This is a genomic window from Shewanella sp. GJ50-10 (assembly GCF_055808815.1).
This window is the reverse complement of record NZ_JBVVSS010000001.1, coordinates 865,074-922,744: the sequence shown is the minus strand read 5'-3', so window position 1 is coordinate 922,744 and position 57,671 is coordinate 865,074. Positions and strand designations below refer to the sequence as shown.

The window sequence follows — 57,671 nt, the reverse complement described above, 5'->3', positions numbered from 1 at the left end:
GTCTAAAGATGCGATTGAAGGTTTTATCAGCATCACTTGCATCGCTATGGATAGACTCAACCATGCTTTGTAAGTGCGGATGACAACGCATCACACCTTGACCAAAAATCATCAAATTACGGGTAAGAATGTTTGCGCCTTCAACTGTAATCGCAATTGGCTGAGCAACATAACCTGACGCTAAGGTATTTTGTGGACCACGTTGAATCGCTTTACCCGCTTGAATATCCATTGCTGAATCTAAAATATCACGACCAAGTTCAGTCATATGGTATTTTGCAATCGCAGTGACAACTGATGGCTTTAAGCCAAGGCCTAAACCTTCTGTGGTTAATACACGCATCGCTTCTTGCAAATAAGTTTTACCGGCAATATCAGCAAGCTTTTCTTGAATACCTTCAAACTTACCAATCGATAAACCAAACTGCTCACGTACTGCTGCATATTCAGCAGAAGACTTAAATGAACATTGGCTCACTGACACACCTAATGCCGGTAGTGAAATACCACGGCCTGCACCAAGACAGCTCACTAGCATTTGCCAGCCGCGACCAATTTTTTCTTGGCCACCGATAATAAAGTCCATTGGAATAAATACGTTTTCGCCACGAGTCGTACCGTTATAGAAACGACAACCCATAGGGTCATGACGGTTACCCAATTGCACACCTGGGTGAGCTTTAGGGATCAAGGCACAGGTGATACCAAGTTGTTCTTTACCACCGAGTAAGCCTTGTGGATCTTCAACCTTAAATGCCAAACCTAATACCGTGGCAATAGGCGCTAAGGTAATGTAACGCTTATCCCAAGTCACCGATAAACCAAGTACTTCTTTACCTTCGTACTCGCCCATTGTCACTGTACCGATATCAGGGATACCGCCAGCGTCAGAACCTGCTTCTGGGCTTGTTAAGGCAAAACATGGGATCTCTAAGCCATTGGCTAAACGTGGTAACCAAAAATCACGTTGGCTATCTAAACCGTAATGCATCAGTAGCTCACCAGGGCCTAGTGAGTTAGGTACCATTACCGTTACAGCAACAGCAGAACTTTTAGCGGCAATCGTCGCTACAATAGTAGAGTTAGCATAAGGGCTAAACTCTAAACCACCGTATGATTTTGGAATAATGAGCGAGAAAAACTTGTTCTCTTTAAGGAAGGTCAATACATCATCTGGCAAGTGCTTACCATTTTGAATATCAAAATCATCGACCATTTCAATCAATGTTTGCACAGGACCATCTAAGAAAGCTTGTTCATCAAGTGACAAGGTTGCATTGGGAATATCACGCAACGCAGCAAAGTCTGGAATACCTTGATAAATTGAGCCTTCTAACCAAACATCACCTGCATCTAGCGCTTCTTGTTCAGTCGTTGAAATACTCGGCAAAACTTTTTTAAATGTTGTTCTTATGCTCATAGTTATACACTCATCAGACCAGAATAATAGTGTGCATTACGTCACAAAAATCAAATTAGATCAAATATTCTAATTAGGAAATAAAGCTAATCTTTACAGTAACAAAGCAGTGTAAAAAAATAATTATCGTCATTTCATGAACTTACACGTGTACGCTGAAGGGAAAAATAATTTAAAAATTTATACGCTCGTTTGAATTTTTATAAAAAATAACCAAAAATGACATCAATTTCGGATAAATGGCTTCAATATTTTTCGTAAAAAGCGGTTAAATTCTGACGTTAAATTTTTGGCGTATAATCAATAGTCATTCAATTTGTGTAAAAGCTAATAATAAAAAGAAGGTTTTACTATGTGCGGTAGAATGGAAGTGTTACTGGGTGGAATGAAAGGCTTGCTTGACCAAGTCTTTGATGAACCATTAAGTATTCAAACAAACCTTGATTTAAGACCCACTGACCCAGTTACTACCCTAAGCTCTACACAAGGCAAGCTTATGGCCACTCAGCAAAGCTGGGGCATACAACCCTCATGGTCTAAAAAGCTCATCATTAACGCCCAAGCTGAAACTGTGGCCGAAAAAGCCACTTTTGCCAGCGCCTTTAGTGAACACCGTTGCATTATACCTTGTAGTGCATGGTTCGAATGGCGAGATGAAGGCCACGCTAAAAAGCAAAAATACCGCTTTTCACACGCTGCAGATAAACCATTATTCATGGCAGGTGTCATTTATCCAGAGCTACAACAATTGGTTACCCTTACAATTACCCCCAATGAAAAATGTGCTGAATACCATCACCGCATGCCGCTATTTATTCCTTCGAACGCAATTGGCAGTTGGCTAAATGACAAGCCTCAGCAACTCAGTCCATTAATACAAGCTTTGCCTGATAAATGGATCAAGGTTTCTGCAGCTTAAGATTTACAAGTAGCGTTCATCTTACGTTCATCTAATGACATTTATACTGAGTGTGGTCATCAATGATGTAGTGCATTTTCGATGATCAAATCCATTTTAAAAAAATTAGAATTTTATTAAGCAGATCACAACCTTGAGAATTATCTATGTTAGAAAATGCAAAAAGGTGGCTTTAAAAGCTAATTTAAGTTCCAATTAACATAAATCAATAAGATAGTATCTAAGTAAAGCTGCTAAAGTATATTTAAAGAGTTCGCTCTTACATGCTTAAGATTGCATTACAAATACTAAATTTAAAATGTGCTAACCAATATTCAGTGTCCTTAGTTATTAAGTAACGGATTTATTTGCATTAAGAGATGTGATCATTGAGTCAGCGCGAGTTGTTAGGATTCAACCTAACATGGGCGATACAGCCCCTTAACTGATGATGGAGTTACTATGAAATACTTAGCTATGATTGCTACACTAGTTTTCGCTAGTTCTGCTTTTGCTGTTGACTGTGTTGATTGTCATGAAGCAATCAATGTTGCAGAACATACTGAAATGGAAGCAACACTAGAAACTTGTACTGATTGTCACAGCGGCATGACAGATATGCATGAATTAGATGCAGATATCCATACACCTGACCTAGCAATCACTGAATGTGCTGATTGTCACGGTGTAGACTAATACCTTAGGTATTTAGTCCTTTAACCTTGATTTAAGCACTGCATTTGCAGATTGACCATTACCAGATTTGGCCAAGCTAGTTCACTAAATCAAGCGTTAACTTCTCTGTAAGAGAATAAAAAACCAGTTGATCGCTCAGCTGGTTTTTTTGTATCTGTTTTTTACGCTATAACATCTGCGATAAACAAAACTAACCTAAAGCGCTAACCACGGCATCGAAACTCGTTTGCGGATTTACGTAATCAAGGGGAATACCTAACGCTTCACCATTAACTTCAAGCACAAGTGAAGGAAACCCTCGAATAGGCAGTTGATGTACACCCTCTAATTCTGACATCAAACCCTGATTAACTTCTTCAGATAATAGCCGTTCAGTAAACACCGCTTGATCAATACCAATACTGACCGCTGCATTAATCAGTGTATCACTATCAGATGGGTTCTTAGCTTGTAAGTAGTAAGCTTGCTGAATCGCTAAAATCATCGCTTGTTCAAGCCCATGTTCACGGGCAATTAAACAGGCACGACACGCTGGATATGTTGAGCGCCTCGGCTGGCAGTCTTGCCAAAAATCATAGTTAAACTCAGTGCCCAGCTGCGCCGCAATTTTATGCCATGTTTGCGACAAAAATTGTTGCATGTCTTTTGGCATAGCGACATCAGAATCTGGCGCCAAACCACCGAGACGATACTCGATGGTTAACTCAGGCAATTGCGCAGTTAATTGCTGCTGTAAAGCAAGCCAAGTGGGTCTATAACCCCAACACCAGCTACACATAGGATCGTAAACATAAATTAGCCGTGCGGAATCAGTCATTATTTACTCTCTTTAAAATCTTATTTTTATTATTGTTTTCAATTTTGTTTTAACAGCATACTCGTAAGAAGACGTCTCTAAAACTTACTCTTATCGATTTAAATGCCTTGAGTCATCTTATCGCATTTTACAAAATTAGTGCCTACAGATTCAGATTTATAACACTTAATTTTGCCATCACTCAATCGCACTCAGATATGGCTAGCTATAGCTTGCTGATAGGGAACCACGTTATAATTAACCTCAACATTATTGGAGAGTAACAACATGGCCAGAACTGCCGCTGCATTGCACATTTTAGTCAAACACAGACAACAAGCTGAAGATTTAATTAAACAACTTGAGAAAGGTGCAAAATTTGACGTTCTCGCTAAAAAACACTCTTCATGCCCATCAGGTAAAAATGGTGGCAACCTAGGCGAATTCAAAAAAGGCCAAATGGTGCCGCAGTTTGATAAAGTCTGTTTTACTGGTGAACTTATCACCCCACATCTTGTAAAAACTAAATTCGGTTGGCATGTCATTAAAGTCTTATACCGTACCTAATTTTTCTATTGTGCTTAATCTAAGCACATAAACTATGCACATAAACTAAGTACTTAGTTTAAACCTAACCACTCACATCACTTTAAGGCTATATCCTGCTTCTATGAATAAAGTTTTTATTATTGGCTTGCCGCGTACTGGCACTACTAGTGTCAGTGTTGCACTGCTTGAGCATGGATTCAAAGTGGCGCATATCGGGTTAACTAAACGTGCTTTTGAAGTGGCAGATGTGGTGTCTGATGTGCCCTGTTTTTGCGATTACCCGCAATTAGACAAGATATTTCCTGACGCTAAATTTGTTTATATTGACCGCCCTGTCGAGTCTTGGATTAGCTCAATACAAATGCTACTAACAAAAATGGCACCCAATCTTGCTGACAAAACAGGTACCTTTCATCCAATCCTCAAACGTTGTTTTAAGCAGACATTTGGTGACTTAACTGCTGATGACTTATTGGATGAGGCTCGTTTAAGGCAATGTTACTTCAGCCACCAACAAGCTGTACTAAGTTACTTTGCTGGCAGAGATGATTTACTTACGATTAAGCTAAATGAACCCAATAGCTTGCAAAGCTTATTGCAGTTTATCGGTGTAAGTGACGATAAGATTAATCAGCATGGAGCACAGGATTTTCCTGTACTTAATGTTGGAACTCATGTGGCGAGTTGGGGCGAATATAAACACCCTAATAAGGTGAATACCAATTTAGCAGGTCCTGAACATCGCAAGTTTTTTGACTATAAAACTTAGGTTTAACTTAGGTTTATAGTCTTAAAAACCAGTAGATTAATCATTTGTCATTATGTAACTCCCGCAAGCTTTGCTATAACTTAAGCTGACTCAAGTTAATTTTAGCCATCACAGCCGCAGCTATGCGCCATCGCTGCAAACAGCCCAAACGAGATAACAATGAATTCAACATTCTTTAATACACGATTTCTAACTTCTATTTTGAATAAAAAGCCTCTTTCTATCGGGCTGTTATTTTTATTCCTCACGCCAATGTCATATGCTGCTGGTGTACTAGAGTTGCCCAACACTGTTGATGTAAAAATGTTTAACGGCAAGGTTTATGACGGTGATGACGATATCACGCTGACAGAAGGCGTTAACCAAATCGTATTTCGATATGTGGTGAATTACCGCGATAGCGGTATGCAAACTCAATTTAACTCTAACGCAGTAGTACTAACATTCGATGCTAAAAATGATCAATACGAACTTGAATTACCCAGTATTCGCAATAAAAATGCTGCCAATAAATTCAATAATAAACCGACCATGGCGTTAACCGATAGCCAAGATAAAGCAGTGACTTTTAAAAGTGATGTATTGGTTAAAGAAGGCTTACAAATAGGCCGAGACTATCCTGAAGAAATGGCCGTTTATAACCAAAACCAACTGGTTGCTTCTGTGACAGCGTTTGCACCTGTTGTAAAAACGGCGCCTGTAATAAGTGCACCTGTAGCAACTGCGCCTGTAACGGCAGCAGCACCGACAGCTCAAGCGGCAACTCAAGCACCAGCTCTAGAAACTGTACCCCAAGTAGCTCCAGTTGCTGTAAAACCTAAAACTATCGAGGAAGATCAAGCTGAAATCAGCGAAATGCTCGATTACTGGTATAACAAAGCAAATCAAGACACCAAAGCAAAGTTTAAGGCTAAGATTAATCAATAGCCCTGCTTTGCCTTAACCCAACACTAAGTCAGAAGTATTGGTGTTGGGTAAAACCCTCTTTGGTAATAGGACTTCCATATACACTCAATCATTCTAACTGCCTAATTCTAACTGCTCATTGCGACTAATGACCACATGTTGATGCCTACCCTCATGTATCTTTACTCATGTCTCTGTACTCACGTATCGGTACTCTTGTGACAGCACTCTTGTACCAGCTTCAAGGTTACCGCTTTCTAATCAATAATTGAGTGTACTAACTAATTCATTCTGCATTACTTTTATCTGTATTATTCAAAAAACAGCTTTTAACATTTCAGTAACCTTGGTTATGATAGACAGGTCATTTTCTAGGGTAACTCAACATGTCTGTCAGCCTTACCAAGGTTTTACAATCTAAACTCACCAAGTACACGCTTGCCACCATACTTTTGTTTTCATCGGCACTCATATTGGCGGTGTACTGTGTTTTACGACTCAGCATGCCTAATTTGTCTGATAACTTAACCACTAATGGTATTACATCGCCCGTGACAATTGAGCGCGATACCCTAGGCACCGCCATTATTACCGCCAGTAATCGCATCGATGCCTCCTACGCCATGGGTTATGCCCATGGCCAAGATAGATTTTTCCAAATGGATTTACTGCGCCGAAACTCAGCCGGTGAATTGTCTGAAATTTTTGGTAAAGCTGCATTAGAGTTAGATAAAAGCCGGCGTTTTCATCAACTTCGTAAACGTGCTCAGAGTATTTTTGAGCAACTACCACAGCAAGATAAGGCTTCTTTAAGCGCATACGCTAAGGGCGTAAACCAAGCTTTAGCCGATCAAACTGTATTGTCATTTGAATACCTGCTGACAAACTCATCACCGCGAGAGTGGCATGAAACCGATAGTTTATTAGTAATTTACAGCATGTACTTAGACTTACAGGGCAATACCATAAAACGTGATATGGCATTAACCCAATTGCAGCAAGCTTTTGGCAATGACATGGTCGACTTCTTAATCCAACCAAGTCACCACCAAGCTGCTTTAGACGACAGTCAAATCCCCTTATATCAAGGTGGGGTCCCTGAACTGGAAGAGCAAATTTTAATTAGCGCTCTAACTCAAGATATTGAAGAACCGGTTGAAGTTGGCAGTAATAACTGGGCGATCACGGGCAAGTTAACCGAGTCTGGCCGAGCCATGTTATCTGATGATATGCACTTATCATTTGCTGTGCCTATTATTTGGTATCGGGCTCAGCTGAATTATCCAAGTGCTTTACAAAAAGGCGCAATGCAGCAAATCACTGGCGTATCATTACCCGGTGCTCCAGCCATTGTTGTTGGCTCTAACGGTAAGCTCGCTTGGGGTTTTACCAACAGCTATATCGATACTGCTGATTGGATAGAAATTAGCTCTGACACTGAAATAGAGTTGGAATACGAACCTATCGACTTACCCGAAGACCAAATTAACTATACGGTCCAAGTCTCAAAATATGGCCCAGTAAAAACCGTTGCAGGAATTAACTACGCTTTATCATGGGTAGGTCATACAGATTACGCCGTCAACATGGCGCTATTATCATTAGAAACTGCCGACAGCGTAGAGCAAGCAGCAGCGCTTGCCACTCAAATCGGTATTCCAGCACAAAATATGTTGCTAGCAGACAATAAAGGTAATGCGGGGTGGAAAATCGCTGGTGCAGTGCCATCACGTAATAACCCATCAGATACAGCTCAATCAACGACTGGTTATCAAATGGCTGATTGGCAGCAACAGCAAGCCGTCATGCCTGAAATGATAAACCCAGATAACCAACGAATTTGGACTGCTAACTCGAGAGTGCTATCTACTGAAGAACAGTTACGGTTTGGAGACGGTGGTTATGCCCTTGGCGCAAGAGCCGCACAAATTCGTGACAGATTAATGGCAAAAGACAGTTTTAATGAAGATGACTTTTACCAATTGCAGCTTGATAACGAAGCGCGTTTTTTAATCCCTTGGCAGCAATACTTGCTTGAAGTATTAAGTGAACAGCCAGTAAAGTTCGCAGAAGATATTAAACTAATTGCTAACTGGGGAAACTGTGCCTGTGCAGGCTCTGTGGGTTACACCTTAGTCAGACATTTCAGAACCGCTTTAATAGACCAAACCTTTGCACCAATCGAAACTGAACTTAAGCAGCGAGACAGCAGTTTATCGGTAGTAAAACGTTATTTAGAAACTCCAATGTGGCAGTTACTTAAACAAAAGCCAGATAGTTGGTTACCTAAAGAACATGCTGACTGGCAAGCATTTTCAATCGCAGCGTATCAAACTTCGACCCAAAGCTTACTTGAGCAATACAGCCCAAAAGGCAAGCTTGCTGATTTACGCTGGGGGAAAGTTAATCAGCTAAAAATCCAACATCCGTTTTCAAAACAGCTGCCACAATTAAGTCGCTGGTTAGATATGCCAATAACCGAAGGATTTGGTGATAGCTTTATGCCTGCAGTGCAAGGTAAATCCTTTGGTGCATCGCAGCGCTTTATTGTTCAGCCAGGGGCAGAACAGGACGCCATTATGTCGATACCTGGCGGACAATCGGGTCATCCGCTATCACCTTATTACCGTAATGGTTTTGAACAGTACGTAAAACAGCAACACACGCCGTTATTACCTACTGAAATTGAACATACTTTAGTGATAAAACCGCTAACAGATAATCAAGTGAAGCTAACCCACACTGAAATGAAAGCACCCTAAATATAAGCACCTTAAACATAAGCGCCATTAGCGATAACACCTTAAGCTAGACAAATGAAAACTATCATTAAGCAACGAACAAGCCGCTCGTTGCTTAATGTCTTTAATCGCAGTCAAACGGAAAACTATTGAGCCAATACCAACTTAAACACTAACTTTTAAACACTTATTCTGTAACGTTTATCATTAAACGCTTAGATTCTGACTATTACTTTGATTCTGCAGATAAAAGTTTAAGTATCTTATGGCAACATAGCTCACAACAACCGTTGCAACAGCCAATTCTATTCCTGCCAGTAAGCGCACCTGTTGAATATACTCATCAGCCATACCAATGCTTTCCATCCAAGTCACCATTTTAAATAACGCAGTGGCACCAATCACCATCGGAAAAGTAAAGGCAGCATAGCCGGGGCTAAACGGTAATCTGAGTAGCTTAAAAAATGCCAAATAAATAATCGTTGTCATTAACACAGCAATGCCAAACAGTAAGGCAATAATTACAGGTGAAGGCTCAGCAGTCACAGTTAAGTACCCCGCAAGCGATAAGCTAGCTGGCGCGGCTAGAATTGCTAATGTCGGTTTAGCTGCATCAGGGACTTCATGAGTGAACATCAATCGATAAATCATCATAGGCAGCATAATCGCATAGGTAAACATGCCAAACACCAATGCCATATGGGCTAAAAAGGCTAACTGCGGATTACCAGAGAACGACACATCAGCAACGATTATCCCAACAGGCGGCACAAACCAACTTGGCACCATATGATGCAGTTCAAAAACTTTAGCGCGGTGATATAAAAAACTCACTAAAAATACGATATGAAGCCCTAACCCCATTAGCCATAAAATATCCCCTGCAAATGGCGAAAAATGTCCGAGTGAGCTGGATACCACCATAATTGCCATCGCAAATGTTGGCACGACACTGCCCACAACCGGATGTGCTAAATCCTCTTTCAAGGTGTGGCTGTGAAACAAAAATTTAAACGCTAGCACCAGTAACAAAACACTCGCAATCAAAGCACTGATCCATTGACCTAAGCCATTTAAATTGGCTAGATTCTCCCAACACCAACCCAAACTTGCGATGCCTAAAGCAAGCCCAGCCATTGGTGTTGGTGCGGTGAGTAGTTTAAGTTTTGCTGACTGGATCATAGTGGCCTCAAGGTAATTACAGTTCATCGTAAACTTAAAAATCACTGCAAAGATCTAAATTGAAAAACTGATTAAAAATGAATTAAGTTGATCTTACCTTTGCTATTCGTTTATATATATCCAATAATTTAAAACTTTCGTTCAATTATTATGAACGAAAGTTATCGATAACGTTCATTCCAATTTTGTTATTCACACGCTCTCTTTAAACAGGGAAAGGTTACTAAAATGACGCCTCATATCTCCTTCAAACAACTCAAGGTATTCAGTGCAATAACCCAATTTAGAACCCTTACAGTCGCCGCAGATAAGCTATTTCTATCAAAAGCCGCGGTAAGCATGGCGTTAGCAGAACTTGAGAAACAGCTAGGGCATCAATTATTTGATCGGGTAAATAACCGCTTAATCCTCAATCAAGAGGGGCAAAAGTTGCTGCCGCTTGCAGATGAGTTGATTAATCGTTTATCCCATATCAATAGCGTATTTAACGACAATCAAGAACTAACGGGACAACTACGGATAGGCAGTAGCGATACAATAGGCAATCATTTAACACCGAATATTCTCAGCGCTTTTCGAAAGCAATATCATCATGCATTCCAAAGCTTGTTCGTATCTAACTCAGCCCACATCTGCCAAAAGTTGTTAGATTTCGAGCTAGACATTGCCTTAATTGAAGGCGCGCATCATCACCCAGATATTATCGCCATCCCTTTCAGTCATGACCAAATGTGTGTCATTAGCGCTCCCTCTCACCCACTAGCAAGCAAAAGTACTATTGAACTTAGCGAGTTAGAACAAAGCCAATGGGTGCTTCGAGAACAAGGCTCAGGCTCAAGAGACTGCTTTATGCAAAACTTAGCGCCTCATATTGAACATTGGCACCAAAGCGTTGAGCTAAACACTACAGAAGCACTAATCAACTCTGTGGCTGCTGGGCTCGGATTTGGCTGCTTATCCAATATTGCAGCAAAGTATGCACTAGAGAGTCAGCGAGTGAGTAAACTGAATGTGGCCGTTGATATGCCAAGAGAGTTTTGGATATTAATCCACAAAGATAAGTATCAAAGTCCTTTATTAAAGACCTTTATGGAGTTTTGTGTGGATTGGGGAAAGAATAAATAGTGGAATACGTAGTTGTTCTTTTACTTTAAAACAATAGCAAATCACAAAAAAATGGAGCGCTTATGCGCTCCAAATCTTAAACCTGCTCACTAGGGTGTGCCCACATTTTAGGGTCGGCATACACTCCTTTGATACTGGAGGTCGATTTACCTACACCATCGAGCGCACCTGCCGTTAACTCTCTTGCAAACCAACACTCTAAAGGTGCATTGGTTTTCACTGGTGGCAATACCTGATGAGGTGTACTGTACCTATTACCATAGTGAGATGGATCACCCATAACAAAGATGACATCTGCATCCAGTTGCTTTTCAGCTTGTTCCATTAGCCTTGTGGCGTATCGCTTCCCTTGGTATTCAGGTAGCACAGCTATTGGGGCCAAAATGTAGCACTTAAGCTTAGGTGCAGCATCAATAGTAATAGGAGTGTAGCAAGCGTGCGCCGCACCTTCATACATAATTGAAAAGCTACCTTCTTCTATGAGGGCTTCTGCAAAACTTGCGTATAATTTTGCATGATGTTCAGTGTATAAACCACCTGCAGCTCCGAAAGCTGCATATTGTATTTCATAAGGTGTTTTCATTAGAAAATGTCCTTGTTGTATGTTCTTCATCTAAGAAGTTCGCAGCCTGAATGGTCAAATTGAAATAAGTAAGTAATCAATCATACAGACGGCGTATTTAACGTATTGCTCTGACGACGAATTTTTATAAGCCAATTAATAACAAGTACTTGTTAATAAAACGCTCTTTAATATCATCTAGAGGGTATGTGTGTTCAGAGAATAAATAATTAAGCGCTATTCCATCTATTTCAGCGATTAGCATATGACTATCAACGACACTGTTTGCCTGAGGTATATCGCACAAAATAGACTCAAAAGAGTTCATCATTAACTGGTACCTCTCTTCCAGCAAGTCTTGCAAAATAATCCGCATAGATGGTTGGCACTTAACTTGATAATCAAATTGGTAATACAGCTTCTGCTCTTTAGTCGTCATTGACATAAAAATATGCTCAATAAGATTAACTAGTCTTTCTTTAGGCGAGGCTTCTTTACTCAACGAATAAGCAGCATTCCCAACTTGGCTAATTATCTCGGCCATACGAACAAACACTTCTCTTAGTAATTCATCCTTATTTTTAAAATGATGAAAAACCAAGCCTTTTGAGACTTTGGCATGTTCGCAAATTTGTGCGATTGACGTTTTCTCATAGCCTTGTTTAGCAAACAGCTCAATCGCTGCTTGTATAGCTTGTTGCTTTTTATCCATATCAATTACCTGAAACCAAAACAAACCGACCGGTTGGTATGTTTTTTTTGAAATTGTATAGAAGATAAGCATCGATCGCAAGACTAATTAAAAAATAACAAGATAATCAGTAATACCAATTGCGGATGTGTGCAGTGCATAAGGTCCAAACCTGCCAAGGTTTTGGCTCGAGAAGTGACTTTAAAACGCCGATATAAAACTTAAAAACGTAATTACACAGATATGATAATATTTATGCATTAGCAATAAATTTTGCTACAAGAGTCATAAGGAATCGCTTATCTCAAAGCACATTATTATCTTCGATGGTGTATGTAACCTTTGCAATGGCGCAGTTAACTTCATCATTAAACGTGACCACAAAGATGTATTTGTATTTACGCCGATGCAGAGTAAGACTGCTCAAAAACTAATTACCAAGCATCAGCTAGAATATGTCAGTTTTGATTCGTTTATTTTGATAAAAAGTGATGAATATTTACTGCGAAGTGATGCAGCTTTAGAGATAACCAAAGACCTATCAAGCCTCTGGCATTTATGTAGAATTTTTAAAATACTCCCCGCTGGGTTCAGGGATTACTTTTATCGAATAATAGCTAAAAACCGCTATCGCCTTTTTGGTAAAAAGGATTCTTGTATGCTCCCAGCACCCGCAGTTAAGAATAAATTTTTAGACTAACTGATTCAACTAACCTCTTAACTGACGACTTAGACGTTTCCCTACATAGCATCGAAATAGACTACTGGCCTTCAACGGCCTTGACCGTTACACGCTCTTGATTTGATAGACGAATTTGAATGCCATCAACTGTGGTTATGCGTTGGGCTTCGATGTCTTTTTTACGCACTTTATAACTCACAGACATAGCGTCAACAGGTGAGGAAATTGTCACTTCAACCACAGTATTATCGTCATACCATGTCCAGCCCCAAAAGCCTGCAGAAGCGAGCATAGACACTGCGATCATCGCGTACATAACAGCGCGGCTAAAAAATGGCGAGCTTTCAACAGCAAGCGCTTCTCTGCGACTTACTTTACTGCCTCTTCCACTACGTAAATACGTAAAAGCACCCACTATTACTAATAGTGTGACTAAAATTTGTGTCAGCACGTTATCATCCACCTATTGTTAATTCACCATAATTATACTGTGTTTTGATTAATTTAACGTTATCTAGCACACAGCAATATAATGAATTTATAAGGCGGTTAAAGAAGAGTCAAAATGTAAATGCACACATCCTTATGTGCAAGAGAGTGAAACCAGTGGGGAGTGATGAATATATTACTGCTTAACCTGAATTCAGGTTATTTAAAAATCATAACGCAAGCCAACACTGACAATTCTGTCATCAAAATCAGAATAATGTTCTACATCAAATTCACCGATTTCTGTATGAACACGAGTCGATTTTGAAATGCGATATTCAGCGCCTACAGCCCATTGGCTTACCTCTGGCACTATAACAGCCGCTTCACCTAATGAGTCATATACTCGGCCAGCAATCTTACCCGTACCAGAATCATCAGTACCGTATTGCGCTTTAAGCGTTAGCTTATCAATTTTATATTTAGCACTGATAATAAAACCCGCACCATCACGCTGTTCCCAGTTAACTTTATTTGGATTAACTAATTCAGATGTTTGGTAAATCGACCCCAACATTAAATTATCAATTTTGTATTGCACAACACCACGGAAGCCTTTGATATCTTCAACACCATCGGTATATGCAGCTGCTAGATACAAGTTACTACTTTTGAAATGCTTGTCACCATAAGTCACTACAGCTTGGTAATTACCATTATCACGACGAATATCGCCTTCTTCATAGTAATTATCCTCCATGATGTAACTCGCACCAAACTGCAGGTTATTCCATTTTGCAGTTCTATATAGAAGTGAATCGCCCCAACGCTTATCGCCAGCAAATAGACGGTCATGCTTCATTGAATACATGTCCATAGCATCTGCTGTACCTTTGGCCATTTTAAATACAGGATCAATACGGCCTGCTGAAAGTTGACCAAATGATGAATGCTTAATTCCTAGAAATGTTGGTCTAGAAGAAAAAGGGTTGCTGCCTTTATCTTGAGAACCGCCATTAACGCCCACTTCAATTTGATAAAAAACACTAAAATCTTGAGTAAGCGCAGTACTGCCCTTTACCCCTAAACGACTCCAGTTATTTTCTAAAACTGTGCCACTTTTACCGTTATGAGTGGCGCTACCACTGTCTGAGTTAGTGATTGAATAGTCAATACGACCATATACATCTAAACTATCAGTGAAACTTTCTGCTGCCATAACAGGCGAACTAAGAACACCCATTGCTACTGCTGTTAATACACACTTTTTCATCTTGCATCTCTCTTCATCGATTTTGAAAAGACATGACGATCCTGACCATTGATTGTAGAACCGTCATCTCAATAAATTACGGTTTTTTGTGTTCTACAATCACGTCATCAGCACGCATTTGTTTGTATAGAATGTCAGCTTGACTTAGATATATATCCCAAGAATTAGAACGCTTAGTAAAGCCAGTTGAAGCATAACTTCCTGAGTCGCCCGTTGCAGGTAGGTCATTGATATCAAATAACGAACCGCCTTGTTGTAAATGTGCATTCAATCCATCTATCATCACGTTAAAGCCAATACGCGCAGGCTCTACATAATTAATTGAATCGTATTTAGATTGGCGGTAAAACTTCTTCATTGATGCAGCTTTAATTTGCTCTTTTTCATCTGCAAAGATTTCATCAAAGTGGCCTTTAACAATTTGCTTAGTATTGGTATCTACCACTAAACGAAGCATTGCTGTTACGCCAGTCCATTGACCTTTTTCATCCAACAGTTTTTCAGAATGTTGATAGAACTTGTAATGGCTACTTTCCGCTTGAATTTGGTCATAAAGCTTAGCTGTAAGCGGGATCATAGATTGCTGAATACTGTTAGATGCACCTGCAACAATATCAATACCTTGATACTTTAAACGGTTAGGCTGCTTAAGTTTATTAGCGAGTTTAGGGTCATAATCTGGGTTTAATTCGAAGGTTAACTTGTCTTGCTCAACCATCATTTTTTCCATGGTCAATGCAGACTGAACCCAAGCAGTCCCTTTTTTCTTACCCATTGAGAAGTTGTACTCAGACATACGCTTTGGTACATCTTGGTACATGCGGGTGTAATAGTTAGGACGACCGCTCTCCTGAAACTCAGCAAGAATGACATCATTCTTATCAGCTGAACTGGTTACAATGGTCATGCTACCCATATGGCCTTGACGGAAACGCGCTTCTTCGTAGTAATAATCACCACTGATTAAGCCCAATTTAGGCTGAATCGACCACTTAAGTTTAAAGTCATCGTTAGCTGACTCATCTTTAGAACCTACAGAAACATATTCAGGCGTCGAACCATCAGCTCTAGGAAGCTTATTGATCGCTTCAAGGATACCGTTTGATGAGTAAGTTGCACCTGAAACAGCATCAATACCTTCATGGCCATTGTTTGCAACAACCTTTGTCAGTAAGCGCTCAGCATTTAAGAAAAGAGATTCAGTTTCGTTATGAGATTTGGTTGTTATATCAGCAATATTGCCATTCTTAACATGTACTTCTAGAACGATTTGACTCTTTTTGCCCTTAGCTTGTACATCATGGACACCATCAACATATTTACCTTGAGGCGTTGATGTTGCACAGCCTAACGTCATTAATGAAGCAAGACTGATTGCGCTATATATAAAACTTTTCTTAAAACTTTTGCTATTTATCATTTCTAATGCCTTCAACATTTATTTAATGACATACAGCATATTCTTATAAAATTTTCCGACAATTGCGGAAAACCGCAGGTTTAATCAATAAAATTTAGAGTTATGATCAAGTTAACAGTTTTTAAGTAACAACCCCCCTGTTTATTTCCCCTATCAATAGAAATAAGCATCAAGTATCGGTAAATAAGATGAATATATTTAAATTAGTATTATTAAGTGGATTACTCACTAGCAATATTTGTTATTCAACTGAAGCTTCACAAGTTTTAAATGAAGCCATGTCTATTACCGACAAATTAACTGCTAAATATTCAGAAGAAATACGTAATGAATTTTATCAGTGTGACAGCAATGCCATGGTCACTGTTGCTGGTAATCTAGCAACACTGCATACGGTTAAGTATTTTGGTACAACAATTAGTATTGACGTATTCAATCTTCCACAGGGAACTGAAAAGCAAGTTCTGTGTAATGCATTAAATGTTATTCAAGAGTATCACTACTTAGCATCTAACTATTCAACCTACCCTCATGTCACAAATATTAAGACAATTAACAATACACCAGATGAAGTACACCATATCGACCCGCAACTATCTCAATTGATTGGTTCTAGTATTGAGTGGCACGAAAAAAGCCAAGGTTATTTTAATATTGCCCTTTCTCCCGTCATCGATTTATGGCGTAAAAAGCGCTTTGAATGCGATAAAAATCAGGGGAAGGATTGTTCTACTCCAACTAAAACCGAATTAGACAATGCCTCACAGTTTACTGATATTGAACAAATAAAATTTAATCCAGAACAAAACACGATAATAATTAAGCCAGGTATGAGCCTTGATTTAGGCGGTATAGCTAAAGGCTGGATGACAGAAAAAGTATTTACCCAACTAAGGCTAGATGGCGCAAGTCAATTTATGATTAATGCGGGGGGAAATATTAGACATTTAGGCTTACACCCTGAAAACCGTCAATTTGTAACCGCCATAGAAGACCCTCTATGTAAAAAATCACAATACCAATTGCCACAATGTGCTTCTTTTGAAGGTCAGTACCATGAGCTAATTACCGGACAAAACATCACTGTGGTTTCCAGTGGTAACTACTTGCGTTATTTTGAAGCTAACGGAAAGCAGTACCATCACTTGATTGACCCTAAAACTAATTATCCAAAACCTGAAGGGATAGCAACCACGGTTGTTTTAAAAGACAATCAAATATTTGCTGATGTATTATCGACAACATTATTTTTAATGCCATTAGAAGAAGCTATAGAGTATGTCAATAATAATAGTTTTATTGAAGCAGTTTGGTATTTAGATGAAAAAGGAAATAAAATAAAGTCAGACAACTTTAATAGTGTTAGTAAATAATACCTAAAATGAATAACAGAACCCCTTAAAATAATAATTGTAATTATACTGCACATATGAAAATTGAATACTATTGCGGAAAACCGCAATAGTATTCATTATGTTTATTAGATCACTTTACTCTATAATTAAAATATTATTTTTTGTACTCTAGGGCCTGTTGATCTTTCAAGGTTATTTTTGCAGCGAGTTGTTGGCCATTTATACAAGGCAGAGACTTTGTGGTGTAGTTATTCTACATAAAAAGTCGATAACGCAGTAAAAATCGCCAACAAACGCTGCCCAAAGGGTTCGACTAAAAGCGTTTTACTCTTTGTTGGATGAATCTTTGTGAATAAAGAGGTGCTTAGATGACTAGGCATCAATCCATCCGCCTCAATTAAAACGCTTTTATTTCGAACAAAACTTGACCAGCAAAGATCAACAGACCCTACTACATAATAGAATGATTCAATTTAATTGGGTGATGAATGATTAAATCTCTTTATGCTACTTTAGCTATGCTGATGAGCCTTTTAGCTTTCAGCGCCTTCGCGTCAGCACAAAGCACTAATGACAGCTCAGCTTCCACAATTGCGACATCATCACCGGCTTCTACCTTAGAGACACAAAAAAAGAGACACCAAAAAAAATAATTAGGATTGGTGTGCTTAACTTTAATTCTCGAAATACTGTTTTAAATCGCTGGCAGCCCACACTTGATTATGTTGCAACTCAAACAAGCCTAAATCTTGTATTAGTCCCCTTAACACCCAATGAAATGGTACAACAAGTTGCGAATGAGCAATTAGATTTCATTATTAGTAATGCCCTCATCACTGTCGCATTCAAAAAAGACTACGGAGTCAGTAATTTATTAAGCTTGTTACCGCAGAATAGTGACTATCCAGAGCATGCTATTGGATCCAGTTTAATTACCCGTAAAGACAGTGATATTAAGAAAATACAAGACATCACCACAATGAGGGTCATATCTACAGATCTTAATGCTTTTGGTGGTTTTCAGATTATGGCGGGCCAATTAATAGAACTAGGTATCAACCCACTGGAAGATATTGAACAGTTAAGATTTGTTGGTTTTCCGCAACAAAAGCTATTGCAATACATCGTCGATAATCAAGCAGATATCGCCATTTTACCAAGTTGTGTATTAGAGTCTGCGATAGAAGATAATCCTCAACTTGCAAATCAGTTACAGGTGGTTTTCCCCCGAAACTATTCAGACTACCATTGCCAAGTATCAAGTGAGTTATACCCTTTTTATACTTTTTCAAAAGTGGGTAAAACCGACCATGAAACTGCCAAAATCATTGCTCAATCCTTATTGAGTATAAAAAGCTCAGATGAGGCAGCTTCTGCTGGTAAATACCAATACTGGACCGTTCCAGTGAAAGACAGCCATGTATTTGAATTATTGAAAAAACTGAAGCAATGGCCATTCGTCACCAACTGGACTCGATTGCTGCAAGATGCAACTCCCTGGGCGATTGCCATTTTCATCGGACTATTTATAGGTTACTTACACCACTTGCGAGTGAAGCAATTAGTCGTTAAGAGAACTCAAGCGCTACACGATGAAATGCTAGAGCATAAAGCGACACAAAAAGCATTATTTGAACAACAACAACAATTTTATCGTGCTCAAAGAGTATTGCTGACAGGTGAAATGGCTTCTGGGATTGCCCATGAACTAAATCAACCATTGGCAGGGATCCGCTACTTAACTCAAGGATGTATTTACCGACTTGATGAGCAACAAACTGAGCTTCACACAGCATTGAACAAAACAATTGAACAAGTTGACAGGGCGCAAAGCACCATCAAAAAATTTAGGCAATTCTGTCATCAACCTAGCGTGTACCAGCAATGCTCTTTATCAGAACTCATTAGCGATACGCTAAATTTAATGAAACCAGATTTTAATAGATTGAAACTACGGCCTAAGCTATCGCTAGATAACGTTAGCATTAATGCCGATGCTTCTCTTTTACAGCAAGTCTTAGTTAACTTAATTCGTAACGCTTTAGATGCCATGGAAAATAGTCACACACCCCAGTTGCTTATCAATGTCACAGAAGTGAACGAGCAGGCTCAACTGATTATCATGGATAATGGTATTGGACTCAGCGAAGCTAAGTTGGAGCGATTGTTTTTTCCATTCGAAACATCAAAACCCCATGGCCTAGGGTTAGGCATGGTCGTATGTAAAAGAATCTGCGAAGAGCACGGCGGTAAAATTAAAGCTGTGAATAATATCGATGTTGCTGAATCAGCACATGATTATGGTATTAATGTGACTCAACATGCGATGCTATATTCAACAGGACTTACAATCATCATCAATATACCAATCCAAAGGCAGAATCATGTTTAATTTATTTCTTGTCGATGACGATCAAGACGTACTCGACTCGCTCAGTTGGATGCTCGATGGCTTAGGAATTAAAACCCGCTGCTTTTCCTCTGCTGAATCATTTTTAGAGCAAGTCGAATTAACCCAAGCAGGTATTGTTATCTTGGATATTCAAATGCCAGGAAAAGATGGCATTGAACTACTACATGATATCAAGCAATCTCAAAGTCCATTGAGTGTCATCATGTTAAGTGGTCATGGCACCATATCAATGGCTGTTCAGGCCATCCAACAAGGTGCGATAGACTTCATCGAAAAGCCTGTGGACGGCGACAAATTACTACAGCTTTTAAAACGCGCACAAAACGAAACTGAAACAGCATATAGTCACTTAAATCAACAAAGTGATATCAATCAAAGATTAGCCAGTCTCACTCCCCGTGAACACGAAGTTTTACTTAAAGTTCTAGAAGGAAAGCTAAATAAAGTGATTGCAGCTGAACTTAATATTGCCCAGCGCACCATTGAATTGCACCGTCAAAAAGTCATGCAAAAAATGCAGGTACATAATATTGCAGAACTAGCATTTATTATCGCTAAGTCAGAATCAATTCAATAAGTTAAATAGCGCTACTTTGAGGCTTCACTCATAATTGCATCTTCAATGAGTTGCTGTATTTGCTCGGATTGATCCAGCGTTGCATCATGACCACAGTGTCCAACTCGAAATAATTGCGTCTGATAAAACTTTGCTAGTGCCTCACTGCATTGCGGGTTAGCCAGTTTATCTTCATTAGCGCAAATCACACTTACGGGAGTCGTTTGTGTTGATGAGCAATGATAACGAGCCGCCGCTAGAATTTGCCTTGCACCATTGATGATGGAAGTATGCTTTTCATCTCGCATCTTGCCCCAATCACGAATAACGGTTTCATCATGCCCTTTAGTCATTGTGGTATAGCTTAAAACACTGGATTCAACCAAGCTTAAATTGGCTGCTTTATGTCGCTGCCAAATAGCGTTAAGTAAGGGCTTAAGTTGAAAGCGTTGATACCAAGGTGAAAGGTTACCTGCACTCGAATTAATAAGCACCACATGCTGTACTTGATGCTGTCTTTGACGAGCCATCTCAATGGCAATCATGCCCCCCATCGACACACCTATAATCACTAATTGGCTATCATAGTGTGGGTTTTCGGCTAGTTCAGTATCAATTTGGTTCCAAATATCTTGGCAGTAATTACCTATGGTTAACGGGCTAGTTTGTCCCAATAATACCCCATTGCCGCTAGCATCAGGTGTAATCACATCTATGCCCGCTTGGCGTAATTGCTCATCAAAACCATACCAATGACGTTTATCTCGCATTAACCCACGTAATAATACCCAAGTTGCCATGACATACCTCTTTGGTTTGCTGTTATGTAAACTGCGAAATACAAGCGATTAGGTTTATCGCTTTCGCGCCCAATGCCGCTCGGCATCCACTTGTAAACGGCCTAATTGTTCAGTGTCGATGCTTTCTAAAACATTAGCATAAGCCGCTTCAATCAAGAACTGCATTAATACCACATGACGCCTTAAGATACGGTGATGCCGATGGGTTTTCTGCGGATTAAAATATCCAGAAAAGTTAAATATTTGCCGTGGATTTTTTTCACCCAAGCCCAAGAGCCCATTTCTAAGGTCAGTGGAATAAACGGTGTATCACTTGGATTGGTCTTAGCTAGATAATCCCAAATATCACCGTGGGTTTGATAGTAATGACTTTGAGGCGCCAATTTATAATGACCATGATGGGGGTAACCGCGATCAAATAACTGCTTTAAATGATAAATATAGCCCATTCCTTCAAACGGCTTTTTAGTGTGAGCATAGGGAAACCAAATATGATCTAACAAGCCAAACCCTGAGTGGGCATCTAAGGCTATGACGCTGGTACTGGTTCGTTGTAACTCATGGACATAATCCACCAGCACCTTAGTCTCAGCTTCCATGCCGTTTTTGCCACGATACCAAGGCAGTTTATTTGTTAATCGATGACCGCCCACTAAAAAAGTCACTTTTTCTTCAGCATCAATGGGCGCATTACGCATTAAGTCGACAAAATTGCCATTACTGCGAGAGCCTTGTAAAAAGCCAACAGGGTTAGCTACAGGAACAAATGCCAAGCGCACTTCTTTTAACAAGGCTTGTAAATGTTTATCCCAAGGTAAGCGATTAAGTAAACTGCCTAAAAATGACAATACGACTTGAGCGCCAATACGCTCAACACCATGTACCCCGCCAACAAATAACACTGTGGGGCAAGGCTTGTCTTGCTGGCCTAATTCAATTGCAGTGACAGATAATGATTCACCACGGTAATGTAAATCAAGCAAGGATTTGTGCCGAAATTTGCTTTGATGCTGGGCAATCAACCGTTTAAGCGTATCAATTTCAAAACTGTGTTCGAATGAAAACTTTGCCATTTACCTCGCCTACTCACTGTAAAAGATATTAAAAAGCGCAGAGCGAACTCCTCCAAGCTTATTAAACTAATAAGTAAATAAGACAAGCTTATGACAAGGTTTAGCTACAAAAAAGCAACCCTCAGTTAGTGACTAATGGGTTGCTAAATTGAAAGCTAATTTATGACTCTTAAGTCACTTTTGTCGTAAACGACTATGACATTTGTGTAGTTAACTTAGCTTGGCGCTTAAGCATGATATGCGCGCGAATATGATCGTAAGCATAGTTATAAACATAAGCATAAATGGTAATAAATACCGTCACACTGATATCTAACCAAAATGCTTCGACAAGCGAAATATTAAGAATGAAGGCCATCACTGGAATAGTGAGAAGCAATAAGCCACTTTCAAACAAGGTAATGTACAACACTCGCTGCTTTACCGTTCTTTGTTCACGGGGAGCATCATAAAACTTGTCGAAAATAATATTAAAAACAAAATTCCAGCCCATCGCAATTGTAGCAATTACTATCATGGTCCCTGAAAGGTATACCAATTCATAATCGGTAAACATCAATAAACCAATGACCGAGCCGACAATGGCCAAAAATTCAAATAACACTGCATGAAACGTACGCTCTAGGGTAGACATTACAACCTCAACTAACTTAATAAGCACTAACAACGGGATTAATTCGAACGAGATTATGACAACTAGAAATCGCTAATTAAAGTTAACAGCTATCACACTTCGTGATACCTTGATTTCAATAGAGCAAAACAACAAGGTTGCTATGTATAGTTTTGAACAACTGAAAATATTTATCACAGTCTGTGAAACGGGTTCTTTCTCTGCAGCGGCCAGAAAACTCAAGCGGGCTCAATCAGGTATAAGCCAAGCGATCTCCAATTTAGAAATCAGCATTAATCAAACCTTGTTTGATCGCAGCGGTAATACGCCAACCCTCACCAATGAAGGTGAAGCATTATTGCCCGTAGTAAAAGCAATCATGCTGCAACAGCTGCATTTTGAGCAAAAGATAGCCTCATTAGAATTACAACATGAACATGAACTGGTTATCGCAATCGAAGAGAGCCTGAGCAGTCCTGCATTATTGGCTCATTTGGCAATACTTGCAGACGAATTCCCTATCACCAATATTGAAATTATTGCTGAGTCCACCTTGGACATAGGCAAGCTCGTAGAAGATGGCAGCGCGCATATTGGCATTGTATATGCTGACGGTAAAATCCATCATCAAGTTGATTTTACTACTATTGGTTATACTCGATTTATCACAGTAGCGGCGCCAAACCATCCTCTTTCTAGTCAATCAAAAATTAAAGATATCGACCTACGTCATCACCGCCAAGTGGTGTTAAGGGCAACCGAAGGTCAAGAGCTCTGGTTCAGTTACGGAATTAGCTCTCAGCATTGGTATGCCAATAATCACACCATCATCAATGAATTAACTCAGCAAGGAGTGGGCTGGTCTATTTTGCCTGAAGAAATGGTACAGCCAGCGATTGCTGCAGGAAAGCTCATCAAGCTCGATATTGATTACGAACCTAACGGTTGGATCAATACCCTTGATTGTCTCTCAAGCCGCCGACATGTTTTAGGTCCAGTTTATAAGCGCGCTATTGCCTTGCTTAAAGAGTATATGAATCAGCAAAACCTTCATAACAGCTTTCATATTGAGCATTAAGGTTAAGGGATTGCAAACGCACTCGCGAGAATAATGATATAAGCTTATAGTTACGGTAAAGGATTATCTCTAAAATAATTTTTTGCCATTTCTACGAAACTGCTAACACGATTAGAAAGTTGATAACGGTGAGGATAAACTGCTGAAATAGACAATTCCTTAATACTATATTCTGGCATTAATTCAATCAAATCGCCTTGCTTCACATACTGATTAACAGAATAGCTGGGGGCTTGAATAATGCCCTGCCCATTAGCTGCAGCTTCATTTAATAATCGACCATTATTAGAAGTCCATGCCCATGGCAGCTTGATAGTTTGGCGCTGCCCTTGGTATTCGAATAACCATTGCTCCTTTCTTATATTATGCGCAAAAAACATCAATCGATGCTCCGCTAAATCAGCAATAGTAGTAGGAGTCCCATTTATAGCAAAGTATTCAGGACTAGCCCATAAGCTGAGTTTTGAGCTTGCCACTGATTGCGCTATATGGCTCGCACTTGGCAATACAGGCGCAACCCTAAAAGCCAAATCGACATTGGAATCAAATAAATCAATGGGGTTATTACTCAGGTTTATATCCAACAAAACTTGCGGATATGCTTGGCGGTATTTGGCAATTAATGGCGCAAAATATTGCGAGCCAAGCTCTAAGGTCGTTGATACTGAAAGCATACCTGATGGTGTATCACTTAAATGACTCATCTGATTTTCGACTAAGGTCAATTTTTTAAGCAGCGGCTTTATATGTGCACGATATTGCTCACCTGCCGGCGTTAAGAATACTCTTCGAGTATTGCGTTTTAGCAGTAGGCAGCCTAACTGCTGCTCTAATTGCTTTACATAACGACTCACCATAGTCGTTGAAATTCCCATCTCATTTGCAGCGGCAGAAAAGCTTTGTAAATCTGCCACCAAACAAAAGGACCTCATCGCTTCAAATTTATTCATATTCTTGAACCTAAGCGTATTATCAACTTTTAGTTAACAGACTATAAATCATAGGTAAGTATATACGTAGCTAAACTTAGGTTATCTTAACGGCAAGTAATAAAATAAATATGTTAAGGAAAACAACAATGCCACACGGATTGCCTTGTTCATTCAATACCAACCCTTTTTTAAGCCCTAGCCCTACAACTTTACTGAATTGCGCCCTGTTTGTGGTGAGTTCATTGTTACTTTCTGACGGAGTAAGCGCTGCAAGTGTCGCGCTCAAAAACGTCAATATTATCGACGTTAACAACCTATCAATTAAACAAAACCAAACAATATTGATTGAAGACAATCGCATCACCAAAATCAGCGGTAAAAAACTACGTTTAAAATCTGAGGTGACAGTTGTCGACTTAACTGACAAGTACATTATTCCGGGGTTTATTGATACTCATGTACACCATGCAACCGTGCCAGATACCAGTGACAGTGATGCTATTACTCGCACGAGACTGCGTCACTTACTTCAAGGTGGAGTGACTTCAATTCGAGATATGGGCGGCGATGTTCGTGTATTAAGTTCACTTAAACGCCGTGCTGAAATCAATATCATTCAATCACCGGATATTTATTATTCAGTCATAATTGGCGGTAGTGAGTTTTTTTCAGACCCTCGAACGATTGAGTCTGCTCTAGGCAGAACCCCTGGTAATGTTGATTGGATGAGAGCAGTAGATGAAAACAGCAACTTTGATGAAGTCATTCTTAAAGCATTGGGTACGGGAGCTACGGGCATAAAGATTTACGCGAAAGTGCCTGCTGACGTCATAGAGAAACTTCAGCAAGCAGCAAAACGTCACGGAATGAAAGTCTGGGCTCATGCTTATGTCGGTCCAGCAAAACCTGAAGAGTTGGTTAATGCTGGCGTTGAAACAATTTCCCATGCCCCAGATTTATCAGCTCATGTGGTGGAAAACTTTTACGAGTTACGCCGTAAAGGCGAACACATCACTGATGAACAACGTCAAGATTCGTTTGAGCTAACAAGATATACCCCACTCATTGAAGCAATGAAAACCAATGGTACCATCCTAGATGCAACCTTAACCGTATTTGAAATGAATCAATCTCAGCGTGGAGAACGTGGTAAGTTAATGAATGATTGGGGAAATACCTTCACTCGCTTAGCTCATGAAAGCGGTATATTAGTGTCAACAGGTACTGACTCAGCGAGTGACTATTACGGTCACAATACGCCATTAGTACAGCATGAAATGCAATTATTAGTAAATCATGCTGGTTTCACTCCCCTTGAGGCTATTCAGTCAGCAACCATCAATGGTGCCAAAGTGATTGGTATTGAAGAAAGCGTTGGTGATATTGCAGTAGGGAAAATCGCCAATTTAGTCGTACTAAATCAAAATCCTTCAGATGATATCACCCTAGCAAAAGATATTGCCCACGTGATTAAAAATGGCCAATTTGTATATCGCGGAAATAACCCAAACCTTCCATTTGTTGATGCGAAAAAAGCAGCTGGAATGTTATATATGTCTGGCCAAATCGGTAACTTTCCTGGTACAAAAATTCTTGCTGGAGATGATATTTCTGCACAAATGACCCAAACAATGAAGAACATTGGTGATGTATTGCAGCAGCATGATTTAACTTACAGCGATATCGTAAAATGTACCCTCATGCTTGATGACATTGATGAATGGCAACAGGCTAATGAAGCCTATACGCCATTTTTTGAAACCCTTCCAACCCGCAGTGCTTATGGCACATCAGGCTTAGCACTCAATGCAAAAGTTGAAGTTGAATGTATTGCCCAGTTATAGGCAATAAACACTTTAGGAAAGGAGCAGAATATGAGTTTCAATCAACAGCGTCGTAAAATACTGACTTTAGCAGGTTATACAGCCTTAGGAGCCACACTTCCTCACGGCCTAATTTCTTCTCTTGCTCAGGCGAGTTCAAAAACAGCGGTTCAACAATGGCCGCCATTTGATAACAGCATTGTAATTGATGGGTTAAGTGCGCTTTTTGATTATGGAGTAGAATCATTCTCTAAAGAAACTTTGGCATTATTTAAACAATCAGGTATTACCGCGTTAAATACTACAGTTCCTTATCCAGGTGATGACCATAATGCCACTATGAATAAAATTTCTCAGGTGAAAAAAGTAATTAGTCAGTATCCTGAAAACTTCAGTTTGATCCTTACTGCCAGTGACATCATTGACACCAAGCAAGCACAAAAAGTAGGAATCATCATAGGATTTCAGTCCTGTGAAATGTTTGGCAATGACCTATCTCAAATAGGTTACTTTGCAGAACAAGGTTGTCGCTATATGCAATTAACTTACAACAAACGCTCTCAATTTGGTGACGGCGGCCTTGAGAAAGAAAACCGAGGTTTAACTCCCCTAGGTATCGAAGCTGTCGGTGAGATTCAACAAAACAATGTGCTTTTGGACTTATCTCATTCAGGTCAAAAAACCGTTGCAGATGCAATTAAAGTGGCGACTAAACCACTCACTATTTCTCATACTGGTTGTAATAGTGTTTATCGCCATCCACGTAACAATGATGATGCGGAGCTCAAAGCTATTGCAGATAAAGGCGGCGTCATTGGCCTATATTTGATGCCATTTTTAGAAGGTGGTGATGGTGAGATTACCGCTGAGTCACTGATGCGTCATATAGATTATGCGATCAATCTATGTGGAGAGGATCATGTCTCTATCGGTAGCGATCAAGGTGTTCTTCCTGTGGATGACGGACCTGAATATCGAGAGATGATCCGAAAAGATGTTGAGCGCAGAATTGCAGCAGGCATATCTGCTCCTGGAGAGTCTGCAAATCGACCTCCATTTATCCCGCAGCTAAACACGATAAGACGCATGGAGCTTATTGCTTACTATATGAAAAAACGCGGTCACTCAGATAGGGTTATCGAAAAAGTACTTGGTACAAACTTACTTAAGTTATACAAGCAAATTTGGTGATAGACGAAAGCAGTCACTTTTTTCAAACAAAAAGCCTCGTAAAGAGGCTTTAACTCGCTCGATTATCCGCTATCGGTTTTTTAAGTAACTTTCGCTGCAGTGTCCGTCGATGCATACCAAGTAGTCGCGCGGTTTCAGATACATTGCCGTTGTTATTGGCTAACACCTGCTGAATATGTTCCCATTCAAGCCTTTTCGGGCTAATAGGTTGCTCGGTAAATTCAGTTTGAGCTTGAGCTTCAACTTCAATTTGTGCATTTAATGCATTCAATAACGTCTGCGTATCAACAGGTTTAGCTAAATAATTATCGGCGCCAAGTCTAATGGCTTCTACAGCCGTGGCAATGCTGGCGTAACCGGTTAACAGCACCAATTTAACCTTGGGCAATAACCCTCTTAATGGCTTAATTAGCGTTAAGCCATTTTCCTCAGCAATTTTCATATCCAACAAAATATGGCTCGGATTAAACTGCCTCGCCATTAACAAACCTTCTCTGGCATCATGACATTGAGCACATTCAAACCCTTGTTTAGTCATACGTCTAGCCAAGGCTGCCGACAAAGCCGTGTCATCTTCAATTATCAGTAATTTATTCATCATGGGTTACCGGTAGAATGACCGAGGCGATCATCCCCCCTTCATGGTGCAAACTTAAGCTCAATTGGCCACCCAAACGCTCAAAGCTTGCATGGCTAAGTAACACGCCAATCCCCATTCCTTTAGGATTGTTGGCGACATTATTGCCTAACTCTGTTAACTGACTTGACTCCATACCACGGCCATAGTCTCTAATTGTAATGCTGACACTGTTAGGTTCAATTACTGACACAAACACACTGACCTTCGACGTTAACGTGTGCTCTAAACTTGCTCTAGCGCCATTTTCAATTAACGCCAATATCGCTGGCAATAAGCTAGTATCTGCCTTAACTCTACTGGCACTAGCCTCGCTTTCAACCTCAACATTAAACTGAGTTTCAGGCATTAACAATTGCACTTGTTCTTGTGTATCTCGCACCAACTTATCAACACTAAGTGAATAAGATTTTTGCTGACGAATAGATTCAGTAGCAAGTCGCAGTTCAGCTAAGGTGGTTTCACAACGAGATAACGCTTGCTGCATTTCTGGCTCAATATCATTAGCAACACCTTCTTCAGCTAATTCATCTACTAATAGCCTTAACGTAGATAATGGTGTGGCCATTTGATGTGCCATTTGGGCAGATACAGTACCTAAAGCTAGCAGCCGCTCTTGACGAAGTTGGGCTTCACGAAGATAACTGAGTTGAGCATTTTTTTGGCGTATTCGCTTGGCAATATAGCCAACGGTAATGGTCAATACTAAAGCTGATATGACGAAGTTAAACCACATGCCTAGATAATGCGAACTCATGTCCATACCATGATGTCGAATTCGGTTCTCAGGCATAGTAAACATCATCAAACTATACATCCCCGTTGATAGCATAGTTAGAATCCAAGGAGCCCAACGTGGCAAAGTGACTGCGCCTATAGCAACAGGCAATAACAGCAATGACACAAAAGCATTGGTCGCACCGCCAGTGTAAAACAACCATGTGGCCCAAAATAAGGTATCTAACACCAAGGTCATTAACAAAATAGACGGACGATTAAGGCACTGAAATCGAAAACGATAACAACAGGTCACATACACAGCTTCAAGGATCAAAACATAACTCAGTTCCACTGGTGGTCGAGTTAAATCAAACAGCTCAGTTCCCCAAAAAATTAACCCTAATTTTAATACCCAGTTAATCAGTCGCAATAATGCCAACTGCTCTTTATTTTTGCCCCTGCTATTACCCCAACTTGTGTCCATCAGCCTGTCTAGGTTTGCTGCTTTTGCAAACATTCTCTTTCACACCTTGATTAAATCTAGCTTCACAATATGAGTTTATTTAACCACAAACCCATACTGAAAAACGCGCTCTGCGCCACTATATTGGTACCAAGACCGCAAATAAAAAACAGTCAATATACTGAATCGGGCGGTATGTAATTTACATACACAGACACCCAATAACGTTGAACTCGCGCCAGCCTCACTTTGGTGTATTTCAATAAGCACACGGCAACTAATATCTTATGCAATAAACAAGTTTAAACTTCTGATTTTATTGTCGATAATCTAATTACTAAACAGCATTTACACTCAATAATACCTGCTCAGCACTCATTTCCACATTAGCTTTACCGCTAGAAATCCTTGCATCTGTAAATAATATAAAACATTCAATTGATTAACTTTTTAACTTAAAACTCTAGCCTATATCATTGTGATATTTGACATTTACTCATATAATCCAAATTACAAAAAAGAAACATAAAACTCACCATCACCCAACAACTAAAACCTTGCATTAAGATCTTTTATGACCAGAATTTCTAAGTTTCTTTTAACCATTTTGAGCTTTTTAATAATGCTTTATGTGTTATTGGTAATAAGCTTTAGCCAAGGTTTAGAAACGATTCATAGTGATAATTTTCACCATAAAATCACTTCCATCGATGTAAGCGACGTGGTGAATGCAAATGCAGGCTGGGAAACTTTGCTGTTTCTAGAAGGTGATATTGTAAAGTCTAAACGTCATTACTTTGCAGTTTTGGAGCGCACGGAACAGCAGTTAAATGTGGTGCGCGTTAAAGATGTGTTTAGCGAGATGATGATGTTCAGCAATATGCCATTATTACTGATGGTGTTATTAGCTTATGCTATTCCGTTTTATATTAAGTCTCGAATAGCCCGTAAAAACAATGCATCGCTAGATTTCATCAGTAATGAAACCGACAAATTGCTGGCTAGTTTTAATATCCAATTACCTCCAAGTGAGCAGCCTAATACCCTGTCGCAGATAAGCATCGCCCTCAATGAACTCAACAAGCACGTCAAAGCCCAGAATATACAAACCCAGTTAAGTATCTATCAAGATAAACTTACAGGTCTTATAGATAGACATGCTTATCTAGAACATCTTGAAAAACAACTACAAAGAGCAGAAGAAACCGGCACGAGGCAAGCATTACTATTCATCGACCTAGACGGTTTCAAACAAGTTAATGATTCATTCGGTCACAGCTTTGGTGATGAAATCCTCATTCAAGTCGCTCATAGACTCCAAACCGTTGTCCGTAATAACGACCTCAGTAGAGTCAGCGAGTCATTTGAGTTAGAACTAAACTTGTCCCGTTTAGGGGGGATGAGTTTTCTATTTTTATTGAAAATATTCCCGATAATTTGCGCGCTGTAGAAGTTTCTAAAAATGTTTTACAAGAAATAGAACGTGATTTTGTAATGGGTAATAAGGTGATAAAAATTGGCGCCAGTATTGGTATCGCCACTTATCCTGATAGCGCATCAAATCCCAATACATTATTACAGATGGCCGATGTTGCTATGTATCGCGCTAAAACCGATGGTCGAGGTATCTTCCGCGTATATTCACCCGAAATGGGCAGCAAAATTCGTCGTTTCCATTACCTTTTAGAAGAAATGCGTCTGGCTATCGCTAGCCAAAGCTTCACATTATCTTTCCAGCCCATCGTCAATGTTGACGATTGCAGTATCGATTATTTTGAATCGTTAGTGCGTTGGAATCACCCTATTGAGGGTGCTATTTCACCTGTTGAATTTATTCCTATAGCAGAAGATTCGAACCTTATTATCGAGCTGGGTAACTGGATTTTATTTGAAGCGTGTCGTCAAATGTCAGCTTGGCATAACGCTGGAATGAATAAGGTTAGAATGTCTGTCAATATCTCAGGTGTGCAATTAAAACATTTGCCGATTTATGATTGGATTATGGACACCTTGACTAAAACAGGCTTACCACCGAATGCCCTACTTCTTGAAATCACTGAGTCCTGCTTATTTCACGCCTCAAAGAAAATCATTGAAGATCTAGAAAATCTACGCAAACAAGGCGTACTTATTGCTATCGATGATTTCGGTACAGGTTTTAGTTCACTATCAACATTAGCTAACTTACCTGTTGATGTTATTAAAATTGATAAGCTATTTATCGACCAGGCAACCATCAATCCTAAATACGAAAAAATATTAAATTCAATTAGTGATTTAGGTAAAACTCTTAACCTTAAAGTCGTCGCTGAAGGTGTCGAAGTCGCTTCTCAATTTGAGCTTGTCAAAAACCTTGGAATCCATTGTGTGCAGGGCTACCTTATTAGCCGCCCAGAGTCGTCCTATGATGTGGGATCAAAGGTGATTAAAAAGAACCTCAATCACATCGCACTGACTGGCACAGGGGTTTGTACACCTTCAAAGTAACCCTTTCAATCTTATTGAATCATGGAAATAGCATCACTAGGTTAAGCTTGTCAGCCTAAACTCTCCCACAAAAAAGGACTGCCTAAGCAGTCCTTTATTCACACTAAGTTAATAGGCAATAATTATTGCGCTACCGCCTTACGTTTATTATGCACAATGATAAGGCCGACTAAACAGACAATGCCGACTGCGATACCAACGGGTTGGCTCATCGACTGTGGCAAGCCTAAACCAATTCCTGCGGTCATGATGTATGACACGGTTACACAAGTACCGATAATTGCCGGTAAACTTACAATCCAATGGAAACTACCACGGTCGAATAAGTACTTAGTCGCTAACCACAATACACTGGTTGAAAGCAGCATGTTTGAGAACGCAAAGTAACGCCAGATAAGAGAGAAATCAATCTTAGTCATGAAGTAAGCGATAATCAAAATTGGAATTGCCACTAGCAAACGGTTACGCATATTTTGTGGAATATTAAACGCATCGATGATGGTTAAGCGCAGTGAACGGAATGCTGTATCACCAGAAGTAATCGGGAAAATAGCTACAGCAATAATCGCCATAATACCACCAGCGACACCTAAGTAAGTACTCGCCACTTGGTTAACGACCAATCCAGGGCCACCGGCATCAAGAATACTCTTAAGCTCAACATAACCACCTGGGAAGGCAGCAATACCCGCTAATGCCCATACACAAGCCACAATACCTTCTGACATCATTGCGCCATAGTACACAGGGCGAACGTATTTTTCGTTAGTTAAACAACGAGCCATAATTGGCGCTTGGGTAGAATGGAACCCACTAATTGCACCACAGGTAATAGTCACAAATAGTAATGGCCAAACTGGCAATCCATCAGGGTTAGGCTCAAGCAAATCATTGTTGTAATGACTGTGGTCGAAATAGGCAAAAATGTCACCGACCTCAGGTAATTGCGGCGCACTGATAAGTAGAGCAACAGCAATTGAAGTCGTCATTACAATCATTAATAAACCAAATAATGGATATAATTTAGTAATGATTTTGTCGATAGGCAGCAAGGTTGCTAAGAAGTAGTAACCTAAAATTAAGACAACCCAGAATACGTTGTTAGCAAAAATAGTGCCTTCAAAATAATCAAGGTTACTTAATAGTCCAGCTGGGCTCATGATGAATACAACACCAACGAAGAACAGTAGCATCGCGGTGAAAATCAGCATCACACCTTTAAAGTAAATATTAAAATAGTGCCCTGCTATTTCAGGCAAGCTTTTACCGTCATTTTTGATACTCAGTACACCAGAGAAGTAATCGTGTACAGCACCACCGATAATATTACCTAGCACAATCCATACTAAGGCGATTGGACCATACAAAGCGCCCAGAATAGGACCAAAGATTGGACCTACACCAGCAACGTTTAGAAATTGAATAAGGTACGCTTTTACAGGATGGACTTCGACATAGTCGACCCCATCTTCAAAACGTTTTTGGGGTGTTTTTACGTTAGGGTCAATGCCCGCTTGGCGTTCTACAAAAGGGCTGTAAAACTTGTAAGCGAGGATCAACAACGTAATACAAATGAAGAAAATAAGCATGTAATTGTGCCATCCATAACTTTATAGGGTATTAGAATAGCATTGAGTGTCAGCCACTACGTACTATTGGTCAAGTGTCTGAGTGTTATACCAAAGTAGGGGTTGCCACCCTATACCCCCTGATGCAGGTAGGATGTTAGCTAAGTGTAAATAATCAAAAGATGCTTTATTTCAGTAAACGTTCAGTTGCTAGCTACAAACACTACTCAGTATTCTTTTATTAGTGATTTTAACAACTTGGTTATTATTCAAGCCATCATTACCGCGTCTATTGTTAAGTAAAAATTCTTTCAAAACAGTCAATTCTGCCCTCCAGATACAAATCTATAATCCTGTTAATGAATACTCAAAAATGAGAGCAAGCTCTAACAACTCAGTATTGATATTACCCTATTCCCACTGCAAGTGAATTATTAGTCATAACAAAGGACTAATACGAAAACTAACTAGGATTTATCCCATGAACCCACGCAGACAATTTCTAAAACTCACAGGCTCTGTTTTCACATCAAGCCTTATGGCGAGCGCTTCATTTCATTCTCTTGCATCAATGAGTGATGAATCTACTCAATCTCTTCAAACGGACGTTAATGAAAAATCAGTTTCTGCAGATAAAACCTATCAAATAGTCGCTTTAGTATTTGATGACTATGAAACATTAGACTTACACGGGCCTATCGAAATGTTGGGACACATGAAGAATGTAGACATCAAACTAATTGCTAATACTCAGATTTGTAAAAGCTATCAAGGCCCACGAGTTGTCGCTGATTTACTCACCAGCAATATCCACCCATGTGATTTACTCATTATCCCAGGTGGAATTGGGACTCGCTCATTAGTGGCAAATAACACCATGACGCACTGGCTCACAAAGCAAATAAGTGCCAGTAAAAAAGTATTCAGCATCTGCACAGGTTCAGCTTTACTCGCTAAAACCGTAAGCCTTAATCACCATAAAGCCACCACTAACAAAATGGCATATCAATGGGTCACGAGCTTAAACCATCAAGTGGACTGGCAACCAAGTGCTCGCTGGGTAGATGATAGAAAATTTTTAACCTCATCTGGAGTTTCAGCAGGAACGGATGCGGCCCTTTTTTGGGTTTCAAAACTTAAAGGGATTAGTGAAGCACAACGAATTGCAAGGTTAGCTGAGTACACTTGGAACCATGATCCTAAAAATGATCCTTTTGCAGTCAGCAGTTAACTCTTCTTTAAGCGTGACTTCAATCAAATAATAAAACTCATTAGGGCGCTTAAATACTTAAAAGCCCTAATTGGATTAAAGCACTTATATTAAGCTCTTAAATTAAACCTATTTAGCCCATAAACCAGAATGCCATCACGGTATAAACAGGGATCCCAAGTATCACATTAAACGGGAAGGTAATCCCTAATGACGCGCTAATCGACAAGCTGTGATTAGCTTGAGGTAACACCACTCTCATAGCAGCCGGCACAGCAATATATGATGCACTAGCACCTAGTACTGCAATCAAAATAACTCCGCCGCTTGAAAGTCCCATCAAAATCCCTAATCCACAACCTAAACTGCCACCGATTAATGGCATGGCCATACTGAACGCCAATATAAAACTACCAGCCCGCTTTATATCACTTAAGCGACTAGCTGCCACCATGCCCATTTCGAGTAAAAAGAGCGCAAGCACACCATTGAACAAATCAAAAAATAGTGGTGCGATGGTATACGTTTTTTCTGCCGCTAAAAAACCAATAATCAGGCTGCCCACCATAAGCACAATGCCTTGATTGAAGAACATTTCATGCAATAACTTCTTACGTTCGGTCCCTAATTTAGAGCTAACGGGTGTTGAATTAATAGCTGTTGAATTAATGGTTTTTGACTTAATAAAGACTGAGCGACTACCTACTGAGTTAACATCTTTAGCTGGGGGCTTAGCCAGCATAATGCCAACCACAATCGCGGGCATTTCTAATAACACCACAAACAACGGAATATAAGCTTCATAAGCAATATTCTTACTTTCTAAATAGGCAACAGCAACAGCATAAGTACCTACACTGACAGAGCCGTAATGCGCTGCGATTGACGCTGCATCATGGCGTTCAAATAAGCCAATGTGATGCAAAATAGGAAAGGCAATAAAGGGCAGTAACAAGCCAAATAGCAGTATATAAATTGACTGGGTTAACAATGCCCAAGAAGCATGTTCAGCAAGTGCTACCCCGCCTTTAAGCCCAATCGCAATCATCAAAAATAGCATCAATGCTTGATATAAACTCTTTGGAAATTCAATTTTAGCCCCAGCGAGAACAGCAACAACACCGAGTAAGAAAAAGCCAATACTGACATCTATCTGCATGAGGTTTCACCTGTACTCTCGTGCTGACAAGCAGTCCTATTAAAACCAGTATTTTCAAAACCTGTGCTATTAAAACCAGAGCTATTAACAGAAGATACGCGGTGGTGAGTTTGTTTTTTCTCAACTCTGTAGGAAAACATAGTCAACAAGGATAGACCACCGCCAATAGCGATTAAGCCTAAACCGGCAGAATCAGCTTTTGCCACCAATATGCCTAAAAACACCATAGAAAAAGCAACGACTAAATTGAAAGCGAGCTGTCTGTAAATCATGGTAATTCCCCTAGCGATAAATGAATCTGTTAAATCGATAGCGGAATTATGGCAAATAGTTTAAATAGATAAAAATTGATATTACCTATAACCGATATAGATTATTATCTATCACTCTACTTACTCAATATCACAAACTGATGTTGGCTTAGTAAATCTTCACCTGATAATTGCTTTAGATGATTGAGTCCTTTCAAGTAAGTGAGAATCTGTAACAAAACGAGAAGCTATGAAATCTAGATTACATGCCCATATTGGCACCATTCGACAACTAGAAATTTTGCTCGCTGTGCACGATAAAGGTGGGATTAATGAAGCTGCAAAAGCCTTATTTCTTTCACAGCCCACGGTCTCAATTCAAATGAAAAAGCTTGCTGAAGCCGTCGGCGACCCCATTTATCGTTTCACTAACCGAAAGTTAGTCTTTACGGAAACAGGTTTAGAAATGGTCAAAACGGCTGTGGAGGTCTTAGACAGTTTTGCTCGTTTAGACATGTCACTGGGTAAAATGCGTCAAGGTCAATCTGGTACATTACGTATTGCTGTGGTAACCACATCCAAATACTTTATTCCCCATTTGCTAGGCCCTTTTTGCGAGCAATACCCAGACATTGATATCCAGCTCAATGTCGGCAACCGCGAGCAAACCATTGAACGCTTAAAACAAGGTATTGATGACTTTTATGTGTTTAGTCATCCTCCCGTTGATAGTGATTCTGACAGTATTGAGCTGTTACAAAACCCATTAGTAGCCATTGCCCATCAAGCGCACCCGCTTGCTCAGCAAAAACAAGTCAGCCTTAAACAGCTTTGCCAAGCGCCATTTTTGATAAGAGAAAAAGGCTCAGGAACCCGCCATGCGATTGAGGCTTTCTTTAAAGAGCATGACCTAAATCCTAACGTTAAAATGACCATCGAAAGTAATGAAGCCATTAAACATTGTGTGATGGCCAAGTTAGGCATATCGATTCTGTCGGCTCACACACTGACTTATGGTGGGCAAAATGACTTAATCCGTCTGCCGATTAAAGAGCTTCCGATAAATGCAAAATGGTTTTTTGTTTGGTCTAAATCAAAACGGCAAACCGTTATTGCACAACAATTTTTAGAGCATATTCAGAGTAATGGTAGGCAGTTATTGGAGCAAGAGTTACAACGTAATGGCATAGAGTCATAACTCTTTTTTCACTATTGGCCTAGCTCACTTTCTCACTACAGGCTTAAGCCAAAAGATTAGTTAACGCTGTAACCTTTACCTTCAAGGCAAGCTGCGCGAGCTTGATAATAATTTTGTTCACCTTCAACATTTGCAGCTTGAACTTGAGCTTGTTGTTGCGCAGCTTGTTGTTCAGCCGCCTGTTGCTGTTCCGCTTGCTGCATATTACTGCGACGACTTTGACGCCTAGCAGCAACTGCGCCAATGGCCGCACCGTTTTGCGCCGCGTCGCTTCTGTCATCATCGCCAAATTCAGCAATCATAGCTCCTGCTGCTGCACCAGCTATTGCACCACGCATACCAGAACCTCTTTCAGCCGAATCATTGCTATCTGGTGTTGCTTGGGTTTGCGGAGGCACTACTACCGTTTGCGGCTGACTAGGGTTATAACCCGTTTGAGATATCGCCCAACTGTTGCAACTCGCTTCATCAGTAGCTTGTTGTTCACTGGTTTGATTTTGCTGTGGAAATACATACTGGCCAGCTTCAGCACCGTTGGCTGCAGAAAAATTAATTACTGTAGCAAGAGCAAAGGTCGACAATATTCCAGTAAATTGAGTTAGCGACTTATTGGTAAATGTAAGCATGTTATTTCCTTTTCAGCGACGTATTTGATGAACAAATAATCACCTATTAACAACTACAGTAGTTACCATTTAGCGCCAAATAAATATTTGACTGCTTTAATCTTCATTGAAGGTTTGAAGTTAGAGCCCAAGAAGAAAATGCAGGCATAAAAAAACGAGCCAAAAGCTCGTTTCATCTTAATGCTACCAGTGTAAAAAAACGCTAACAAAAAACCAGCGCCGAACCTGCTGCAGCATTTCGTAAGGCCAGAACTCCTTTTCCGTGTGCTAGACAACATACATAATCAAGTCGTTTACAAACACTTTCTTGAAGTCTATTTTTGATTTTATCAAGTTCGATGCTTTGTTGTTTATATCGATAAAACTTGTGTAAATAAATGATAGCTAACCGCTTCGTTGAGATTTTACCAACATGTTTTTCATCAAGAGAGCGAAAAAAATAGGATAAAGAGCGTCTTGATCTAGCTTGTTTATAGAAACGCTCTGAGTCAATCTCACCACTTCTGAATTCCAAGATAGTCTCTTTCAACGAGCCAATATCAAGTAATGCTCTAGCTATACGATGACCAACACCAGGAATTCGATAACTAGCAACACAGTTTACAAATCGTTGTTTATGTTTAGTATCAGGAACATATAAGGGGTCATAAATGATGGTCAATGGAGTTTTGCACTCACTTGCATCAATATGAGACATGTCTCTTTGCTGTGACTTGAAATGCTCTATTAGTTTAGGATCCCACGGTGCTGATGGCTGCCAATAAGTACTCACAGGCATCAAAAGTAAGGCTTTATCTAACCTTAAATTGTCGGCATGAAAAGCGGTCGCATAGCCGCCCAAACTAGACCCATATCCAATTCTTTTTGGAAACCGAATAAGATCGCAAGCTAACCCTTTAACAAAAACAGCAAATAAAGTGGAATCAAAATAATTCTTTGTACTTCCAATATGATTAAAGGAAATAACATTCATTTTCTTTTTGGTGAAAAACTGAAAACTCCAAGCCTGCTTTTTTGCATCAACTTGCTCTTGCGACATTACTTGGCAACTAGGGGGAAAAGTCACCATCAAAGGCTCATTCACATCAAAGATATGGTACTGAACTAATACATTATCTACTTGCAGACGGACAGCTTGATTGATGAGTAACAAATGCTCTCTCCTAACACATAAAACATGTCAAATCTGACACAAAAAAAGCCAGACAACATAAGCGAGGGAGAAATTGTTACATCAAAAATTTAGCCTTTAAAGCACAACCTTAGTTTTAGTAAATAGCCATCACTCCATGTATAGACGGCTGTTGCACATGTTAAACCGCTTACTTCCCAAACAACAAACAGAGCAAAAAAAGAACAACAAAACAATTAAAAAATTACATATTTAGTTCATTTTTCAAACGGCCTTAACCTGCTCTGGTTTACATAAAACGATAAAAAATCGAACAACACCCATTGCAAGATAAACCTCAATCAATAAGTTCAATGACACTTCGATATTATAACTCGGGGTTAAATAAAGTGCTGTCATCGTCAACACGACCAATAAGTTTCCGCCTACGACTTTTTGAATCGCTAACTTAGGGGTTGAACATACCCGCCAAATGGCAAACAGATTAATAAAGTAAAACAATGCCAGTTGCCAAACCTCAGTCATCTTCGGCATGATAAAAATATATTCCGCTAAGATTATCGCGCCAAATACTGTTATGCCCACCAGAGCATGATTCACCATTTCTCTTGGCATAGTAATGATATTAATCGCTAAAATTGATGCCAATAACGGGAACATAAACCCATTTGGTAAAGGAATAAATATCCACAAGGCCATACATGAGCCGATAGTTAACATGACGGTTAACGCATCATTAGCTTTAGCTTTTACTGGTATTTTGGGGCTAAACACTGCCAGCGTTTCAGACCAAGTGGTTTTCACTTTAGCAAGCGCTTTAACAGTATTTTGTTTCTGATGATGCTTATGAAACGAGATACCATCAGGTGAACTTAACACTTGCTTTAGCTGTAAAGCACTTTGCTCGGTCTGCAATATTTTCTCAAAAATCATTCCATTTAAAGGAAGCTCACTTTGCTGCGCAGTTTCAATTTCTGCGACAATACCTTTTAAGGTTTCAACGGTTTCAAGACACAAAGCTGTTGCTGTTTTCCAACCCGATAATTGGTTACGTAGTTGATAACTTCCCGCTAAAGGCAGTTGTAGAATGGCTTGCATTTTACCTATATCAGCCCATGTGCCATCCAATTGTTGCTTTAGTTTATTAAGTTGTTTTTCAGACAACGAATTAGCTTCAAATTGATTTTGATTGAGCTCTGTCACCACTTGCAGCAAAGTCGATGAGACTCGCTTAATGAGTACAAAGAAGTGGGCTTCAGTATTCACAGGCCATAGCAGGCGAAATACCAAGGAAAACACCACTACACCTAAAACCGTTTCTTGTATTCTAATGATGATGATTTCAAAAGAAGTCACATCATTAAAGTAACCAATACAACTAATAAGAGCGCAAACAACAAACCCTATTCTGAACATGTAACCATATTGGGCATCAAACGATAAATAGGTACTTATACCTGCATAAAGAATAAAAAAACCAATAAACAATGCCGAATCTTGAGCAAATAAACCGACTAATAATAAGGCAACACAAGCTCCCATAAAGGTACCTAGCAATCTATATCTCGCCAGTTTTATAGAATGCCCATAGGTTTCGTTCGCAGCTAAAGCAACCACCGTCACTGCTGCCCAGTAGGGTTTGGCCCAACTAAATAACAAAGCCAATACTAAGGCAAGGCTGAGGGCGAGAGAGACTTTAATGGCTTCTTTGGTTGCATCGCTTAACATTGGCTACACCTAATAGTATTTATGAGTTGCTAGACTTAAATATTTTCACAGAAGCGGTGGTGCCAACACGTAACTGAACACCATCAGGCACATGATTGATTATCACTTTGACCGGAATGCGCTGAGCAAGTCTGATCCATTCAAAATTTGGGTTTACATTAGGCAAAAGCGTGTTACCAGTGCTGCCATCCGACTTAGCAATACCGTAACCAATACTGTCAACTTCAGCTTCGATGACATCGTTTGGGTTCATCATTAAGGTAATGCTCGCTTTATCACCTGCATGCACATCTTGTAAGTCAGTTTCTTTAAAGAAACCTTCAATCCAAAAGCTATTTTCATCAATTAAGGCCACAACAGGATTATTAGCAACGACTTGCGCGCCCACCCTCAAATTCAAATTAGTGATAAAGCCATCAGTAGGTGCAACCACTGTAGTGAACGCCACATTAAGTTGTGCTTGTTCAACCACCGCCTTTACTGCGGCTAAATTTGCCTCTGCTGTCTGCACAGCATTTTGAAAGTTATTTAAATCTAAAACTGACACACTGCCTTGTTTACGACGCTCCAAAGCTTGTGCACGGGTATTTTCATTAATTGCTTTATCAAGTAATGCTTTAGCTTGAAGTTCCTGAGCATTGGCGTTTTTGAGATCGGCTTGATATAAACTTGGCTCAATTTCAAATAACACATCCCCTTGCTTTACTTGACTATTATCATCAATGTAAACCTTAGTGACAGGCCCTGTGACTCGAGGCGTAATTTGAACAATATGTGCTCGAACTTGCCCGTCACGAGTCCATGGGTTTTCTGCGTAGTACTGATATTGTGTATAAATGCCGACGCTGGCGATGGCAACAATGATAAATGTGGTTATATATCGAATCATCATCTGCTCTCCTGTATTAAGCCGTTAAAAGAAATCTACTATGTAATGACAATGAATTGGCTCAGAACCAAAGTAAAAATGACAATCATACTGAGCTCAACGATTGCTGGCGCAACAACTGCGCGGTGCCAACCAAAACGGTTAGCCACAAACATCACCACAACTGTGAGGAGATAAGCACATACAATCACCACCATTAATGGGGGGAAGTACACTTCTCCAAACGCAATTTCATGAGGCATAACACTTCCAAGGGGTTATTTAAGATGCGATGATTTTAAATCTACAAAAGACAAGTTAATAATCGTTTATGAAGGATCAAACCATCACAAATGACATAATTGATATAAACTATGTCGATAAGACTATTTGATAAGCAAAATGAATGAGTTAATAGCTAGCTAATTTGAGTCAAAAGATTAGATGACATCAATGCATTTGATAAATATTAACCACACCAATGGAGATGAGTAATGAACTTTAGTTTAGAGCAACTGCGGGCATTTGTTGCTGTGTATGAGCAACGCTCTTTTAGTAAGGCTGCCGTTAAGCTAGATAAACATCGAACCACCATTGGACAAGTCATTACTAATCTTGAAGATCAACTTGCAGTAGAGTTATTTGAGCGAGTAGGAAGAAGTGTCGTACCTACTGATGATGCAGTGTTACTTTATAATTATGCTAAGCAAACCGTTCAACAAGCCATGACATTCGATAAAGTTGCTTTAAGCCTTTCTTATGGTGAATTAGAATCAATTACCATTGCTTACTGTAGCTTTATTCCGCCATGGGTAATTGCTGATATTCGCCTCGATTTGCATACTCAATACCCCAATATGAAAGTCAACTTTATCATCAGAACTAAGCCTGAGATAAAAAAAGGGATTGTAGATGGATCAATCCATTTCGCCTTCGTTAATATTTACCGCAGTGACGTCATTAATAGTATTGAATCAACCTACCTCAAAAACTTACCGTTCGGTTTATTTGCAGGTAATAACAATCCACTTGTCGCGATGGACTCAAGCGAAACCTTTCATGGGATGAAAAACTCAAGGCAACTGATATTAAAATCACTCATTGATGATGAAATGGGTGAAAAAGTGATTTTTTCAGCAGAATATGAAGTTATAGATCAATTAGCTCTCGTGGTTAAGTTTTTAGAAAGAAACATTGGTTGGTCTCTTTTACCTAAAAATATTATCCATAACGACTTTGTCAGCGAGCACCTAAGTACATTCGAATGCGATCAATTTCAAGAAACAATACAAGTCCCCCTATCACTTTGGAATCTTCATTCAAAACAAATCTCGCCCATTAGAAAAGTCATTATCGACGCTTTTAATCAATCAGTGACAGATTAACGCTTACACATTTTTATTAACTGATAGGGTTAAAAACGTATGAAAATGCCAAAAGTGCCACAGTGCTTTTGGCTTTTTTTTGGACGCTTTTCAGCCTCAAAAATATACAAATTAAAATAAACTTAAAAATATTATCCATATTGCTGCTAATTACATCAAAAAATTTCTTTACCCTATAACCGCATAATTTCAACACCTTGCCTGTTTAATTGTCGATAAATCCACCAATCACAATATCAATTGAAGGGTTAGATCCTTCAAATGAGATTCATGTTGTTTATTTCTATCCCTCTAACATTGCCTCCGAAGCCGATAAAGAACACTCAAATATTGCTTGTTGAGCAAACCGCTTTCTTTGTCTCCTTCAACACAAACTAACTGAACGATGACATTAAAAAGTGACCACGCTTTTTAAACTTACCCTCAAGGCAGCAAGATTATGAGCATTATCGAAAATCTATTTGCAATTTCACCCTATATTGCGCTGTTTATTACACTGGCATTAGGTTACCTCATTGGCAAAATCACCATAGGACGTTTTGTTCTAGGTGGAGTTGCAGGAACCTTAATCATGGGTGTTTTAATCGGCCAATTTGGGGTTCAAATTGACCCTGGTGTTAAAACCATCTTCTTCGCGTTATTCATTTACGCAGTAGGTTATCAAGGCGGGCCGCAGTTCTTTAGCGCGCTTAACCGCAGAACCATCAACATTTTATTATCAGCTGTCGTGATGACGGTAACAGGCTTACTTTGTGTGCTTGCAGCTGCAATGATGTTCGATCTTGATAGCGGTACAGCAGCAGGTCTTGCAGCTGGCGGACTCACGCAATCAGCCATTATTGGTACTGCTGGTGATGCAATCTCACAGCTAGGCAATGTGACTGAAGAAGCCAAGCAAATGATGCAAACTAACGTCGCAGTTGGCTATGCAGTAACTTATATTTTCGGCTCTTTAGGCCCTATTCTAATGGTCTCTTGGTTAATCCCGACCTTCATGAAGTGGGATATTCGTGAAGAAGCGATCAAACTTGCTGAAAAACTATCAAGCGGTAAGCCAGAGCTGGCACCAGGTCAATTTAATGCCCTAACTGACCTCGTATCTCGTGCTTATAAAGTTGACAGCAACAGCCGATTAATAGGTAAAAACACCCAAGAGGTGAACGCCGAACTACTTGATATCGCTATTGAAATGATTGAACGAGATGGCCAAGCCATTGAAGCAGACAAATCAGTGTCTATTTGCGCCGATGACGTGATTATTATCACCGGTCGCCGTGAAGCGATTACCCAACTTGTTGGCGTCAATTCACAAGAAGTTAGCCTGCCAACAGGCACCACATTAATTGAAGAAAACCGTCAGCTTATTGCTAAAGACGCCAAGCTTATCGGTAAAACTTTAGCTCAGCTTAAAGCTACAGCTAATTCTGACGTTATTCGTGGCGTGTATATCACTGATGTGGTTCGTGGCGGTACATCTTTAGTCATCACTCCAGATTTAACTATCAACAAAGATGACATTATCCAGCTTACTGGTAGTGCTAAAGACATTAACCGTGTTGAGAAAAACATCGGCAAGCGTCTCGGTTCAGCCTTTGCTACTGACTATGTGTTATTTGGCCTAGGCATGGTTGTAGGTCTATTAATTGGCCTTATCAGTTTCGAAATCGCTGGCATTCCAGTGACTATCGGCTCAGGTGCAGGCTGTTTGATTTCAGGCTTATTTGTAGGCTGGTTACGCAGCCGTAAACCACAAATGGCTTCATTACCACTTGGTGCGTCTAACTTTTTACGTGACTTCGGTTTAGCAGTATTTGTTGGCATCGTGGGTCTTCAAGCTGGTCCACAAGCTATCGACACCATTAAAGAACACGGATTAACCCTACTGTTTTTAGGTATGGCAGTAACGATTATTCCACAAATTATTTCATTCTTTATTTCTTACTACGTACTGAAGATTAAAAACCCAATTGAAGCATTAGCTTGTGTCAGTGGTGGGCGTAGCGCAAACCCTGCATTTGCAGCCCTACTTGAAAAAGCAGGCAATGCAACACCGGTTTTTGCTTTCACAGTCACTTACGCCATTGCCAATGTGTTGCTCACCCTATGGGGTCCAATCATAGTCGGCATAATCTCAACTCAATAGAACTCAATTTTTATAGGCGACCTAAACAACCCTGTTGTCGCCTAACAAATTCAACTTTATAAACATTGATAAAGGTAAATATTATGAATAACCAAGATACTAAAGCACCAGAAGCTATCGATTTCACTAAATTCGCTGACCTTAGCCCATTTGAATTAAAAGACAAATTAATCGAAGTGGCACAAACAGTACCTGATCGCACTCTATTAGATGCAGGCCGCGGTAACCCAAACTTTTTAGCCACACTGCCACGTAAAGCATTCTTACGTTTAGGTGACTTTGCTCTAGAAGAATCAGAAAGAAGTTACTCATACCTTAATGAAGGTTTTGGCGGTATTCCTGATGGTGTAGGTGTGGTTGAGCGTTTCGACACCTTCGCTAAAGAAAACCTTAACCGTGAAGGCGTGCAGTTTTTACAAAAAGCTATTAGCTATGCAAAAGATCGTTTAGGCATTGAAAAACAAGCTTTCTTAAATGAATTTGTGAATGCATTTTTAGCCTGTAACTACCCTGTACCTTCTCGCATGCTAACCAACATTGAGAAAGTGGTTAAGCAGTACATCGGTGAAGAAATGTATGGCGATATGCCAATGTCATCTAACTTCGACTTGTTTGCTACCGAAGGCGGCACAGCGTCAATGACTTACACCTTCGCAACAATGGCCAACAATGGACTACTTAAAAAAGGCGATAAAGTGGCGCTTATTACGCCTATCTTTACTCCTTATTTAGAAATCCCAGAGCTTGCAGAATACGATCTAGAAATTGTTGAAATTCGCTTGGATGAAACCACATGGCAGTTACCACAGTCAGAAATTGAAAAGTTAGCTGACCCAGAAATTAAGCTTTTATGTGTAGTAAACCCAGCAAACCCTGCATCAGTTAAGTTCTCAGAAGATACCTTGACTCGCTTAACTGACTTTGTGAACACACAACGCAGCGATTTATTTATCATTACCGATGACGTATACAGCACGTTTGCCGATAACTTTGTTTCATTATTTGCCAAACTGCCATACAACACCTTATGTGTGTACTCATTCTCAAAATACTTCGGTGCAACCGGCTGGCGTTTAGGCACCATCGGTATTCATCACGAAAACGTGTTTGATGATGCGATGCGTGCTCTACCTGAAGCGCACCAGTTGCAGCTAGATAACCGTTATAAAACCTTGACGCCTGATCCACGTAGCATCAAGTTTATCGACCGTATCGTTGCAGACAGCAGAGCCGTTGCACTTAACCACACAGCGGGCTTAGCATTGCCACAACAAGTGCAAATGGCACTGTTTTCTTTGAACTGTTTAATGGATCTTGAAGATAACTACAAAGCAGCCTGTAAGCGTATTATTCGTGAACGTTACATCACTTTGTATAAAAACATGGGTGTGGAAGTTGAAGAGAACATTGACCGAGTTGATTACTACACCTTACTTGAGCTTGATACTTTAGGCGGCAAACTTTACGGTGATGCTTTTGTTGAATGGTTTAAAGACAGTGGTAAAGGTAAGGACTTCTTGTTCCGTCTTGCTCACAAAACAGGGGTGATTTTATTACCAGGTAAAGGCTTTGATGTAGTGCATCCATCAGTGCGCGTCTCTTTAGCTAACTTAACTCATTATGAATACGAGTTAATTGGCCGCGAAACTCGCGCAGTATTAGATGACTATTTTGCTGAATTCCAAGCAACACAAGCTTAGTTAAATATTGGCTTAGCAGTAAAATTTGATAGAAAACGCCAATCATTAGATTGGCGTTTTATTAAGTCAATTCTTGCATCCTTATAGTTAAAACCAATTATAACTATTCAAGATCACAACTATTATTAGCATTATTGAAATATTATGGTTAAGCGATTATAAGCTAAAGATTAATTAGCACGTTAATTACTATTACGATTTTTATAATGCATCAAAGCGTTGCTACACTTTATCTGCACAACATTATTCAATAAAAGTAGGTCACCAATGAAAGGTATTATTTCAATTCAGTCCCATGTGGTTTTTGGTCATGCTGGCAATAGCTCTGCCGTGTTTCCACTACAACGTATGGGGATGGAAGTTTGGCCTATTCACACCGTACAATTTTCCAATCATACCCAATACCAACAAGGTTGGCGTGGTCGTGCGTTTTCTGCCAATGACATTAATGAGCTAGTAACTGGTATTGAAAACATAGAAAAACTCGCCGACTGCCAAGCTGTATTATCTGGTTACCAAGGTAGCGCCGAGCAATGCCAAGCGATTATTGAAACCGTCAATAAGGTAAAACAGCATAATCCTGCTGCGTTATATGTTTGCGATCCTGTTATGGGCGATCCTGAAAAAGGCTGTATTCTTGCCGATGGCATTACAGAACAACTCATCAATGATGTCATGCCAATTGCAGATGTGATTGTGCCGAATCAATTTGAGTTAACTCAGTTTACCCAAATGGAAATAACCAACCTTGAACAAGCCAAAGCTGCTTGTGAAAAAGCCTTATCATTAGGGCCTAAAATGGTACTAGTGAAACATCTGCACTCTATTGCCGATGATACCTTCACTATGATGCTGGCAACGCAACAAGGCTGCTTTATCAGTCAACGACCACAACTTGAATTTGCTAAACAGCCTGTCGGTGTAGGCGACTTAATTTCAGCGTTATTTACTGGTGGCTTATTAACAGGCATGACACCAGTTGCGGCATTTGAACATGCCACCAATGCCAGTTACGGCGTACTTAAAGAAACCCAAAAACAACAACAGTGGGAACTGCAAACAATTGCAGCCCAAAACGAGTTAGTCTCACCAAGCGATCACTTTGCTGCTAAGGCAGTTTAAACAACCTACAAACCCAACATAAGTCATTGATTTGGTATGATTTAAGGTTAATTAAGTTAGTTTGATTATAGACATAAAAAAGCAGGGATATAGGATCCCTGCAAACTAGGTGGGGGAGCGTCGCAGCGATTGCCACCTAAAACAACCGCTGGTAAAGATTCATAACATGATTTATGCAGTTAACATGTTTAGTAGTTTGCTTGGAAAGTTAGCCATAATTTATCGGTATCATTCGAGAAATCATAACCTTCGTCTGCGCCACTAAAGCTTGCGTATTTCACACCTAAGCTATAGTGCTTAGCAAAAGGGTAAGTGGCAGCAACACCCCACTCTGTTCCCATATCAATATCACTGTAGTCAGATTCAAACTGGTGATATTTAGCCAGTAATTTAAGTCCCGCAACCTTAGCAGTTAAAATAACGTGAGTGTCGACTAAACCATTATCCCAGTTACCTTTACCGCCAAATAAGAACTTATCTGTCCAACCGTTAAAGGCATGCAATGTTGCCAGTGGTGTAATGAAGCCTGCTTTACCGCTATCTGAGCCTAATACTTCGTAACCCACTTTGGCGCCAAAACCTTCAAAGTCGATACCTGCACCTAATTTGTAGTAATCAGCACTGTAACTAACCGGATTATCCCCGCCCTCTGATTGCTGTGCGTATTCTGCTTCATAGCTCAGTTTTAGCGCATCTAATTTAACATTACCCGTTGCACGAATACCGAATGTATCTGTTGAGAAAGCAGCCACATCAGTATTATCAATCAGATAGCCGTAACCAGTTAAATTAACAAACTCTAGACCTTTGTAGTTTAGGTTAACTAAGTTAGTTTCGTTTTCATGCTCTTCTTTGCCTGAACCTTCAGGAAAAATACGGTTCACGTTAGCAACATAAGCGTAATACGCCGTTAAGCCTTCAACTGCTGTGTTTTTAATGGAAACAGCATCGTATGTTTGTTCATTTTGACGGAAACCAACACCACCAACAAAACGTTGGTTATCCAGTAAAATACGTTGGCGACCAAGTTTAGCTAATGTTTCTGCTGGGCCTTTATAACCAATAAAGCCTTGGTTAATTTGAGTATATTTGTAATCAGCAATCAATGCCTCGTTATCTGTTGAGCGAACGTCATCAATTTCCGCTACTGCAAATAAGTTATAAATATCACCCGTTTTATAGTTCAAACGAGTACGCAAGGTGGTTTGATTTTGTTGGTCAACATTAGCCACGTCGACATCTTCATAACGAAGTCTAAATTGTACTTTTACTGAAGAGTCATCAATGAAAGCTTTCTTTAGCGGATCAACAGATTCTGTATCTGCATAAGCTGAAGAAGCGGCAAGACTCGCCACAATGGCTAACGTGAGGGTACTTAATTTCATTTATTGTAATCCTTATATTTCATCATCTCGAGTGATGTTATAAAGGTGAAATAAAATGAATTAATTGATCTAGAACAATGTTACAAAAAGACTACAAAAACGTATCAATATTTGTGAGCAAGATCATTAACCAACACTAAATTAGCATACCTCGAAATAGGTATTTTTAGGGTTACCTGATTTATATTTTGCTAAATAATGAATACCGATTTATCTAAAATTCTACAAAATTAGCCCGCAACAAAATTACTGGCCAAAAAAAGCCTGAAATCAATATTTCAGGCTTTGATGAAAAAGCTAAATTTTGAGCCTGAGATAGGCTAAATGATATAAATAACCTCTAAACTCGCTGTAACAATTAGTTAATTCAATTATCTAAAAAAGGATACTGTACGATTGCTTTTCAGTTATTGATTCACAGTTAAAGTAATTCTTGTTTAATCAGTTTCAGCAGAAATGTTTCACGCTCGATTGATAGGCCTTTTTTATCACTGTTAGCCATCGTATCAAGGTTATGTTGTATCGCTTCATCGATATCAATCCACACAGGTTTCATACCATTATTAATTTCGTGACTTTCAAAGCTTGTCTCGCCCAGTTCACTATCAATCTCGCAGGTGTAGCAGTACGACAGCATGTGAATTAATGTCATGCCATCACGCGCCCAAGGGCGATACTCTTCATACAAGCCAAAACCATTAATATTGCGAATCGACTTAGCACCCGTTTCCTCTTGCAGCTCACGGACTAAACCTTGTTCAATAGCTTCGTGCTCATCAACCCCACCTCCCGGCAAGGTGTAATCATGATAACGCTCGGTATAAAGCATCAAGATGTCATTGCCATTGAGTACTATCGCTCTCGCAGCTCGGCGAGTCAGCATAGTGTCTTGCTGTTGCGCAACTAAGTGGCTTGGTGTGTCAGGGTGATAGCTGGTTTTTAAATGGCGCATGGCTAAGTCAATGTAATTAAAAAAGCGCATGATACGCTAATTTTAAAAAAATGATTATCCAAAGCCAAATAATAGTCCTCCACACAGTTCAAGCCTCACTAATTTAGCCTTTACATTACACCTACTTTTATTTAAATTAAATAAAACATAAGTAATTGATAAATAAGATTATTTGACACATAAAAATACAGATGTTAACAAATGGTAATTACCACAATAGGTATTGGAATCTGTAAACCCACAAGGATGTAAATATGAAACGACTCAACTCTCAACCAATCAAACTGGCATCAGCGATTGCTATTAGCTTTCTGGCTTTTTCTGCTCAAGCTGATGATACACAAGCATCGACTAATAACAGTTTTCATCACGATACTAGTGCTTCATATATCACTGATACAGACAACAGCGACAACGCTTACCTATTTGCCAGTTATCGTTACTATTTTGATGCTGTGAGTACTGATTTAGGTCCTTGGGCACTCAACACCTTCTTAGCTCAATCTTCAAACTTTGGCTTTGACTACCTTAAATCAGATTTAGCCGAGACCAGCAGTTACCAAATCGATGGAACTTATGTTTTTGACTCAAAATGGTTTATTGGCGCAAATTATCAGCAAATAAATGATGACGACGACTCCAGTGGCTGGCCATATAATTACGATGAGTCACTTTATGGGCTTAAGTTAGGTTATTACTTTAACGAAAGCTCACAAGTCTCCCTTTTTACCAAAACCAAAGTGGATCAGATAGCTATAAACATACGAGTGGCAGCGGTCAGAATTTTCAAATCGGTTTGTTAGCTGCTAATTTCGATAACCAATCCGATACCTTTGGCCTAGAGACTCAAAGTTATATTCCAATGGAGTCAATTAATGGGGTGAACCTTTTTGCACGTTGGCAGTACACTGATGCTAGCCAAAATTACTATTCTCGGCTTGCGCAAGATGGATTTATGCCAGAACGTTACTTCACCACTGACATTGATAATACATTCAACCACATATACCTAGCAGCCGATTTTTATATCAACAAATCATGGTCAATTGGCGCGCACTATGCTTGGCAAGACATTGATATGAAGCAATTTAAGAGCAGCAACTTCACCCCTGAAGGTGAAACAATCGAACTCTCTGATAGTTTCAATAATTACGGCCTTAACACGGCTTACTGGTGGCAAATAACACAAAATTTTTCAGCTAAATTTAGCGCCAGTAAATTGTTAAACGATGATGGCGACGCTCAAGATGGGTTACTTGTTGGTTTAGATATCAACGCGCGTTTTTAGTCATTCAGCTATACATTAAGCGCATCAAGCAGCGCACTCTAACCGCTGCTTGATGCGCTTTTTATTTGGCTCTCCAGCCTATCAACTCACAAATACAGCCAGCCCCCCTCAGCGTTAACATCATTCCAACATTTGCCGTAAACATCCTTAATTACTGCACCATTTCTGCACTTTTTATCGCTAGGATTAGCACAAACTACATGAGCAACCGCTAACTTAACTCTATTAATGACGAAGGAAATACCATTATGAAGCATCTACGTAGCCAGACCTTCGCGGTAATGAGTAACGCGTTTAACATCCTGCTGAAAACATTTTTGATGCTTTTCTTGGCTTCAGCCCTCAGTGCTTGTGGCAGTAGTGATGACGACACAAGCTCAATAGAAGAAGTAGAAGAAAATAATGTGTCTGATGATTCAAGCTCTGATGATGAAGACAGTTCAGATAATGAATTTGTCTCTACCGACGGCGTACTTTGTGATTATGAAAATAGCACTTATAACGAGTCAGAATCAGTTTATAACACCAGTAATGCTGAATGGAGTTGCGAGGATGGTGAACGCTGGCTCGACGCAAATGGTATTCCTGATCATGATGTGGGTACTTTCCCAAATGAAGGCAACCCAAACACAATATATGAACAAGATATTTCAGCCAATTACACCCTAGCCCCAGTTGAAACCGATACAGCGACGGAGCTTGGTGGCCCTCGTGGTGTTTTAGGTTACGTACTCAACGGGGTAAAAATTGATGCGAGTACAGCGGGAACCTGCGATGACTCCGGCGACAATTGCGACTTAACGGGTAACGATGGCAGTTGGAATATTGAAGCGTTAGGTCAGTCTAGTTTCGACTTTGGTACTGATGATAATAACGCCCACGTGCAACCAGGAGGGGAATACCATTATCACGGCATGCCTGAAGGTTTTATTGAGTTACAGGAAGGCAGCAGCGATAAAGTGACCATTATTGGCTGGGCCTCTGATGGATTCCCAATTTACGCTCGCTATGGATACAGCGTTGCAGACGATGCAAGTTCAAGTATCAAAACCATTACTGGCAGCTATCAACTTGTGACGAATGTCAGTAGCAGTCGTCCATCAAGTGATATTTACCCTTTAGGTACATTCGCACAAGACTGGGAATATGTTTCAGGTTCTGGCGATTTAGATGAATGTAATGGTCGTGTCGGTGTTACCCCAGAATTTCCTGAAGGAATTTATCATTACTACGCTACCGACAGTTACCCGTATTTCCAACGCTGTGTAAAGGGCGAAGTCATGTAACTAGTGGGTTTTAGCCAGTCAAAAATCACACTTAATTAAGCAGACTAAGCGCCTAGGTTTCACTTAAGTAACTATACGTTAGTCGCTATGTGTTAGTTGCGAAATGTTAACCAAGGAATCACATGAAAATATATACAGCAACAGCCATTAAGCTATTCATTTTGGTAGGCAGTTTGGGATTAATATTGCCAACCCATGGGCATATGATGGTGGCACAGCATGGCACCATTAATATTGTTGATGATGGTGCGTTTATGGTGTTATCACTGCCCTTTTCAGCTTTTGAGGCGATTGATGGCATTGAGCCCAGCAGTAACATTGATGAAGATAACGATGGCAAGCTGTCATCTTATGAGCTCAATACATACCACCACCCCATCAATCAAGCTATTCATCAACACGTTAGTTTGAGCGATGAAACAGGTCGATTACCACTGCAAGGACTTATCGTTTCTTTAGCATCTCATGGTTCGCCAAAACAACCATCGGATCAAATCATTATTATGGGACGATTCAAACTCAATGAAGGTAAGCAAGCTCTCACATTTGAGAATCAATTATTTGGGAAAAGCTTTAACGAACAAGCTATTTCAATGAAAGCCAGTCGCAAAGTAGATAAGCAAAGACATATCTTTGAGTTATCACCTCAACAAACCGCTGTAGTGTTGTTTAAGCAATAAACTTAACGCTTTAAATATAGGTTTTGCTCTAAGACGTTATTGTGCTGTATCAGCTCAGCCCTATTGTGATGAGGAATATTTCCTTAACAATATAGAGCTGAGAATACATAAGCAGAAAATGAAGACTATAAAGTTACGCTATTAATCGGCAAGACTTACCACATCGACATCCATTGAAGTCGACGTCCATTCACTATCAATCTCACCTAGCAAGGTGAGTTTCGTATCTGGAGTAGCACTAATCCCTCGCCAGTCATCGTTATCAATTTCAACAATGATCTCACCACTTTCATCTTTAAAGCGATATTCCTCATCACCTAAAGATTCAACGATATAACCCGTTAATACTGCTGGTGTATCATCTTTAGCTTCAAGCGCTTTTGCTGCGGTATACACTTCTCCGCGGCCTGGACCAGTAAAGCCACCAGCTTGCTTGACTGCAGGTTTAATTAGCGCGGTATCGGTATAAGCTTCTGGCTGACTGGCAATGGCTGTTGTTGATGCGAATAACACGCCACAGACTAATATTTTTTTCATTTTATGACCTCAAGATAGATGACGTTTGATAGCAGCATCTTACGACAAAAAACCTGAACTGAAGCTTACCTTTACAATGGTTAATATTAATCATCGTTAATGATTATAGAATTAACATAGTGTCGGATATTTACATGCTGTATTGGCTATATTAATCGTTCACCATCGACTCACATTCAAAACCTTGGCGCATTGAGTCAAAACGACATTGCGAGCCACACTGCCATGGTGCATTGTTGTATTTAGCTGAAATATTTTGAGCATGTACCTTGCAAGATTCGTAACTGGTAAAGTCGGTATCCATTTCATATGCAGCTGAGTTATAACCGTTTTTATAAACAAAAGAGCTCCAAATTTCAGGGCCTTTGTGTTGGTTTGATAGATTAATCATCACCACCGAGGTAATAACAGTTATCAGCAAGCCGATGATCACCACAATGGATACGAGGTTTGAATTTTTGGCAGTTGTCATAATTAGGCATTAACGTAAACAGAGATAGCAACAGCATAAGCCGTTATTAGTGAAAAGCAATCGCAGGAAAGGTAAACCACTTAGAAAATAAGTTCTGGTTTTAGCTAAAACTAAAAGCGTAAAGCAGTCTCAACATGTGAGACTGCTTTATATTTCAATCTAAAAATCTTAGCCTCCTAGGGTTTATCGTTTTGAATAACGCTATGAACCTCAGTTTCAAATAGTCATTTGCCTCCTTAACAATGAGTTGGATCGGTTTCTAATATGTACTCAGGTAACTCTGTTGTACTTTTTGCCTCCTTATACACTAACTTACACTCTGCTGGCGCACCCACTTGCCAAATAGTGGCTTGTTCTGTGCCTTCATACATTGTCCATTCAGCTCCTCTGTCAACTGCCATAGTTGGATCTGTTTCAGAAACTGCCGAGTTAAAATCACTCTGAAGCAAATTATCTAAATCTAGCTCAGAAGCAACCACATAACCGTAGGCTGTGAACAAATCTTTACCTGTACCGATATCTAAATCCGTCACATTTGGGTCTTTCTCCACTCCAGCAAGACTGGCTTTCGAATACACCAATGTATTAGCACTTTGAATCGCCGCTTTCATTCCAGCAAGCGAACTAACGCGAGCATCACCCTGCAAGTTAATAAATTTGGGCGCCGCTACCACCGCTAGAATGCCGAGAATAATAATGACAACTACTAATTCAACTAAGGTGAAACCACCTTGTTGTTTAGCTGTCGACAATGAAAAGTTAGGTTTAGTGAACGTTGATAATTTCATAGTGATACCTCGCTAAAGAGACCTTCTCGCCTCTCTTATGAAGGTTTAAGTTATCTTAAACCTCAAATGCCATCCTAGCGTTGGTGTTAATCCACCTTACAACCATCACTCTATTTTCTTCTTAATTGAAAAGTAAATGTATCAACCTTAAAACCAAATAGAGTAAAGGCTCTAAATAAACATTGGACTCAATTATGTGATTGTGCAAATTAAATAAAGTTAATTTTTAACCAATCTCTTGCTGCTGTGAGCAATGCACTATTATCAATAGAATCCATAAAGTGATTCTATATTTAGTGCCATTATCAAAAAACCAATAAGTGCTAATATTAATGAATCAAAACAATGAACAGCGCCCCAGCGGCGATTAATATCATTAGGAATACATCATGCAAAAAATCATTCTTGTTACTGGTTCTACAGATGGAATTGGATTAGAAACAGCAAAAATGTTGTTAGCTGAAGGTCATAAAGTACTACTTCACGGTCGCAACCCTAACAAACTTGCTGATGTAGAGGCACAACTAACAAATACATCATCAGCTGCACAAATAGAATCCTATGTTGCTGATTTATCCAGCATGAGTGATGTAAAAAAATTAGCAGATCAAATCAAAGCCAAACACAATAAATTGGATGTGTTAATTAACAATGCTGGTGTGTATAACCCAACCATTTTAGTTACTTCTGATGGTCTAGATTCGCGCTATGCAGTTAATACCTTTGCGCCTTACCTACTAAGTAAATTACTTATGCCGATTATGGATACGAGTGGTCGGATTGTGAATTTATCCTCAGCAGCTCAAGCGGCATTTTTAGCCACAGATATGGCGCAACCAAGCCCGCTATCTGACAGTACTGTCTATGCACAAAGTAAGCTTGCTCTGACCATGTGGTCACGTGATTTAGCCTTATCGATACAAGGTAGTGGCCCTATCATTGTGGCAGTCAATCCTGCGTCGATGTTAGGCAGTAAAATGGTTAAACAGGCTTATGGCGTGGCAGGTGGTGATTTATCTATTGGTGCAGACATCTTAACAAGAGCGGCATTATCTGAAGAGTTTGCTCAAGCCACTGGACAATATTTTGATAATGACAGAGGCCAATTTACCGCACCTCACCCAGATGCGCTCGATGTGGCTAAAACGGCTAAAGTCGTTTCAGTGCTTGAGCAAGTGCTAACAGAGCTCAGTTAAACAGCCTGTTTTAATTCAGCAAGTAGCGGCTCAAAAAGCTAATGATTGGCGTCATTAGCTTTTTTATTATTTTAATTTCAAAGGGGTATTAATTCAAAACTTCGACTCACCTAAAACTATGGCTTAAATTCAACTTTCTATAACATAAAAGTTAACTATGGCCACCTCACCATTATCAACAAAATCTATAAACTGATTCCATATTAAGCTTAATTATCAAAATTAAAATCTATTGCTATGATCATCCTCATTGTATTGCTGCGTGCCATTTAGCGCAGCTTTGGCCTAGAGCATTTCAGCTTTTAGGTGATGTAATCTCAATAAGGCGAAAGCCTTAAGGAAACGTTATGCGTTATGAAGGCAAAGTTTATCGTCCATGGCCTGAGGCTGACAGCATCCTCATTCAGACGACATTAGGTTGCAGTAATAACCAATGTACCTTCTGCAATATGTTCAGCGATAAACGATTTAAGATCCGTGAGTTAGAAGATATTTTTAGCGATATCGATGAAGCCAGAAAAATCCACGCTCACGTTGAATCTATCTTTTTAATTGATGGCAATGTGATGGCGGTAAGAACCGAGTTTCTACTGGCAATTCTCAATAAAATTACTAAGACTTTTCCAGAAATTCAAAACATTGCTTTATATGCAGGATTTAATGATTTTCGCCGTAAAACGGTAGACGAACTTAAACAAATGCGCGCAGCAGGCTTAA

Annotated in this window: 52 protein-coding genes and 3 pseudogenes (2 of these 55 cut by a window edge); 27 read left to right on the top strand and 28 right to left on the bottom strand. The window is 39.7% G+C overall.

Going from position 1 to position 57,671, the window contains the following annotated elements; all coding sequences use genetic code 11:
- Window positions 1–1,420, bottom strand: the 5' portion of a protein-coding gene (locus AC0L4E_RS03745; protein WP_473678075.1) for an acyl-CoA dehydrogenase. 818 nt of this gene lie to the left of the window's left edge; 1,420 of the gene's 2,238 nt are visible here — the first part of the coding sequence; its start codon is at window positions 1,418–1,420; its stop codon lies beyond the left edge, outside the window.
- A gap of 352 nt (window positions 1,421–1,772) precedes the next feature.
- Here AC0L4E_RS03745 and AC0L4E_RS03740 point away from each other — a divergent pair, with 352 nt between their 5' ends.
- Together AC0L4E_RS03740 and AC0L4E_RS03735 are read left to right on the top strand one after the other, a co-directional pair.
- Window positions 1,773–2,339, top strand: coding sequence for an SOS response-associated peptidase (locus AC0L4E_RS03740; protein ID WP_473678074.1), 567 nt, complete (start codon window positions 1,773–1,775; stop codon window positions 2,337–2,339).
- A 441-nt stretch (window positions 2,340–2,780) separates the two neighbouring features.
- Complete coding sequence (locus AC0L4E_RS03735; protein ID WP_473678073.1) at window positions 2,781–3,014, top strand: cytochrome c3 family protein; 234 nt, start codon at window positions 2,781–2,783, stop codon at window positions 3,012–3,014.
- A 190-nt stretch (window positions 3,015–3,204) separates the two neighbouring features.
- On the opposite strand, the gene AC0L4E_RS03730 is transcribed toward AC0L4E_RS03735, so the two are convergent.
- Complete coding sequence (locus AC0L4E_RS03730) at window positions 3,205–3,831, bottom strand: DsbA family protein (RefSeq protein WP_473678072.1); 627 nt, start codon at window positions 3,829–3,831, stop codon at window positions 3,205–3,207.
- A gap of 267 nt (window positions 3,832–4,098) precedes the next feature.
- Between AC0L4E_RS03730 and ppiC the strand changes: the two genes are divergently transcribed.
- The 4 genes from ppiC (at window position 4,099) to AC0L4E_RS03710 (ending at window position 8,796) form a co-directional block, all read left to right on the top strand.
- Window positions 4,099–4,377, top strand: coding sequence for a peptidylprolyl isomerase PpiC (gene ppiC / locus AC0L4E_RS03725; RefSeq protein ID WP_473678071.1), 279 nt, complete (start codon window positions 4,099–4,101; stop codon window positions 4,375–4,377).
- 103 nt (window positions 4,378–4,480) lie between these two features.
- Window positions 4,481–5,128: a sulfotransferase family protein gene (locus AC0L4E_RS03720; RefSeq protein WP_473678070.1), complete on the top strand. Its 648-nt coding sequence runs from the start codon at window positions 4,481–4,483 to the stop codon at window positions 5,126–5,128.
- Window positions 5,129–5,287: 159 nt separating this feature from the next.
- Window positions 5,288–6,055, top strand: coding sequence for a YccT family protein (locus AC0L4E_RS03715; protein ID WP_473678069.1), 768 nt, complete (start codon window positions 5,288–5,290; stop codon window positions 6,053–6,055).
- Window positions 6,056–6,420: 365 nt separating this feature from the next.
- Window positions 6,421–8,796: a penicillin acylase family protein gene (locus AC0L4E_RS03710; protein ID WP_473678068.1), complete on the top strand. Its 2,376-nt coding sequence runs from the start codon at window positions 6,421–6,423 to the stop codon at window positions 8,794–8,796.
- Window positions 8,797–8,982: 186 nt separating this feature from the next.
- Here the strand turns inward: AC0L4E_RS03710 and AC0L4E_RS03705 are convergent, their stop codons facing one another.
- A complete protein-coding gene (locus tag AC0L4E_RS03705) occupies window positions 8,983–9,957 on the bottom strand; it encodes a TDT family transporter (RefSeq protein ID WP_473678067.1) in 975 nt (324 codons plus the stop codon).
- A gap of 228 nt (window positions 9,958–10,185) precedes the next feature.
- Between AC0L4E_RS03705 and AC0L4E_RS03700 the strand changes: the two genes are divergently transcribed.
- Window positions 10,186–11,082 carry a LysR substrate-binding domain-containing protein gene (locus AC0L4E_RS03700; RefSeq protein ID WP_473678066.1) on the top strand — a complete coding sequence of 299 codons (897 nt, stop codon included), beginning with the start codon at window positions 10,186–10,188 and terminating at the stop codon, window positions 11,080–11,082.
- A gap of 76 nt (window positions 11,083–11,158) precedes the next feature.
- Here the strand turns inward: AC0L4E_RS03700 and AC0L4E_RS03695 are convergent, their stop codons facing one another.
- Together AC0L4E_RS03695 and AC0L4E_RS03690 are read right to left on the bottom strand one after the other, a co-directional pair.
- The gene (locus tag AC0L4E_RS03695) at window positions 11,159–11,665 is read right to left on the bottom strand and encodes a GNAT family N-acetyltransferase (RefSeq protein ID WP_473678065.1); all 507 of its coding nucleotides are present in this window, start codon (window positions 11,663–11,665) and stop codon (window positions 11,159–11,161) included.
- Between the two features lie 124 nt (window positions 11,666–11,789).
- Window positions 11,790–12,356: a TetR/AcrR family transcriptional regulator gene (locus tag AC0L4E_RS03690; RefSeq protein ID WP_473678064.1), complete on the bottom strand. Its 567-nt coding sequence runs from the start codon at window positions 12,354–12,356 to the stop codon at window positions 11,790–11,792.
- Between the two features lie 238 nt (window positions 12,357–12,594).
- Here AC0L4E_RS03690 and AC0L4E_RS03685 point away from each other — a divergent pair, with 238 nt between their 5' ends.
- A complete protein-coding gene (locus AC0L4E_RS03685) occupies window positions 12,595–13,035 on the top strand; it encodes a thiol-disulfide oxidoreductase DCC family protein (RefSeq protein ID WP_473681494.1) in 441 nt (146 codons plus the stop codon).
- A gap of 61 nt (window positions 13,036–13,096) precedes the next feature.
- Here AC0L4E_RS03685 and AC0L4E_RS03680 read toward each other — a convergent pair whose 3' ends face one another.
- The 3 genes from AC0L4E_RS03680 to AC0L4E_RS03670 form a co-directional block, all read right to left on the bottom strand.
- Window positions 13,097–13,468, bottom strand: a complete 372-nt coding sequence (locus AC0L4E_RS03680) for a hypothetical protein (protein ID WP_473678063.1) — start codon at window positions 13,466–13,468, stop codon at window positions 13,097–13,099.
- A gap of 201 nt (window positions 13,469–13,669) precedes the next feature.
- The gene (locus AC0L4E_RS03675) at window positions 13,670–14,719 is read right to left on the bottom strand and encodes a porin (protein WP_473678062.1); all 1,050 of its coding nucleotides are present in this window, start codon (window positions 14,717–14,719) and stop codon (window positions 13,670–13,672) included.
- 76 nt (window positions 14,720–14,795) lie between these two features.
- Complete coding sequence (locus AC0L4E_RS03670) at window positions 14,796–16,139, bottom strand: FMN-binding protein (protein WP_473678061.1); 1,344 nt, start codon at window positions 16,137–16,139, stop codon at window positions 14,796–14,798.
- 188 nt (window positions 16,140–16,327) lie between these two features.
- On the opposite strand from AC0L4E_RS03670, the gene AC0L4E_RS03665 reads away from it, so the two are divergent.
- Window positions 16,328–17,512 (top strand): FAD:protein FMN transferase, encoded by a 1,185-nt coding sequence (locus AC0L4E_RS03665; protein ID WP_473678060.1) that lies wholly within the window; start codon window positions 16,328–16,330, stop codon window positions 17,510–17,512.
- Between the two features lie 128 nt (window positions 17,513–17,640).
- Here the strand turns inward: AC0L4E_RS03665 and AC0L4E_RS03660 are convergent.
- A pseudogene (locus AC0L4E_RS03660) lies at window positions 17,641–17,874 on the bottom strand (hypothetical protein).
- A 284-nt stretch (window positions 17,875–18,158) separates the two neighbouring features.
- On the opposite strand from AC0L4E_RS03660, the gene AC0L4E_RS03655 reads away from it, so the two are divergent.
- Window positions 18,159–19,886 carry a sensor histidine kinase gene (locus AC0L4E_RS03655; RefSeq protein WP_473678059.1) on the top strand — a complete coding sequence of 576 codons (1,728 nt, stop codon included), beginning with the start codon at window positions 18,159–18,161 and terminating at the stop codon, window positions 19,884–19,886.
- Window positions 19,879–20,484, top strand: coding sequence for a response regulator transcription factor (locus AC0L4E_RS03650; RefSeq protein ID WP_473678058.1), 606 nt, complete (start codon window positions 19,879–19,881; stop codon window positions 20,482–20,484). The genes AC0L4E_RS03655 and AC0L4E_RS03650 overlap by 8 nt, the downstream gene beginning before the upstream one ends.
- Window positions 20,485–20,495: 11 nt before the next feature.
- On the opposite strand, the gene AC0L4E_RS03645 is transcribed toward AC0L4E_RS03650, so the two are convergent.
- From AC0L4E_RS03645 to AC0L4E_RS03635, 3 genes and pseudogenes are all read right to left on the bottom strand, one after another.
- Window positions 20,496–21,263 carry an alpha/beta fold hydrolase gene (locus AC0L4E_RS03645; RefSeq protein ID WP_473678057.1) on the bottom strand — a complete coding sequence of 256 codons (768 nt, stop codon included), beginning with the start codon at window positions 21,261–21,263 and terminating at the stop codon, window positions 20,496–20,498.
- Between the two features lie 54 nt (window positions 21,264–21,317).
- Window positions 21,318–22,336 (bottom strand): annotated as a pseudogene (locus AC0L4E_RS03640) (M14 family zinc carboxypeptidase).
- A 193-nt stretch (window positions 22,337–22,529) separates the two neighbouring features.
- Complete coding sequence (locus AC0L4E_RS03635; protein WP_473678056.1) at window positions 22,530–22,970, bottom strand: PACE efflux transporter; 441 nt, start codon at window positions 22,968–22,970, stop codon at window positions 22,530–22,532.
- Between the two features lie 142 nt (window positions 22,971–23,112).
- Here AC0L4E_RS03635 and AC0L4E_RS03630 point away from each other — a divergent pair, with 142 nt between their 5' ends.
- On the top strand, window positions 23,113–24,027 hold the full coding sequence (locus AC0L4E_RS03630; protein WP_473678055.1) for a LysR family transcriptional regulator: 915 nt from the start codon (window positions 23,113–23,115) through the stop codon (window positions 24,025–24,027).
- 50 nt (window positions 24,028–24,077) lie between these two features.
- Here AC0L4E_RS03630 and AC0L4E_RS03625 read toward each other — a convergent pair whose 3' ends face one another.
- Complete coding sequence (locus AC0L4E_RS03625) at window positions 24,078–24,977, bottom strand: LysR family transcriptional regulator (protein ID WP_473678054.1); 900 nt, start codon at window positions 24,975–24,977, stop codon at window positions 24,078–24,080.
- A 128-nt stretch (window positions 24,978–25,105) separates the two neighbouring features.
- Between AC0L4E_RS03625 and AC0L4E_RS03620 the strand changes: the two genes are divergently transcribed.
- Window positions 25,106–26,803, top strand: a complete 1,698-nt coding sequence (locus AC0L4E_RS03620; protein WP_473678053.1) for an amidohydrolase family protein — start codon at window positions 25,106–25,108, stop codon at window positions 26,801–26,803.
- Between the two features lie 30 nt (window positions 26,804–26,833).
- Complete coding sequence (locus AC0L4E_RS03615) at window positions 26,834–27,973, top strand: dipeptidase (protein ID WP_473678052.1); 1,140 nt, start codon at window positions 26,834–26,836, stop codon at window positions 27,971–27,973.
- A gap of 49 nt (window positions 27,974–28,022) precedes the next feature.
- Here AC0L4E_RS03615 and AC0L4E_RS03610 read toward each other — a convergent pair whose 3' ends face one another.
- Window positions 28,023–28,571 carry a response regulator transcription factor gene (locus AC0L4E_RS03610; RefSeq protein WP_473681492.1) on the bottom strand — a complete coding sequence of 183 codons (549 nt, stop codon included), beginning with the start codon at window positions 28,569–28,571 and terminating at the stop codon, window positions 28,023–28,025.
- Entirely contained in the window at window positions 28,564–29,847 is a 1,284-nt protein-coding gene (locus AC0L4E_RS03605) for a sensor histidine kinase (protein WP_473678051.1), read from the bottom strand. The genes AC0L4E_RS03610 and AC0L4E_RS03605 overlap by 8 nt, the downstream gene beginning before the upstream one ends.
- Before the next feature lie 520 nt (window positions 29,848–30,367).
- Here AC0L4E_RS03605 and AC0L4E_RS03600 point away from each other — a divergent pair.
- Window positions 30,368–32,280 (top strand): annotated as a pseudogene (locus tag AC0L4E_RS03600) (putative bifunctional diguanylate cyclase/phosphodiesterase).
- Between the two features lie 122 nt (window positions 32,281–32,402).
- Here AC0L4E_RS03600 and AC0L4E_RS03595 read toward each other — a convergent pair.
- Window positions 32,403–33,869 (bottom strand): carbon starvation CstA family protein, encoded by a 1,467-nt coding sequence (locus AC0L4E_RS03595; protein ID WP_473678050.1) that lies wholly within the window; start codon window positions 33,867–33,869, stop codon window positions 32,403–32,405.
- Window positions 33,870–34,329: 460 nt separating this feature from the next.
- On the opposite strand from AC0L4E_RS03595, the gene AC0L4E_RS03590 reads away from it, so the two are divergent.
- Window positions 34,330–35,079 carry a DJ-1/PfpI family protein gene (locus AC0L4E_RS03590; RefSeq protein ID WP_473678049.1) on the top strand — a complete coding sequence of 250 codons (750 nt, stop codon included), beginning with the start codon at window positions 34,330–34,332 and terminating at the stop codon, window positions 35,077–35,079.
- A gap of 112 nt (window positions 35,080–35,191) precedes the next feature.
- On the opposite strand, the gene AC0L4E_RS03585 is transcribed toward AC0L4E_RS03590, so the two are convergent.
- Entirely contained in the window at window positions 35,192–36,217 is a 1,026-nt protein-coding gene (locus AC0L4E_RS03585; RefSeq protein ID WP_473678048.1) for a sodium-dependent bicarbonate transport family permease, read from the bottom strand.
- Window positions 36,208–36,489 (bottom strand): hypothetical protein, encoded by a 282-nt coding sequence (locus AC0L4E_RS03580; protein WP_473678047.1) that lies wholly within the window; start codon window positions 36,487–36,489, stop codon window positions 36,208–36,210. Before AC0L4E_RS03580 ends, AC0L4E_RS03585 begins: the two co-directional genes overlap by 10 nt.
- Before the next feature lie 229 nt (window positions 36,490–36,718).
- On the opposite strand from AC0L4E_RS03580, the gene AC0L4E_RS03575 reads away from it, so the two are divergent.
- Window positions 36,719–37,666 (top strand): LysR family transcriptional regulator, encoded by a 948-nt coding sequence (locus tag AC0L4E_RS03575; RefSeq protein WP_473678046.1) that lies wholly within the window; start codon window positions 36,719–36,721, stop codon window positions 37,664–37,666.
- A gap of 56 nt (window positions 37,667–37,722) precedes the next feature.
- Here AC0L4E_RS03575 and AC0L4E_RS03570 read toward each other — a convergent pair whose 3' ends face one another.
- The 5 genes from AC0L4E_RS03570 to AC0L4E_RS03550 all read right to left on the bottom strand — a co-directional run bounded on the left by AC0L4E_RS03570 (window position 37,723) and on the right by AC0L4E_RS03550 (window position 42,283).
- Entirely contained in the window at window positions 37,723–38,292 is a 570-nt protein-coding gene (locus tag AC0L4E_RS03570; RefSeq protein WP_473678045.1) for a hypothetical protein, read from the bottom strand.
- A gap of 202 nt (window positions 38,293–38,494) precedes the next feature.
- Window positions 38,495–39,445: a hypothetical protein gene (locus AC0L4E_RS03565; protein ID WP_473678044.1), complete on the bottom strand. Its 951-nt coding sequence runs from the start codon at window positions 39,443–39,445 to the stop codon at window positions 38,495–38,497.
- A gap of 243 nt (window positions 39,446–39,688) precedes the next feature.
- Window positions 39,689–41,152, bottom strand: a complete 1,464-nt coding sequence (locus tag AC0L4E_RS03560) for an FUSC family protein (protein ID WP_473678043.1) — start codon at window positions 41,150–41,152, stop codon at window positions 39,689–39,691.
- A gap of 19 nt (window positions 41,153–41,171) precedes the next feature.
- Window positions 41,172–42,044 carry an efflux RND transporter periplasmic adaptor subunit gene (locus tag AC0L4E_RS03555; protein WP_473678042.1) on the bottom strand — a complete coding sequence of 291 codons (873 nt, stop codon included), beginning with the start codon at window positions 42,042–42,044 and terminating at the stop codon, window positions 41,172–41,174.
- Window positions 42,045–42,079: 35 nt separating this feature from the next.
- A complete protein-coding gene (locus tag AC0L4E_RS03550; RefSeq protein ID WP_473678041.1) occupies window positions 42,080–42,283 on the bottom strand; it encodes a DUF1656 domain-containing protein in 204 nt (67 codons plus the stop codon).
- A gap of 231 nt (window positions 42,284–42,514) precedes the next feature.
- Between AC0L4E_RS03550 and AC0L4E_RS03545 the strand changes: the two genes are divergently transcribed.
- The 4 genes from AC0L4E_RS03545 (at window position 42,515) to pdxY (ending at window position 48,370) form a co-directional block, all read left to right on the top strand.
- Window positions 42,515–43,405 carry a LysR family transcriptional regulator gene (locus AC0L4E_RS03545; protein WP_473678040.1) on the top strand — a complete coding sequence of 297 codons (891 nt, stop codon included), beginning with the start codon at window positions 42,515–42,517 and terminating at the stop codon, window positions 43,403–43,405.
- Window positions 43,406–43,844: 439 nt separating this feature from the next.
- Window positions 43,845–45,548 (top strand): aspartate-alanine antiporter, encoded by a 1,704-nt coding sequence (gene aspT, locus AC0L4E_RS03540; RefSeq protein WP_473678039.1) that lies wholly within the window; start codon window positions 43,845–43,847, stop codon window positions 45,546–45,548.
- Window positions 45,549–45,631: 83 nt separating this feature from the next.
- Window positions 45,632–47,248, top strand: a complete 1,617-nt coding sequence (locus tag AC0L4E_RS03535) for a bifunctional aspartate transaminase/aspartate 4-decarboxylase (RefSeq protein ID WP_473678038.1) — start codon at window positions 45,632–45,634, stop codon at window positions 47,246–47,248.
- A 267-nt stretch (window positions 47,249–47,515) separates the two neighbouring features.
- Complete coding sequence (pdxY, locus tag AC0L4E_RS03530; protein ID WP_473678037.1) at window positions 47,516–48,370, top strand: pyridoxal kinase PdxY; 855 nt, start codon at window positions 47,516–47,518, stop codon at window positions 48,368–48,370.
- 188 nt (window positions 48,371–48,558) lie between these two features.
- On the opposite strand, the gene AC0L4E_RS03525 is transcribed toward pdxY, so the two are convergent.
- Complete coding sequence (locus AC0L4E_RS03525) at window positions 48,559–49,755, bottom strand: alginate export family protein (protein ID WP_473678036.1); 1,197 nt, start codon at window positions 49,753–49,755, stop codon at window positions 48,559–48,561.
- A 421-nt stretch (window positions 49,756–50,176) separates the two neighbouring features.
- Window positions 50,177–50,707, bottom strand: a complete 531-nt coding sequence (locus tag AC0L4E_RS03520) for an NUDIX hydrolase (RefSeq protein WP_473678035.1) — start codon at window positions 50,705–50,707, stop codon at window positions 50,177–50,179.
- A gap of 254 nt (window positions 50,708–50,961) precedes the next feature.
- Between AC0L4E_RS03520 and AC0L4E_RS03515 the strand changes: the two genes are divergently transcribed.
- The 4 genes from AC0L4E_RS03515 to AC0L4E_RS03500 all read left to right on the top strand — a co-directional run bounded on the left by AC0L4E_RS03515 (window position 50,962) and on the right by AC0L4E_RS03500 (window position 53,961).
- On the top strand, window positions 50,962–51,510 hold the full coding sequence (locus AC0L4E_RS03515; RefSeq protein WP_473678034.1) for a hypothetical protein: 549 nt from the start codon (window positions 50,962–50,964) through the stop codon (window positions 51,508–51,510).
- Window positions 51,504–51,995, top strand: a complete 492-nt coding sequence (locus tag AC0L4E_RS03510; protein ID WP_473678033.1) for a hypothetical protein — start codon at window positions 51,504–51,506, stop codon at window positions 51,993–51,995. Before AC0L4E_RS03515 ends, AC0L4E_RS03510 begins: the two co-directional genes overlap by 7 nt.
- A 248-nt stretch (window positions 51,996–52,243) precedes the next feature.
- A complete protein-coding gene (locus AC0L4E_RS03505) occupies window positions 52,244–53,281 on the top strand; it encodes a YHYH protein (RefSeq protein WP_473678032.1) in 1,038 nt (345 codons plus the stop codon).
- A gap of 122 nt (window positions 53,282–53,403) precedes the next feature.
- The gene (locus tag AC0L4E_RS03500; protein ID WP_473678031.1) at window positions 53,404–53,961 is read left to right on the top strand and encodes a hypothetical protein; all 558 of its coding nucleotides are present in this window, start codon (window positions 53,404–53,406) and stop codon (window positions 53,959–53,961) included.
- A 141-nt stretch (window positions 53,962–54,102) separates the two neighbouring features.
- On the opposite strand, the gene AC0L4E_RS03495 is transcribed toward AC0L4E_RS03500, so the two are convergent.
- The 3 genes from AC0L4E_RS03495 to AC0L4E_RS03485 all read right to left on the bottom strand — a co-directional run bounded on the left by AC0L4E_RS03495 (window position 54,103) and on the right by AC0L4E_RS03485 (window position 55,758).
- On the bottom strand, window positions 54,103–54,498 hold the full coding sequence (locus AC0L4E_RS03495; RefSeq protein WP_473678030.1) for a YgiW/YdeI family stress tolerance OB fold protein: 396 nt from the start codon (window positions 54,496–54,498) through the stop codon (window positions 54,103–54,105).
- Window positions 54,499–54,649: 151 nt separating this feature from the next.
- Window positions 54,650–54,970, bottom strand: a complete 321-nt coding sequence (locus AC0L4E_RS03490) for a hypothetical protein (protein ID WP_473678029.1) — start codon at window positions 54,968–54,970, stop codon at window positions 54,650–54,652.
- Window positions 54,971–55,206: 236 nt separating this feature from the next.
- A complete protein-coding gene (locus tag AC0L4E_RS03485) occupies window positions 55,207–55,758 on the bottom strand; it encodes a type II secretion system protein (protein ID WP_473678028.1) in 552 nt (183 codons plus the stop codon).
- Between the two features lie 389 nt (window positions 55,759–56,147).
- Here AC0L4E_RS03485 and AC0L4E_RS03480 point away from each other — a divergent pair, with 389 nt between their 5' ends.
- Both AC0L4E_RS03480 and AC0L4E_RS03475 read left to right on the top strand, forming a co-directional pair.
- A complete protein-coding gene (locus AC0L4E_RS03480; RefSeq protein ID WP_473678027.1) occupies window positions 56,148–56,954 on the top strand; it encodes an SDR family NAD(P)-dependent oxidoreductase in 807 nt (268 codons plus the stop codon).
- Between the two features lie 347 nt (window positions 56,955–57,301).
- Window positions 57,302–57,671 carry the 5' end (the start) of a radical SAM protein gene (locus AC0L4E_RS03475; RefSeq protein WP_473678026.1) on the top strand. The gene runs 506 nt beyond the window's last position, so the window shows 370 of its 876 coding nt (coding positions 1–370); it begins with the start codon at window positions 57,302–57,304; its stop codon lies off the right edge, out of view.

Excerpts from the sequence above, each read along its gene's own strand:
- AC0L4E_RS03740 (WP_473678074.1), top strand. The coding sequence starts at position 1,773 with ATGTGCGGTAGAATGGAAGTGTTACTGGGTGGAATGAAAGGCTTGCTT.
- AC0L4E_RS03735 (WP_473678073.1), top strand. The coding sequence starts at position 2,781 with ATGAAATACTTAGCTATGATTGCTACACTAGTTTTCGCTAGTTCTGCT.
- AC0L4E_RS03730 (WP_473678072.1), bottom strand. The coding sequence starts at position 3,831 with ATGACTGATTCCGCACGGCTAATTTATGTTTACGATCCTATGTGTAGC.
- ppiC (WP_473678071.1), top strand. The coding sequence starts at position 4,099 with ATGGCCAGAACTGCCGCTGCATTGCACATTTTAGTCAAACACAGACAA.
- AC0L4E_RS03720 (WP_473678070.1), top strand. The coding sequence starts at position 4,481 with ATGAATAAAGTTTTTATTATTGGCTTGCCGCGTACTGGCACTACTAGT.
- AC0L4E_RS03715 (WP_473678069.1), top strand. The coding sequence starts at position 5,288 with ATGAATTCAACATTCTTTAATACACGATTTCTAACTTCTATTTTGAAT.
- AC0L4E_RS03710 (WP_473678068.1), top strand. The coding sequence starts at position 6,421 with ATGTCTGTCAGCCTTACCAAGGTTTTACAATCTAAACTCACCAAGTAC.
- AC0L4E_RS03705 (WP_473678067.1), bottom strand. The coding sequence starts at position 9,957 with ATGATCCAGTCAGCAAAACTTAAACTACTCACCGCACCAACACCAATG.
- AC0L4E_RS03700 (WP_473678066.1), top strand. The coding sequence starts at position 10,186 with ATGACGCCTCATATCTCCTTCAAACAACTCAAGGTATTCAGTGCAATA.
- AC0L4E_RS03695 (WP_473678065.1), bottom strand. The coding sequence starts at position 11,665 with ATGAAAACACCTTATGAAATACAATATGCAGCTTTCGGAGCTGCAGGT.
- AC0L4E_RS03690 (WP_473678064.1), bottom strand. The coding sequence starts at position 12,356 with ATGGATAAAAAGCAACAAGCTATACAAGCAGCGATTGAGCTGTTTGCT.
- AC0L4E_RS03675 (WP_473678062.1), bottom strand. The coding sequence starts at position 14,719 with ATGAAAAAGTGTGTATTAACAGCAGTAGCAATGGGTGTTCTTAGTTCG.
- AC0L4E_RS03670 (WP_473678061.1), bottom strand. The coding sequence starts at position 16,139 with ATGATAAATAGCAAAAGTTTTAAGAAAAGTTTTATATATAGCGCAATC.
- AC0L4E_RS03665 (WP_473678060.1), top strand. The coding sequence starts at position 16,328 with ATGAATATATTTAAATTAGTATTATTAAGTGGATTACTCACTAGCAAT.
- AC0L4E_RS03650 (WP_473678058.1), top strand. The coding sequence starts at position 19,879 with ATGTTTAATTTATTTCTTGTCGATGACGATCAAGACGTACTCGACTCG.
- AC0L4E_RS03645 (WP_473678057.1), bottom strand. The coding sequence starts at position 21,263 with ATGGCAACTTGGGTATTATTACGTGGGTTAATGCGAGATAAACGTCAT.
- AC0L4E_RS03635 (WP_473678056.1), bottom strand. The coding sequence starts at position 22,970 with ATGTCTACCCTAGAGCGTACGTTTCATGCAGTGTTATTTGAATTTTTG.
- AC0L4E_RS03630 (WP_473678055.1), top strand. The coding sequence starts at position 23,113 with ATGTATAGTTTTGAACAACTGAAAATATTTATCACAGTCTGTGAAACG.
- AC0L4E_RS03625 (WP_473678054.1), bottom strand. The coding sequence starts at position 24,977 with ATGAATAAATTTGAAGCGATGAGGTCCTTTTGTTTGGTGGCAGATTTA.
- AC0L4E_RS03620 (WP_473678053.1), top strand. The coding sequence starts at position 25,106 with ATGCCACACGGATTGCCTTGTTCATTCAATACCAACCCTTTTTTAAGC.
- AC0L4E_RS03615 (WP_473678052.1), top strand. The coding sequence starts at position 26,834 with ATGAGTTTCAATCAACAGCGTCGTAAAATACTGACTTTAGCAGGTTAT.
- AC0L4E_RS03610 (WP_473681492.1), bottom strand. The coding sequence starts at position 28,571 with ATGAATAAATTACTGATAATTGAAGATGACACGGCTTTGTCGGCAGCC.
- AC0L4E_RS03605 (WP_473678051.1), bottom strand. The coding sequence starts at position 29,847 with ATGTTTGCAAAAGCAGCAAACCTAGACAGGCTGATGGACACAAGTTGG.
- AC0L4E_RS03595 (WP_473678050.1), bottom strand. The coding sequence starts at position 33,869 with ATGCTTATTTTCTTCATTTGTATTACGTTGTTGATCCTCGCTTACAAG.
- AC0L4E_RS03590 (WP_473678049.1), top strand. The coding sequence starts at position 34,330 with ATGAACCCACGCAGACAATTTCTAAAACTCACAGGCTCTGTTTTCACA.
- AC0L4E_RS03585 (WP_473678048.1), bottom strand. The coding sequence starts at position 36,217 with ATGCAGATAGATGTCAGTATTGGCTTTTTCTTACTCGGTGTTGTTGCT.
- AC0L4E_RS03580 (WP_473678047.1), bottom strand. The coding sequence starts at position 36,489 with ATGATTTACAGACAGCTCGCTTTCAATTTAGTCGTTGCTTTTTCTATG.
- AC0L4E_RS03575 (WP_473678046.1), top strand. The coding sequence starts at position 36,719 with ATGAAATCTAGATTACATGCCCATATTGGCACCATTCGACAACTAGAA.
- AC0L4E_RS03570 (WP_473678045.1), bottom strand. The coding sequence starts at position 38,292 with ATGCTTACATTTACCAATAAGTCGCTAACTCAATTTACTGGAATATTG.
- AC0L4E_RS03560 (WP_473678043.1), bottom strand. The coding sequence starts at position 41,152 with ATGTTAAGCGATGCAACCAAAGAAGCCATTAAAGTCTCTCTCGCCCTC.
- AC0L4E_RS03555 (WP_473678042.1), bottom strand. The coding sequence starts at position 42,044 with ATGATGATTCGATATATAACCACATTTATCATTGTTGCCATCGCCAGC.
- AC0L4E_RS03550 (WP_473678041.1), bottom strand. The coding sequence starts at position 42,283 with ATGCCTCATGAAATTGCGTTTGGAGAAGTGTACTTCCCCCCATTAATG.
- AC0L4E_RS03545 (WP_473678040.1), top strand. The coding sequence starts at position 42,515 with ATGAACTTTAGTTTAGAGCAACTGCGGGCATTTGTTGCTGTGTATGAG.
- aspT (WP_473678039.1), top strand. The coding sequence starts at position 43,845 with ATGAGCATTATCGAAAATCTATTTGCAATTTCACCCTATATTGCGCTG.
- AC0L4E_RS03535 (WP_473678038.1), top strand. The coding sequence starts at position 45,632 with ATGAATAACCAAGATACTAAAGCACCAGAAGCTATCGATTTCACTAAA.
- pdxY (WP_473678037.1), top strand. The coding sequence starts at position 47,516 with ATGAAAGGTATTATTTCAATTCAGTCCCATGTGGTTTTTGGTCATGCT.
- AC0L4E_RS03525 (WP_473678036.1), bottom strand. The coding sequence starts at position 49,755 with ATGAAATTAAGTACCCTCACGTTAGCCATTGTGGCGAGTCTTGCCGCT.
- AC0L4E_RS03520 (WP_473678035.1), bottom strand. The coding sequence starts at position 50,707 with ATGCGCCATTTAAAAACCAGCTATCACCCTGACACACCAAGCCACTTA.
- AC0L4E_RS03515 (WP_473678034.1), top strand. The coding sequence starts at position 50,962 with ATGAAACGACTCAACTCTCAACCAATCAAACTGGCATCAGCGATTGCT.
- AC0L4E_RS03505 (WP_473678032.1), top strand. The coding sequence starts at position 52,244 with ATGAAGCATCTACGTAGCCAGACCTTCGCGGTAATGAGTAACGCGTTT.
- AC0L4E_RS03500 (WP_473678031.1), top strand. The coding sequence starts at position 53,404 with ATGAAAATATATACAGCAACAGCCATTAAGCTATTCATTTTGGTAGGC.
- AC0L4E_RS03495 (WP_473678030.1), bottom strand. The coding sequence starts at position 54,498 with ATGAAAAAAATATTAGTCTGTGGCGTGTTATTCGCATCAACAACAGCC.
- AC0L4E_RS03490 (WP_473678029.1), bottom strand. The coding sequence starts at position 54,970 with ATGACAACTGCCAAAAATTCAAACCTCGTATCCATTGTGGTGATCATC.
- AC0L4E_RS03485 (WP_473678028.1), bottom strand. The coding sequence starts at position 55,758 with ATGAAATTATCAACGTTCACTAAACCTAACTTTTCATTGTCGACAGCT.
- AC0L4E_RS03480 (WP_473678027.1), top strand. The coding sequence starts at position 56,148 with ATGCAAAAAATCATTCTTGTTACTGGTTCTACAGATGGAATTGGATTA.